Genomic DNA, 40,963 nt, shown 5'->3' with positions numbered 1-40,963 from the left:
TGGCCACCGCCACGGTGCGGGCGGCGACGGGGTTCAGGCCGGTGCCCGTCCGGGGTGCGGTCCCGGCGTTCTCGGCGGTGGCGCGGGAGTCGTGGTGCACGGCCATTTCGGGGCCCCTTCGCGGTGAGCGGTGCGGGTCGTTTCGGTGACGGCATCACTGTCCCGCGGACGACCCCACCGCCGATGGAGGCGGAGGACCCGCAATCCCTGGGCCGAACGGCCCTGCTCGGGGGCCGACTTGGCCCCCGCCCGCCCGCCGGCGCCGTTGCGGGGTCCGGCCGCACGAAGGGCCCGGCCCGGCGACCTGCCCGCGCCCGCCGTACGATCCCGCCCTCCTGCCGGGGCGTCAGTCCGATGCGCCCTGGGGCAGCGGGACCTGCCACAGCAGCTGGGTGCCGCCGCGGGGGCCGGGGAGCAGTTCGAGGCGCCCGCCGCGGCGGGCCGCGCGCTCGCCGAGGTTGCGCAGACCGCTGCGCCGGCCCTGCGCGGGGATGCCCACCCCGTCGTCGGTCACGGTGACCGCGAGCGTGCCGGACGCCGCCACCAGCGACACCTCGACACTGCTCGCCCCGGCGTGCCGCGCCACGTTCGACAGGCTCTCGGCGAGCACCGCCACGACGTCCTCGGCGACCTCCGGCGGTACGTCGGTGTCGAGCAGCCCCTCCATCCGCAGCACCGGCGTGAAGCCCAGCGTGCGGGCGGCGCCCTCCACGCTCGCCGCGGCCCGCGACCGCAGCCCCGGGGCGCGGGCGCCGCCGTCCTCGCGGGCCCGCAGGCCGAAGATCGTGGACCGGATGATCTTGATGGTCTCGTCCAGGTCGTCCACCGCCCGCATCAGCCGCTCGCCGGCCTGCGGATGGTCCACGAAGCGCAGCGTGCTCTGCAACGTCATCCCGGTGGCGAACAGCCGCTGGATCGCCAGGTCGTGCAGGTCCCGGGCGATCCGGTCGCGGTCCTCCAGCAGCGCCAGCTGCTCGGCGGACCGCCGCCGCTCGGCCAGCTCCAGCGCGAGCGCCGCCTGCCCGGCGAAGGCCAGCAGCGGCGCCGTCTCCGCGGCGGAGAAGGGCGTGGCGCTGTCCGCCCTGGCCAGCAGCAGCACCCCGCGCGCGCCCCGGTCGGCGAGCATGGGCACGGCGACCGCGGGGCCCAGGCCCTCCCAGCGCGGCGGCCCGGCGCCCACCCGCGGGTCCTTGCCGATCTCCTCCGACGTCAGCGGCCGGCCGGCGTTCATCGCCGCGCCCATGAACGTGTCCTCCAGCGGCAGCACCAGGTCGCGGTGGGCCTCGGCGCCGACGCCGGTGGCGAAGGTCACCCCCAGGTCCGTGCCGTCCCCGGTGGGCAGCGCGAGGACGCCGAGGTCGGCGTCGAGGATGTCCTTCGCCCGCCGGACGATCTCCTCCAGCACATCGGCCGCCTCGGCGCCGGACAGCAGGTCGGCGACGATCTCGGCGTTCGCCTCCATCCACCGCTGCCGGTCGCGCGCGGCCTTGTACAGCCGGGCGTTCTCCACGGCGACGCCGGCCGCGACCGCGAGCGTCGACAGGACCGTCACGTCCTCGGCGTCGAACTGCGCACCGCCGCGCTTCTCCGTGAGGTACAGGTTGCCGAACACCTCGTCCCGCACCCGTATCGGCACCCCCACGAAGGAGTGCATCGGCGGGTGGTTGGGCGGGAAGCCGTACGACCGCGGGTGGTCGGCGATCTCGGCCAGGCGCAGCGGCTCGGGGTGGCGGATCAGCTCGCCGAGGATGCCGTGCCCGGACGGCAGCGGCCCGATCGCCCTGATCCGCTCCTCGTCCACGCCGACGGTGAGGAACTGCGACAGCCGCTCGCCCTCGACCACGCCCAGGGCGCCGTATTCCGCGTCGACCAGCACGACGGCCGCCTCGACGATCCGCCGCAGCACATGCGCCAGGTCCAGCTCGCGCCCCACCGACAGCACCGCTTCGAGCAGGCTGTGGACGCGGTCCTGCGTGCCGCGCACGGCGTTGATGCGGTCCTGCAACTCGTCCAGCAGCTCGTCGAGTTGCAGCCGCGGCAGCCGCTCGGACCCGCCTGCCTCGTCGTGACCCACCCGGCTTCCTCTCGTACATACGTCCGCGTCGCGACCGGGGCGCCGCGGCGCGCTCAGGTTAGCCGCGGGGCGGGCAGCACGTCACGACCCACTTTTCGCAGCCGGCCCCCCGGGGGGCCGGCTAGCCGGAGCAGGCGGTGCGCTGGGCCTCCTGCCATTCGCACACCGGGCAGTACGTGGCGCCGCGGGTGCTCGCGGGGTGCTCGGTGGGCTCGCCGCACAGCACGCAGTCGGCGACCGGCTCGGCGACGGGCGCCGGGGCCTGCGGGCGGTCCTGGGGCCGTTCCCCGCCCTGCTTCCCGGCCTGTTCCCCGGCCCGTTCCTGGTTCTGCTCCTGGGTCTGCGTCACCCGTCCACCGTAGCGCCGGTGGTGCGCAGCACGGCAGCCCCGCGGGCCGGCAGCTGGACCGCAGGACCCGGCAGCACCTTGCACGCCGGGCGGCACAGCACGATCTCGCACGGGTCGCTCAGCGGGATGCGCGCGGCGGCGTCGGAGAAGTTGGCGACGATACGGAACGGGCCGCGGGCCACCCGCAGCGTACGGCCGCCGGCGGTCGCGGTCACGGAGTCCAGCTGCGGGTCGGACAGCGCGGGCTCCGCGCGGCGCAGCGCGATCAGCGCGCGGTACCACTCCAGCAGCTCGCGGTGCTCGGGCTTGTCCGGCTCGGCCCAGTCCAGGCACGAGCGGTCCCGGGTCGCCGGGTCCTGCGGGTCGGGCACGTCCTCCTCGGCCCAGCCGTGCTCGGCGAACTCCCGCCGCCGGCCGCGGGTGATGGCGGCGCCCAGCTCCGGGTCGGCGTGGTCGGTGAAGAACTGCCACGGCGTGGTCGCGCCCCACTCCTCGCCCATGAAGAGCATCGGCGTGAAGGGCGAGGTCAGCACGAGCGCGGCGGCGACGCCGAGCTGCTGCGCGGTGAGCCGGTCGCCGGTGGCGCGGTTGCCGACCTGGTCGTGGGTCTGGGCGTAGCCGAGCAGCCGGCTGCCGGGCACCGTCGCCGGGTCCAGCGGGCGGCCGTGGTGCCGGCCGCGGAAGGACGAGTACGTCCCGTCGTGGAAGAAGCCGTGGCCGAGGATCTTGGCCAGCGCGCCGGGCCCGGCCGCGGCGAAGTCGGCGTAGTAGCCCTGGGACTCGCCGGTGACGGCGGTGTGCAGGGCGTGGTGGAAGTCGTCGTTCCACTGGGCGTGCAGGCCCAGGCCCCCGGCGTCGCGCGGCGCGGTCGTCCGCGGGTCGTTCAGGTCGGACTCGGCGATCAGGAACAGCGGGCGGCCGAGCGCCGCCGACAGCCCGTCCACGGCGGTCGACAGCTCCTCCAGGAAGTGCAGCGCGCGGGTGTCGACCAGCGCGTGCACCGCGTCCAGCCGCAGCCCGTCCAGCCGGTAGTCGCGCAGCCACGCCAGCGCGCTGCCCACCAGGAAGGCCCGGACCTCGTCGGAGCCGGGCGCGTCCAGGTTCACCGCGTCGCCCCACGGGGTGTGGTGGCGGTCGGTGAAGTACGGGCCGAAGGGCGGCAGGTGGTTGCCGGACGGGCCGAGGTGGTTGTGGACGACGTCCAGGACCACGCCCAGGCCGTGCCGGTGGGCCGCGTCGACAAAGCGCTTCATCGCCTCGGGCCCGCCGTACGGCTCGTGCACCGCCCACAGCGACACACCCTCGTACCCCCAGCCGTTCGTGCCGGGGAAGGGGCACACCGGCATCAGCTCGACGTGGGTGACGCCGAGCCGAGCCAGGTGCGGCAGCCGCTCGACCGCCGCGTCGAAGGTGCCCGCCTCGGTGAACGTGCCGACGTGCAGCTCGTAGAGGACCGCGCCGGGCAGGCCGCGGCCCGGCCAGGGCGTCGTCCACGCGAAGGCGTCGTGGTCGACGACCGCGCTCGGGCCGTCGGGCCCGTCCGGCTGCCGCCGCGAGCGCGGGTCGGGCAGCGGCGGGCCGCCGTCCAGGACGTACGCGTAACGCGTCCCCGCGGGCGCGGACAGCTCGGTGCGCCACCAGCCCTCCCGAGCCGGGTCAGGGCCGAGCCGGTGCGTACGGCCGCCGGTCGCGACCTCGACGCGCTCCGCGTGGGGCGCCCACACTTCGAACAGCACGCATGTCTCCCGTCAGGTCCGTCAGGCCGGCGAACACCGCGCTCCCGCGCAGGATCATGCCCACCGCCGGCCCTGCTCAGACCCTGCCCGGCCCCGATGTCACCCGGCCCGGGGGAGCCCGGGGCGCTCAGCGGCCCTGGTGCAGGCCGCGGCCGGCCAGCGTCAGGAAGACCTCGCCGACCGCCTCCGAGAGGGTCGGGTGCGGGTGGATGTGCCGGGCGACGTCCGCGGCCTCGGCCTCCCAGCCGACGATGAGCTGGCTCTCGGCGATCATTTCCGAGACGTTCGGTCCCACCAGGTGGACGCCGAGCACGGCCCCGCCGTCCGCCGCGGCCACCACCTTCACGCTGCCGCCCTGCCCGTGCACCATGCCCTTGGCGACCGCGGTGAGCGGCATCGTGTTCACCGCCACGTCGTGCCCCCGCTCGCGGGCCTGCGCCTCCGTCAGGCCGACCGAGGCGGTCTGCGGGCTGGAGTACGTCACGCGCGGCACCGCCGGGTAGTCCACCGGCGGCGGGCTGCCGCCGGCCAGCACCTCGGCGACGAGCAGGCCCTCGGCGAAGGAGGCGTGCGCCAGGCCGGGTGAGGGTGGCGGCAGGAGATCACCCACGACGTGCACGCCGGGCACGGCGGTCTCCAGCCGCGCCCAGTCCGCGGGCGGTACGTAGCCGCGGGCGTCGGCGGTGAGGCCCGCAGCGGCGAGGTCCAGCCCGTCCGTGACGGGCTCGCGCCCCACGGCGACGAGCAGCCGCGCGACGTCCTCCGCGCGCGCCTGCCCCCGGGCGTCCACGAGGCTCACCCGTACGCCCCCGGCCTGCGCGCGGGTGTTGGTGCCGGTGCTGTTGCCGGTGTCGGTGCCGTCCGGGTCGTACACCTCGGCGGACGTCATGCGGGCGCCGGTCAGGATCTCGATGCCGCGCCGGCGCAGGCCCCGGGCCAGCTGCCGGGAGACCTCCGCGTCTTCCAGCGGCAGCAGCCGGTCCGCGGCCTCGACCAGCAGCACCCGCGCGCCCATCGAGCGGTGCAGGGAGGCGTATTCGACGCCGATCGCGCCGCCGCCCAGCACCAGCACGGACTCCGGCAGCCCCGGTGCGAAGAGGGCGTCGTCGCTGGTGACCACGCGCCGCCCGTCCGGGACGAGCCCCGGCAGCAGGCGCGGGCGCGAGCCGGTCGCGAGCACGACGCCGCGCCGGGCGGTGTACGCCGCCCCGCCCGCGCTCACCGCGCGGGGCCCGGTCAGCCGGGCGTGGGCCCGTACGATCTGCACCCCGGCGTGCGCCAGGTGGGCCTCGACGCCGCGGTGGTTGCGGGCCACGATGTCGTCGCGGGTCGTGGTGAGCGCGGGCCAGTCCACCGCGTCCAGGGTTGCCTTGACGCCCCACCGCTCGCGGGCCTCGGCGATCCCGTCGACCAGTTCGGCCGCGTGCAGCATCGCCTTGCTGGGGACGCAGCCGCGGTGCAGGCACGTACCGCCGACCAGGTCACGTTCGGCCAGCACCACGTCCAGGCCGAGGGCCGCGGCGCGCAGGGCGGTGCTGTAGCCGCCCGTGCCGCCGCCGATCACGATGACGTCCGCCGAGGTCTCGCTTGTCATGAGCGCCAGTCTCCGGCGGCCCGGGCCCATGCGTCCAAGGCATAAGCTCGGCCCTGTCCATGCAGAATGTTTATGGGACGGGGACGGCGGATGAGCCTGCGCCAGATGGAGTATTTCGTCACGGTCGTGGAGGCGGACTCCTTCACCCGGGCGGCGGAGCTGCTGCACGTCACGCAGCCCGCGCTGTCCCACCAGATCAAGGCGCTGGAGCGGCACGTGGGCGGCCCGCTGCTGGAGCGGCTGCCGCGCGGGGTGCGGCTGACCCCGATGGGCCGGGCCTTCCTGCCGCACGCCGAGGTCGCCGTGCGCAGCGCCGCGCAGGCCGACCGGGCGGCCCGGGCCGCGGCGGGTGCGCAGGAGGGCGAGCTCCATGTCGCCGCGGTGCACGCGGTGGCCGCGGGGCTGCTGCCGCGGGTCGTCGCGAGGTGGCGGCGCGAGCGGCCGGGGATGGAGCTGGTGCTGCACGAGTACGGGCGCGACGAGGAGCTGGACGACGCGATGGAGCGCGGGGTCGCCGATCTCGCCGTGGGGCACGGCGGGGCGGGGGCGGCGGCCCGGACGGTGCTCGGCGAAGAAGAGGTCGTGGTGGTGCTGCCGCCGGGCGACCGGCTCGCCGGCGGCCCGGTCCGGCTGGCCGACCTCGCCGGACGGGACTGGATCCGCTGCGCCATGGAGCCCGTGGTGGAGGGCCGGCCCTTCATCGACCTGGCCTGCGCGCGGGCGGGCTTCACCCCGCGGACGGCGGTCCGCACGGAGCACACGTCGACGGCGGTCGCCATGGCCGCGGCGGGCGCGGGCATCGCGGCGGTGCCCTCCTACGCGGTCCCCGAGGCCGTCCCCACCACCCCTCTCACCCCACCCTGGCGCCGCCCCCTCCACACCTGGTCCCGCACCCCCTTCACCGGCCCAGCCGCCGCACTCCTCCCTTACCTGACGGCCGCCCTGCCCTGACGGGCCTCCACGGGAGCGCTCCGGGCCCGAAGCTCGGCCAGCCGCCGCTGGTAGAGCGGACCGGCTACGTGTGCCGCCCGTGCCTCGCTGGGCGCCGACTGCTCGATCAGGTGATGGGCCACGGCCTTGAGGTGGGCGGACCACGCCAAGACGTGCTGCTGCGCGCTCCGGCCGCACTCGTCAGGTTCCCCGGGAAGGCACAGCGGCAGCGTCGGCCCTACCTTGTTGGCGGCGTGCCGGATGTAGCCCGCGATCCTGGCCCAGTCCTCTTCGGTCCGCTGCATGGCGTTGACGTTCCCGTCCGTGCCCCACCGGCCGAAGTCGTCCCCGTGATCTTCCATTGGCGAACTCCTGGTGATCTCAGCGTGATCTCAGTGGTCGAGCGGGTGCACCGATCGTAGCCGGACCCGCGACGGCGTCCGCTTCCCTCGGGTCGCAGTGACCCACGGACGGGACACACGGACCGCACGGCCCGCACATGGGAAGGAACTGCGGGGGAGTACAGGACTGCGCGCCTTCCCCGTGCACGGCCGTGATGTCCGCCAGCACTTCCGCCACTGCCACCCCGCCCCAGATCTCCGAGAGGGGCGCGTCCCTCACATTGCCGAGGCTGAGGAACCGCCCCAGCACGCACGGCCACACGTCGCCGTTCGGCCCGACGGCGCATTTCTCGTGTGCGCAGTGCCCGCACAGGTCACCGATGGTCGGCGCCGCCCCTTTGCTCGCCCGTCCGAACGCCCGGGTCCGGTCCCCGCCGACCGTGCCGACTCCCAGCGCGGAAAGGTCCCGCGCGGCCTCTTGAACGCGCTGGCCTCGCCGCACGGCCACCACTCCGCCGCGAAGCGGGATGCCGAGGCCGAGCGCCTTCTCGATGTTCGCCCGGGTCTTCCGGTGCGAACCCCGGAGCCTGGTCACGCCGTCGTGTTCCTCGGCCGCGTCCGAGTAGTACGACGTGGCGAGTTTGACCCCGCAGTCCGTGAACGTCTCCCACAGCTCCGGCCGGATGTGGGTCATGTTGGAGAAGACCTCAACGGACAGCCCGGAACCGTGCGCGTGCCGGATCAGTTCCGGAAGACGGGGGTACAGCGTCGGCTCTCCGCCGATGAACTGGACGTCCAGCGCGCCCATGCCCGAAAGCTGGTCGATGACGTTCGTCCAGTCGGCAACGGTCATCGTGCCGTGCGTCCCCTTCGGTGACGAGTCCGCATAGCAGTGGTCGCAGAACTCGTTGCATAAACCCGTCACCTCCAACCACGCGAATTTCAACGCGCTTTGAGCAGCACCCATCCCACAACTCCCTACGATTGACGGTTCGCCCAGATCTTCCCTTTCAGTGCGAGCCGGCGCATAGCGGCCACGTGTAGGCCCGATGTCGGCCAGACTGGGCCCATGGGGAGTGACGTGGGGGCCAACATCCGGCGGGAGCGTGACCGGCGAAGCTGGAGTCAGGCACGGCTGGCGCGGGAGGTCTGCCGGGCGGCGGGCATTTCCGGAGATCCGGTCGGCCGTCAGGAGATCAGCCGATGGGAGACGGGGAAGCGGACCCCGCGCGAATGGCTGCCCTTCCTCGCCGCCGCTCTCGGTGTCCCCGTGGAAGTCCTCACAGCGCCGCCCGCGTCCGCCGAGCCGCCCTTGCCGACCCTGGCTGATTTCCTGCCCGAAGAGGATCCGCTGAGCCCTTTGGAAGGCCGTACGGGGCGACGCGTCGGAATGGGCACCGTGGACGAACTGCGACAGCGGGTGCACGGGCTCAGGCTGGCTGATGACGTGCTGGCAGGCGGGGACCTGATCCGCCCGGCGCTGCGGGACCTTCGGCGGGTCGTGACGTTGTACCGAGAGAGCGGACACACCAGCGAAGTCGGGCGGCAACTCCTGAGGCAGATCGGGGAGTTGGCACAGATTGCCGGCTGGATCGCCAGCGACGCCGGACAGCACGCCGAAGCCGAGCGGATATACCGGCTGGGCATCAGCGCTGCACAGCACGCGGAAGACCGCATCCTGGCGGGGAATCTCGCCGGATCACTCGCCTATCAGATGAGCAACACCGGGCGGGAAACCGAAGGGCTCATCCTGGCTCAGGCGGCGTTCAGGGACTCACAGGCCGAAGCGCCCCCGAAAGCCCGCGCGCTGTACCTCGACCGTGTGGCATGGGCGCACACGAAAGCCGGGGGAGCGGAGAATACGCAACAGGCCATACGCGCGCTCGGGGAAGCCGGCCAGGCGCTCAGCGAAGACAGCCCAGGAACAGAATCCCCTGGCTATCTGTATTGGGTGGACGCCGGGGAACTCCGGGTCATGGAATCCCGGGTCTACACGGAACTCCACCGGCCGTTGCGTGCGGTGCCGTTGCTCCGGGAAGTCCTCGGCGCCTATGACGCCACACATACCCGTGAGATGGCGTTGTACCTCTCATGGTTGGCTGTGGCGCTGGCGGACGCCAACGAACCGGAAGAGGCGGCGTCCGTGGCCGAGCGGGTCATCTCCCTTGCATCTGCCACTCCGTCCGAGAGAGTGGCGGAGCGCGTGCGGGTCGTACTCGGCCGGTTGCAGAATCACGCCGATGTGCCGGAAGTCGCTGCCCTCCTTGCGGAGCATCGTTGAGGCCGGCTTGCGGCGCTGCGACTGCGTGACCGGCCAGGCGCCGGTCAGGGGCTGCCCGGGGCGTACCGCGGGACCTCGGGGCTGGACCAGCTGGCCAGGAGGGTGAGGCGGTCGGAGGTGGGGGAGTTCGGGGCGGGGGTGTAGATGACGAGGGTGAGGTCGGGGTCGCCGGGGAAGGCCAGGGTTTCGTAGGCGAGTTCGAGGTCGCCCGCCACCGGGTGGTGGATGCGCTTGACGCCGTACGTCTTCTCCCGCACCAGGTGGTCCGCCCACAGGCGGCGGAAGTCCTCGCTCTTGACGGACAGCTCGCCGACCAGCGCGGTCAGGGCCGCGTCGTCGGGGTGGCGGCCGGCGCCGAGGCGGAGGTAGGCGACGGTTTCCGCGGCGACCGCCGGCCACTCCGGGTAGAGCTCGCGCGCCGCCGGGTCGAGGAAGACCAGGCGGGGCATATTGCGGCGCTCGGGCCCCGCGGCGAAGCCGTGCACCGCGTCGCCCAGGGCGTTCCACGCCAGCACGTTCATCCGGTGGTCGATGACCATCGCCGGGCAGTCGGCCATCCGGTCCAGCAGCATCCGCACCCCCGCCCGTATCCCGGGGGCGGCAGCCGGAGCGGGACGCCCGCCGCGGGCGAGGTCGCGCAGGTGGGCGTGCTCCGTGGGGTCCAGCCGCAGCACGCGGGCCACCGCGTCCAGGACCGCGTCGGAGACGTTCCTGCCGCGGCCCTGTTCGAGCCGGATGTAGTAGTCGACGCTGACCCCGGCGAGCTGCGCGACCTCCTCGCGGCGCAGCCCCGGCACCCGCCGCCGGCCGTACGGGGGCAGGCCCACCTCCTCGGGGCGGATCCTGGCCCGCCGGCTCTGCAGGAAGTCACCCAGCGCGTTGTCCATGCCCCGAGCCTAAGCCCGGCCCCGGACGCCAACCTGGTACTGCCGTACCCAGGTTCGGCTCAGCCCTGGGTGCCCCCGGCCGGGCCCCGCACAGTGGAGCCGTCCACCACCGGAGCACCCGCCCCGCGGGCCACCCACCAGGGAGCCACCCCTCATGAGCAGCACCACCGCACAAGACGGCAACCTCCGCACCCGTACCGCCGTCGTCACCGGCGCCGCCAGCGGCATGGGCGAGGCGACCGCCCGCCTGCTCGCCGCCCGCGGCACCCGGGTCGCACTGCTGGCCCGGCGCGCCGACCGGCTCACCGCGCTCGCCGAGAAGATCACCGCCGACGGCGGCCGGGCCCTCGCCGTCCCCGCCGACGTCACCGACGAGGCGTCGGTACGCGCCGCCGCCGCCCGGGTCCGGGAGGCATACGGGCCCGCCGACCTCGTCGTCAACGCCGCCGGCGTCATGCTCGCCAACCCCGTCGACGCCGGCCGTACCGACGAATGGCAGCGGATGATCGACACCAACCTCACCGGCGCCCTGCGCGTCATCGACGCCTTCCGCCCCGACCTGCTCGCCGCCGGCGCCGCGGGCCGCCCCGCCGACCTGGTCAACATCTCCTCGATCGGCGCGCACCTGACCTTCCCCGGCTACGCCGTCTACACCGCCACCAAGGCCGCCCTCACCCACCTGTCGGCGTCGCTGCGCACCGAGCTGGGCCCGCGCGGGGTGCGCGTGACCAACATCGAACCCGGCCTGACCGACACCGAGCTGGGCAGCCACATCGACAACGCCGAGCTGTCGCACGCGCTCGACGGGATGTTCGACGCCTTCGGGCAGGCGCTGACGGCCGACGACATCGCGGACCTGGTCGCGTACACCGTCAGCCGCCCGCGGCACGTCAACCTGCGCCAGCTCGTCGTGCTGCCCACCGCCCAGGCGTGATCACCCGCGGGTGAGCAGCGCGACGGGGGAGTCCGCGAGGAGTTCCGCGAGCGGTACGCGGCCCTCGTGGGTGCCGCCGCCCAGCCGGTCCCGCCAGCGCCCGGGGGGCAGCGGCAGCGCCGTCCCGCGCCAGCCGCCGGCCTGCTCCAGCCGCCGCGAGAGCCGGGTCACGACGGTCAGCGCGGCGCCGCCGCGGACGAAGGCCACGCAGTGCTCCGCGGCCGGCCCGTCCGCCGCCAGCGGGTCGTACGCGCCCTGCGGCCCGTACCACTGCGGCTCGTCCCGGCGCAGCCGCAGCGCGACCGCGGTCAGCCGCAGCTTGGCCTCGTCGGTGTCCCGGGGGCGGCGCCCGTCGAGCAGCTCGGCGAGCGTGCGGCCGGTGCCGAAGCGCTGGGTGTCGCCGGCCGTGCCGGTCATGGGCCCGCGGTTGTCGGGGTCGACCAGGGTGTGGACGGGGAATTCCGTGCACTGGTACACGTCCGGCACACCCGGCATCGTCAGGTGCAGCAGCGCCGCGCCGAGCGTGTTGGCGTCGGCGTACGGGCGCAGCCGCCCGGCGAGCTCGCCGATCTCGTAGACCTGCGGCCCGCACGGGCCGTCCGCGACGAAGTCGGCGACCGCCTTCTCATACGCCTCGTCCTGCTCGGTCCACGTCGTCCGCAGCCCCGCCTCGCGCACCGCCTTCAGCAGCGCAGGGCCCAGCCGGTCGGGGTGGCAGAAGCCGAGGCCGACGCCGGTCTGGTAGGCGGTGTACTGCACCTGGCGGTCGGGCGCGGGCACGCAGCCGAGCTGCGCCTCGCGCGCGTCGCGCCGCTCCATCCACTCCCGCCACACCTCGGGCAGCTCCGAGAGGACGGCGAGCCGCAGCCGCAGGTCGGCGCTGCGCTTGGTGTCGTGGGTGGACAGCACGGTGCCGGTCGCGGGCCGCTCGCGCTGCACCCGGGCGCAATAGGCGTGGAAGTCGGCGGGCGCGGTCGCCGGCACCGCCGGGTCCCGGCCGACCTCGCACAGCGACAGCAGCGGGGTGTAGCGGTAGAAGGCGGTGTCCTCGACGGACTTGGCGTGCAGCGCGGAGGCGACCTGCGCGAACCGCACGGCGAAGTCCGCCCCGTCCGCCGCCGCCCCGCCGTCCACGACGTGCCCGCCGCCGGCCGTCGAGCCGCCGCCGGCCGTCGAGCTGCCCGCCGTCGAGCTGCCCGCCGTCGAGCCGCCGCCCGCCGCCGAGCCGTCGCGCGCCCCGCCCGCCCCCGTCGCGTACCGCCCCAGCGCCAGGTCCCGTACGAAATCCACCGCCCCGCCCAGGTCCGGCGCCGCCTCGCGGGCCTCGCGGGCGGAGTGCTCCAGCATCGCCTCGTCCGCCGCCGAGGCGGGGCCGCCCGGGACGACGTACGGGCGGTACACCGGCACCCGCACCAGCAGCTCGCGGATCGCCGCGTCCAGCGCCTCGGGCCGGTACGGGCGCCTGCCGGGCAGCGCGGCGCGCACGCGCTCGGCGGTACGGCGCAGCCGGGCGACCTCGGCGGCCAGGTCGTGCGTGACGACGCGGTACGCGGCCCGGCGCACGGTCGGCGCCCACCGGCCGCCGCGGTCGTCGTCGGCGCCGGTGTACGCACGGTGGAAGGCGTCCAGCTCGGCGACGCCCGCCGGGTCGGTGAACAGGCCGTCGACCCGGTCCAGGGCGTCGTAGCCGGTCGTGCCGGCGCACGCCCAGTCCGCGGGCAGCGGCTCGTCGCGCTGGAGGATCTTCTCCACGACCGTCCAGCGCCCGCCGCTCGCCTCGGCGAGCCGGCGCAGATATCCGGCCGGGTCGGCTAGCCCGTCCGGGTGATCCACCCGCAGCCCGTCGGCGACCCCGTCGCGCAGCAGCCGCAAAATCACCTCATGCGTCGCGGCGAAGACCTCCGGATCCTCCACCCGCACCGCGATGAGGTCGGAGATGGTGAAGAAGCGCCGGTAGTTCAGGTGCGTGCGGGCGGTGCGCCAGTACGCGAGCCGGTACCACTGGGCGTCCAGCAGCTCGGGCAGCGGCAGCTCCTCCGTCCCCGGGCGCAAGGGGAAGCGGTGGTCGTAGTAGGCGAGCGCCTTGCCGCCCGCCGCCTTGTCCCGTACGACCGACAGCTCGCCCAGCACGTCGGGGAGCGGATCGCCCAGCACCGGCAGCAGCACCTTGCCGCCGAGGGCGTCCCAGTCGATGTCGAACCACCTCGCCCGGGGCGAGCCCGGCCCGTCCCGCAGCACCTCCCACAGCGGGCCGTTCAGGTGCTCGGGCGCGGGCAAGGCCATGTGGTTGGGCACGATGTCGAGGATCAGCCCCAGCCCGTGCTCCCTGGCCGTACGCGACAGGTCCCGCAGCCCCTGCTCGCCGCCCAGCTCGGCCCGCACCCGGGTGTGGTCCACCACGTCGTAGCCGTGCCCTGACCCGGGCACGGCCTCCAGCACCGGCGACAGGTGCAGATGGCTGACCCCGAGCCCGGCCAGATACGGCACGACCTCCGCGGCCTGCCCGAACGTGAACGACGGCTGCACCTGCAGGCGGTACGTGGCAGTGGGCATAGGGCTCATAGCCACCTCTCTACCCGGGATCGGCCGATCCTGCTCCCCGGCCGCGCTAGTCGGCCGGTCGCTGGAGGACGACCATGCTGCGGTCGGCCAGCAGGATGCGGTCACCCGCCGCGACCCGCTCGCCCGTGCCCGGCGGGACGCCGTCCGGGCGCTCGGTGTCCACGATGAGCTGCCACTCCTTGCCGTGGTGCACCGGCACCAGGAACTCCTCGGGGTTCGGCGCGGCGTTGAACATCAGCAGGAAGGAGTCGTCCGTGACCCGCTCACCGCGCGGCCCCGGCTCGGAGATCGCGTTGCCGTTGAGGAACACCACCAGCGAGCGGGCGCTCGCCGCCTGCCACTCGCGCTGCGTCATCTCGTTGCCCTGCGCGGTGAACCACGCGATGTCCGACAGCTCGTCGTGCGTGCCCTCCACCGGCCGGCCGTGGAAGAACCGGCGCCGCCGGAAGACGGCGTGGTCGCGGCGCAGCCACACCATCGTGCGGACGAACTCGTGCATCCGGTGCGCCTCGTCGGCGTCCTCGTCCGTGCCGGCCTTCTGCGGCCAGGAGACCCACGCCAGCTCGTTGTCCTGGCAGTACGCGTTGTTGTTGCCGCCCTGCGTCCGCCCGAACTCGTCGCCGTGCGAGAGCATCGGCACCCCTTGCGACAGCATCAGCGTCGCCACGAAGTTGCGCATCTGCCGCTGCCGCAGCGCCTTGACCTGCCGGTCGGCGGTCGGGCCCTCGGCCCCGCAGTTCCAGGACCGGTTGTAGCTCTCGCCGTCCCGGTTGCTCTCGCCGTTGGCCTCGTTGTGCTTGTCGTTGTACGACACCAGGTCGCGCAGCGTGAAACCGTCGTGGCACGTCACGAAGTTGATGGACGCCAGCGGGCGCCGCCCGTCGTCCTGGTAGAGGTCCGAGGAGCCGGTCAGCCGGGAGGCGAACTCCGCGAGCGTGGCGCTCTCGCCGCGCCACAGGTCGCGCACCGTGTCGCGGAACTTGCCGTTCCACTCGGTCCACAGCGGCGGGAAGTTGCCCACCTGGTAGCCGCCCTCGCCCACGTCCCACGGCTCGGCGATCAGCTTGACCTGCGAGACCACCGGATCCTGCTGCACCAGGTCGAAGAACGACGACAGCCGGTCCACCTCGTGGAACTGCCGGGCGAGCGTGGCCGCCAGGTCAAAGCGGAAGCCGTCCACATGCATCTCGGTGACCCAGTAGCGCAGGCTGTCCATGATGAGCTGCAGCACGTGCGGGCTGCGCATCAGCAGCGAATTCCCGGTGCCGGTGGTGTCGGTGTAGTAGCGCTTGTCGTTGCCGAGCCGGTAGTACGAGGCGTTGTCCAGGCCGCGCAGGCTCAGCGTCGGCCCCAGGTGGCTGCCCTCGGCGGTGTGGTTGTAGACCACGTCGAGGATCACCTCGATGCCGGCCCGGTGCAGCGCGCGTACCGCGGTCTTGAACTCCAGCACCTGCTGGCCGCGGTCGCCCACCGAGCAGTAGGCGTGGTGCGGGGCGAAGAAGCCGATCGTGTTGTAGCCCCAGTAGTTCGCGAGCCCCGCGTCCACCAGCCGGTGGTCCTGGATGAACTGGTGCACCGGCATCAGCTCCAGCGTCGTCACGCCCAGTTCCACCAGATGGCCGATCACCGCCGGGTGCGCGAGGGCCGCGTACGTGCCCCTGATCTCCTCCGGCAGGCCCGGGTGAGTCATCGTCAGGCCCTTGACGTGCGCCTCGTAGATCACCGTGCGGTGGTAGTCGATCCGCGGCGCCCGGTCGTCGGCCCAGTCGAAGTACGGGTTCACCACGACCGACGTCATGGTGTGCGGCGCCGAGTCCAGGTCGTTGCGCGAGTCGGGCTGGCCGAAGCGGTAGCCGTAGACCGCCTCGTCCCAGTCGATCTCGCCGCTCATCGCCTTGGCGTACGGGTCCAGCAGCAGCTTCGCCGAGTTGCAGCGGTTGCCGCGCGAGGGCTCGTACGGGCCGTGCACCCGGAAGCCGTAGCGCTGGCCCGGCATCACCCCGGGCAGGTACGCGTGCCGGACGAAGGCGTCCGCCTCGCGCAGCTCCACCGCCGTCTCGGAGCCGTCGTCGTGCAGCAGACACAGCTCGATCCGCGAGGCCACCTCCGAGAACACGGCGAAGTTGGTGCCCGCGCCGTCGAAGGTCGCGCCGAGGGGATAGGACTGACCCGGCCAGACTTGCATGTCGAGACTCTTCCGTTCCTGTCCGTTCCCGACCGGGCCGTGTGCCCGGCCACCTGGACCGTTGTACCCCGTGGCCGCGGTGCCGACGGTTGCCGATAGTTTTGCGGGTGCTGACGAGGTGTCATCCTCCCATCGACTTCCACCCGAGGGTGACACAGCCACAACTGGCTGCGACCGTACGAGTGATGGGGTTGTCCGGTAGTAGTCAAGTAGGGTCGATACTGCTGCGACGGCCCCCGCACCGCAGTACCCTTCCTTGATCGTGGACGGGGGGTGGGAGGCGGTGAAGCGGTGACGTCCGGAGGCCTGATGCTCCCGGGAGGCGGTGAGCAGGGTGACCGGCAGGACACCACTGCGGAGGGGACCCCGGGCGCGGTCACCCTCGCCCAGCCCATGGAGATCGGTGCGGAGATCGACTGGGGCGCCGACGCCTGGGCGGAGGTACGCACCCGCGCCCGCCGGGCCGGCCGCGCCTACGTCTGGCTGAACCTGGTCGAGCAGCGGCTGCGGGCCGTCGTCAACGCGGTGCTGCGCCCCATCTACGAGCCCGTCCACGGCGAGGAATGGGTCGTCGCCGCCGCCGGCCCCGCGGGCCACGAATGGGTCCAGCGGGCCGTCGCGGTACGGGAGGTGAGCCGCCGCAAGGGCTATCTGCTCGACCCGGCCGACGACAACGTCCTGAGCTTCCTGACCCTGCCGCAGCTGCGCGAGCTCGTCGTCCAGCACTGGCCCTGCTTCGAGCCCTACTTCGACGACCGCCGCGACCTCGAACTCGCCCTGGACGAGCTGGAGGTCGCCCGCCATGTGGTCTCCCGCAACCGCGCCCTGTCCCGCACCGTGCTGGACCAGGCCGAACGGGCCTGCTCGCGGCTGCTGGAGCTGCTGGGCGCGGGGCCCGCGCGCGGGGCGGCGCAGCGGCTGCCGGTCGACGCGGTCGAGGAGCTGGTCGCCGACCGCTTCTCCGACGTCGTCGGCGTCTACGCCGACCGGGTGCGGCTGCAGCGCCAACTGCCCGTCGAGGACCTGTTCGCCGGCGCCCGCCGGCTGGACGCCGTCGGCATCGGCCTCAACCTGCTGGTGCAGAACTACTCCGGGCGGCGGCTCATCCGGCTCGCCGAGGCCGGCTGCCGGGTGCGGCTGCTCTTCCTCAACCCCGCCAGCAGCGCGGTGCGCCGCCGGGAGCGCGAACTCGGGCTCGGGCGCGGCGAGATGGCCCGCTCGGTGGAGATGAACATCATGCACATGCGCCGGGTGCGCTCCCGGCTGCGCGACCCCGGCGCCTTCGAGATCCAGGTCTTCGACGAGACCCCGCGCTTCACCGCCTACCTCGTCGACGGCGACGGCGGCGAGGGAGGGCTCGCCGTCGTGCAGTCCTACCTGCGCAGGGCCCGCGGCATGGAGGTGCCGGTGATGGTGCTGCGCGGCGGCAACCGCCGGGTCGTCGCCGACGACCGGCCCGCCGAGAGCGGGCTGTTCGAGGTCTACCGCGAGGAGTTCGAGGGCATCTGGGCCGACGCCCGGCCGGTCTCCTGACCCCGCGCCGCACGCCGCCCGCGGGCGGCGCGAGTGTCAGTGGGGCACGCGATGATGGCAGGGCATCGGGGGACAACGGGGTGGGAAGGGGACTTTCGCCATGGCATGGCACGAGGATCTGCTGGTCGGCTTCGACCTGGAGACCACGGGGACGGACCCGCGGCAGGCGCGTATCGTCACCGCGGCGCTCACCGAGGTGAAGGACGGTCAGCCGGTGCGGCACCGGGCGTGGCTGGCCGACCCGGGCGTGCCGATACCCGCGGAGGCCACCGCCATCCACGGGGTGAGCACCGCCCGCGCCCGCGCCGAGGGCCGGCCCGCGCCGGAGGTCGCCGCCGAGGTCGCCGACGCGGTGCGCGGCTACTGGGCCGCGCAGGTCCCGGTGGTCGTCTACAACGCGCCCTTCGACCTGACGCTGCTGGACGCGGAGTTGCGGCGGTACGCGCTGCCGCCGCTGGCCGCGCCCGGCGGGCGGCCGGGCCCGGTGGTGGACCCGCTCGTCATCGACCGGGCGCTGGACCGCTACCGGCGCGGCAAGCGCACCCTGGAGGCCGCCTGCGCCGTCTACGGGGTGACGCTGGAGGACGCGCACGACGCGGGGGCCGACGCGCTGGCCGCCGTACGGGTCGCCCGGGCGCTCGCCGCCCGCTTCCCGGAGGCCGCCGACGCCGACCTGTGGGAGCTGCACCGGGCGCAGAGCGGCTGGTACGCCGCCTGGGCCGAGGACTTCACGGCGTGGCTGCGCCGCCGCAACGGCGCGGCCGACGCGATACCGGGCGACTGGCCCCTGCACTCGGCTGCCTGAGCCGGGGGCGCCGCCCGGTGGGCGCGTCCTACTCCGCCGCGGTGGCCGTGCCGTCCTCGGCCGCCGCGGCCACCGCGGGCTCGGCGTCCTTGGGTGCGGCCGGCGGCTGCTCCGGCACGGTGCGGATGACCAGCAGCGCCACCAGCAGGCCGAGCACCGCGAGGCCCGCGGCGCCCAGGAAGGCGGTGTGGAAGCCGGCGTTGACCGCGTCGGCGGCGGTGCCGCCGTGGTGGTGCGAGGTGCGCGAGTTGGCGACCGCCGCGAGCACCGCCACGCCCATACCGGCGCCGAGCCGCTGCGCGGTGTTCACCACGCCGGAGACGACACCGGTCTCGCTCGGCCGGGCGGCCCGCATCGCCGGCATCGTCGAGCCGACGAAGCACGCGGGCAGGCCGACGGCGAAGACGAAGGCGGCGGGCAGGAAGTCCGGCGCGTAGTCCGCGTGCGTCGGGATCCGCGACAGCAGCAGCAGCGCGACGGTCAGCAGCGCCATGCCGGCGGCCAGCACGTTGCGGGGGCCGAGCAGCTTCAGCGCCCGCGGGATCAGCAGCCGCGCCACCGGGATGCCGGCGAGCGCGATCGGCAGCACCGCAAGGCCCGACTTCAGGGCGCTGTAGTGGTGGACCTCCTGGAAGTACAGCGACAGGAACACGAAGACCGGTACGTGCGCCGCGCCCACCAGGAAGTTCGCCAGCGACGAGCCGGTGATGTTGCGGGTCGAGAACAGCCGGAAGGGCAGCACGGGTGCCTGGGCCTGACGCTCGATCAGCACGAAGGCCGCGCCCAGCACGACCGCGGCGCCGCCCAGCACCCAGTGCAGGGTGTCCAGCGAGCCCTCGGCGGCCTTGGTGATGACGTAGACCAGCAGCAGCAGGCTGCTCGTGCCGGTGACCATGCCGGGCAGGTCCAGTTCGCTTCTCTTCACCGCGCGCAGGTCGATGCCGTCGCGCGGCAGCAGCCGGCCGCTGACCATCAGGCCGAGCACGCCGATCGGCACGTTGATCAGGAACACCCAGCGCCAGCCGAGCGCGGAGACGATCGCGCCGCCCACCGCGACACCGGCCGCCGCGCCGACCGCGCCCATCGCGCTCCACACCCCGAACGCCCGCCGGTAGGCCTCCGGCTCGGTGAAGACCGCGGTGATCAGGGCGAGCTCGGCCGGGATCAGGATGGCTGCGCCGATGCCCTGCACGGCCCGCGCGGCGATCACCGCGCCGCCGGAGTTGGTCACGCCGGCGAGCAGTGAGGCGGCGGTGAAGACCGCGAGCCCGGTCTGGAACATCAGCCGCCGGCCCAGCCGGTCCGTGGTGCGGCCCGCGCCTAACTGGAAGCCGCCGAAGGTCACCTGGTAGGCGCTGCTGACCCACACCAGCGTCGCCACGCTGAGCGCGAGGGCCTTGCCGATGCTGGGCAGCGCGAGGTTGACCACCGACGAGTCGAGGAAGACCACGAGCTCGACGCTGGTGAGCAGCAGAAGCGTGGCGCCCTGCCCCGCGCCCAGTGTTTTGGACATGCCACATCCCTTCCCTGCCCCGGAGCCCCCCGGGGTGGAGTCCATCCGCTAAGTCTGACACCGGTGCAAGGGTTGGATCAAAGGAGTGCGTCGCCGCAGTTGCTCACGCCCCGCGCATGCGTGCCCGGCGCGGTTGAAACGGGGCCTGGCGGCCCCGGAACCCCGCGCCCGGCTCCGGGCCGCACGCGGCCCAGGCCGCGACGGGAGTGCACGCGGTGGAGGCGCGCCGCCCGCCTCCGGCGGCGGGCCGCGGGCGGCCGAAGCGCGCGACAGGATGCCCTGCGACGGGCTGCGCGTGGTCAAGGCATGCCGGCTGCTGCCGGCGGCGGGAGGTGCGTGGCGGCACGGGGCCGGGCGGCCCCGGGCTCGCGGGCGGCGGGCGGGCTGTTGCGGGGTGGGGGCGGGGGCGGCTAGAAGGAGAACCAGCGGACCGTGGGGTCGCCGGCGCGGAGGGAGGCCACGCGGCGGCGGAACTCCATGCGGGCCGCGGGGTTGGAGGCGGCGTGCTGGGCGACCCACGCGCAGCCGGCGGTTTCACGGGCGCCGCGCAGCACCTCGCAGCCCTCCCATTCGGCGACGTCCCACCCGTACGCGTCGGTGAACGCGCGGTAGGCGGCCGGTGAGACGCCGTAGCGGTCGCGGTCCAGGACCTGGACGACCAGGTCGTGCTCGCGCAGGTCGGAGGAGAAGGTCTCCAGGTCGACCAGGACCGGCCCGTCAGGGCCGATGTGCACATTGCGGGGCAGCGCGTCCCCGTGGATCGGCCCGCGCGGCAGATGCGGCACCAGATCGCCGACCGCCGCGGCCAGCCGGTCCCGGCGGGCCCGCAGGAAGGCGGCGTCCGCCGGGTCGATCGCGTCCCCGGCCAGCCGCAGCCAGCGCTCGACGCCGCCCAGCAGATCGCGCGGCGGCAACCCGAAGTCCGGCTCGGGCAGCGCGTGCACCAGCCGCAGCAGCGGGGCGACGTCGGCCGGCTCGGCGGGCCGCAGCGACTCCGGAAGCCGCTGCCAGTACGTGACGGGGTGGCCCTCGACCAGCCGCACCTCGGACTCCGCCGAGCGCACCGCGGGCACGTCGTGCTTGGCCAGCCAGTCCGCGGTGCGCACCTCGCGGCGGGCCCGGTCCAGCAGGTCGGCGCCCCGGCCGACCTTGATCACCAGCCGCCCGGCGGCGAAGACCGCGTTCTCCCCGAAGGAGATCAGCTCGGCCTCGGGATGCCCGGCGGCGTCCAGCACCGCCTGTGCCCGCTCCCGCGTGAACGCCGGTTCCGGCATGCCCCGACCCTCCCCACTCCGCCCGGCGGGGCCCCGCGCGCCCCACCGATCCGACATATGCCGCCGTCATCGCCCGGATGAACGGACCAGGGCCAGTCTCCCACTGCCCCGCCCGCACGCAGCAACGCTTTGCGGCCGAACCGCCGAGAATACGTCCCCGGCCCGCCCGGCACCGAATCGGCGACCCGCGCTGGTCCGGACCAGTGCCCGCGCCCGGCCGGACGCCACCCGCCCCGCAGCACCCGCCCCGAGCGCTGCCCGGGCCCCCGGCCCCCGGCCCCCGGACCCGGAGCGGCTCCTCAGCCGGCCGACTCCGCCGGCAGGTCCAGCGGGAGGCCGAAGAGCGGGAAGAGCCGGTCGGCGTCGTGATACGAGCTCATCGTGCGGATCCGCCCGCCCTCGACCTCTATGACCTGCAGCGCGAAAGCCCGGTAGCCGCCCCCCGGCGCCGGCCGGTACTGCGCGTACCCCGGCAGCCCGCTCGCCGCGACCGGCACCATCCGCGAGCCCGCGCAGCCGGCGCCCACCGTCGCCATGAAGTCCCGTATGTCGTCGTGGCCCCGCACCCACATCGGGAACGGCGGCATGTTGAGCACCGCGTCCTCGTGCAGCAGCGTCGTCAGGGCGTGCAGGTCGTAGCGCTCGAAGGCGTCGACATACCGCTCCAGCAGCGCCTCGTGCTGCTCGTCCAGCCCCGACCCGCCCGCCGTCTGCTCCGCCGACGCGCCCGCCTCGGCGAGGGTGGCCCGGGCGCGCTGGAGGGCGCTGTTGACCGACGGCACGCTCGTCCCCAGCAGCTCCGCGGCCTCGCTGGCCTTCCACGCCAGCACATCGCGCAGGATCAGCACCGCCCGCTGCCGCGGCGGCAGGTGCTGGAGCGCGGCGACGAAGGCCAGCCGCACCGACTCCCGGCCCACCACCACATCCGCCGGGTCGCCGCCCTCGGGCACCACCCGGCCGTCCGGCGCCGGCTCCACCCACATGCCCTCCGACGTCGGGTCGGGCAGCACCGCGTCGGCCCGCGAGGCGGGCGACAGGTCCATCGGGCGGGCCCGGCGCTTTCCCGCGTCGAGGCTGTCCAGGCACACGTTGGTCGCGATGCGGTACAGCCACGAGCGCAGCGAGGAGCGGCCCTCGAAGCGGTCGGCGCCCCGCCAGGCGCGTACCAGCGTCTCCTGCACCGCGTCCTCCGCCTCGAAGGCGGAGCCGAGCATCCGGTAGCAGTAGCCGGTCAGCTCCACCCGGTGCCGCTCCAGGCCGCGCTCGACCTCCTCGGCGCCCGGCGCCTGCGGTGCCGCCGCCGCGCCGCTGCTGCTCTCCCGTACGGTCATGCCTCCACCGTAACCGCGACCACCGACAGCGCCCCCGTACCGAACCGGTACGGGGGCGCCGCGGGCTACCGCCAGGGGCGTACGCCCTGGTCAGAAGCGCTCGGAAGTGCTCGGAAGCGGTCAGAAGCGGTCGGTGAGCTGCGGGACCGGGGCCGGGGCGGCGGCCGGCGGCTGCGGGAGGGCCGACTCGTCGTGCGTGAGGTCGGGCAGCCGGTGCATCCAGCGCGGCAGGTACCAGTTGCGGTCGCCCAGCAGCGTCATCACCGCCGGCAGCAGCACCCCGCGGATGACGGTGGCGTCGATCAGCACCGCGAAGGCCAGGCCCACGCCCATCTGCTTCATGCTCTGCATCGACAGCGTGCCGAAGATCGCGAACACCGCGACCATGATCACCGCGGCGCTGGTGACGACGCCCGCGGTCGTGGTGATGCCGTGCTCGATCGCGCCCTTGGTGGACAGGCCGCGCATCCGGGCCTCGCGGATCCGGGAGACCACGAAGACGTGGTAGTCCATGCTCAGCCCGAACAGGATTACGAAGAGGAACAGCGGCAGCCAGGCCACCACCGCGCCGGTGCCGTGCGCCCCCACCAGCGAGGCGCCCCAGCCGTGCTGGAAGACCGCGGTGAGGATGCCGTACGCGGCGCCCACCGACAGCAGGTTCAGCGCGATCGAGGTGACCGCGATGGTCAGCGAGCGGAAGGACAGCAGCATCAGCAGGAAGGCGAAGACGGTCACGAAGGCGAAGACCGGCGGCACACTGCTGGTGATCTTGTGGGTGAAGTCCATCGAGCCGGCCGTCTCACCGGTGATCGGCGCCTGGAGGCCGGCGACCTTGCCGAGCGTGCCGGGCCGTACGTGCTCGCGCAGCAGCTTCACGTCCGCCTCGGCCTTGGCGCGGTCGGCGCCGCCCTCCAGCGGGACGTCGATACGGGCGATGTTCTGCGCGCTGTGCACGGTGACCGTCACCGGGCCCTTGCTGGCGCCGGAGGAGACCGCCTCGGCCTGGAAGCCGGCGATGGCCTTCTCGACCGCGGGCGCGTCGATGTCGGCGGCCTTGACCACCACATGGGCCGGGTCGGGACCGCCCGGGAAAGCGGCGTTGATGTGCTCGTAGGTCTGGATGACCGGCAGTCCGTCGCCCAGCTCCTGCTGCATCGACAGGTTCGCGGTCTTCATGCCGAACGCGGGCAGCGCGAGCGCGATCAGGGCGCCGCCGGCGATGACGGTCGCGGCCTTGGGGTGCCGCAGCACCGGCCCCAGCACGGTCCGCCACACCCGGCTGCTGCTCGGCGCCGCGGGACGGTGCCCTGCGGCACCCTCCCGGCGCGCCCGGCGGTTCAGGAACGGGATGCGGCCCTTCTCCACCCGGTGGCCCAGCAGCGACAGCAGCGCCGGCAGCACCGTGACCGAGCCGACCATCGCGATCGCGACCACGATCATCGTGGCCACACCCATCGCCTTGAAGTCGCCGATACCGGTGAAGAGCATGCCCGCCATGGCCACGATCACGGTGATGCCGGAGATCAGCACCGCCCGTCCGGACGTCGCCGCGGCGATCTTCAGCGCGGTCTCCCGGTCGTGCCCTGCGGCCCGCTCCTCGCGCTCCCGGCGCAGGTAGAACAGGCAGTAGTCGACACCGACGGCCAGGCCCACCAGCAGCATCACCGAGTTGGCGGTGTCGCTCATCGGCACCGAGTGGCTCACCAGCGCCACCACCCCGCCCGCCGCGACGAAGGCCGTCATCGCCAGCACCACCGGCAGCAGCGCGGCCACCAGCGCGCCGAACGCGATCAGCAGGATGCCCAGCGCCAGCGGCACCGCCGAATACTCGGCCGTCTTGAAGTCGCTGCCGAAGGCGTCGTCCAGCACCTTCTCCGCGCTCGCGTCGCCGAACTCCTCCACCCGCAGGTCCTTGTGCTCGGCCTGCACCTTCTCGACCGCGTCCATCACCGGCGCGACCCGGTCGCCCGCGGTCTTCTCGTCGCCGAGCATGTCGAACCGCACCAGCACCGAACGCCCGTCGGCGGAGATCGCCTTGGTGTCGTACGGGGAGGTGACCGCGGTGACCTTGCCGGTGCCCTTGACCGCGTCCATCACCTCGCCGACCACCGAGCGGAAGGCCGGGTCGGTCGCCTTGACCGAGCCCTTGCCCTGGACGAGCACCATCTCGCCCGCGGGCGCCTTCAGCCCCGCGTCGTCGTTGATCGTGGCGGCCTGGTTGACCTCGCCCGGCATCGAGCGGTCCTCGTCGACGTCGACCCGGCCGGCCGCCTGCCCGGCGAAGACCGCGACGACCACCAGCAGCAGCCAGGCGCCCACCGCCGCCCAGCGGTGCCGGGCGCTCCAGGCGCCCATGGCCGCCGCCACTCCCATCCTGCTGCCGTGTGCGCGTGCGCGACTCACGGTGTCCCCCTTGTCAGGTTCGTAGGTCCGTCCTGCGGTGGCGGCGGGTGTGCCGCGCTGTCCACCAAGGACGCTACGGGCCTGCGGGCCCCCCACCCATCCGGCCTGCCGGTGACTTCCGGGCGGGCCTTCTCCCCCTTGAGGGTGGGGACAACCCCACCAAGAACACGTGGCTGTCCCTTACACGCATACGGTCGGGGCAGCCCGGAAAGCCCCAGGCCGGGGCGGCGGAAGCGGGGACGAGGCCGGCTGTCAGGCCGTCAGCAGCCGGGCGGCGGCCGGCCGCAGCGCCTGCTCGTAGCGGCGCAGCAGCAGCGCGGCGAGCTCCGGGGCGGCCCCCAGCACACCGGCGAGCACATCGGCGCCGGCCTCGCGGGCGCCGCGGGCGATCCGGTCGGGCAGGAAGCCGGGCGCGATGACATACGGCGCGACGGCGATCCGCCGCGCCCCCTCGGCGCGCAGCGCCCGCACCGCGTCCTCGGTACGCGGCAGGGCGGCGGAGGCGAACGCGGGCCGCACGGCGCACCAACCGGTGTGCCGCCACTCCCGCGCGACGGCTGCGATCACCGCGCCCGCCTCCGGATCGGTGGAGCCCGCGCTCGCCAGCACCACACCGGTCGAGCCGCGGTCCGCAGGTGCCAGCCCCGCCTCGCGCAGCCGCCGCTCCAGGGCGGCGGTCAGCAGCGGCGAGGGCCCGAGCACGTCCGCGGTGTGCAGCCGCAGCGACGGCAGCGCCGCCGTGGCCTCGCGCAGCACCGCGGGGATGTCGGTCTTGGCGTGGAAGGCCCGGGTGAGCAGCAGCGGCAGCGCCACCGCGTCCCGGACCCCGTCGGCCGCCAGCCGGCTCACGGCCTGCGGCACCGACGGCGCGTTGAAGTCGAGGAAGGCGGTGTCCACCCGGAGCCCCGGCCGCGCCGCCGCCACCCGCCGCGTCAGGGCGTGCACGGTCGCGGCGTGCCGCGGGTCGCGCGAGCCGTGCGCGATGACGAGCAGCGGCGGCGTGCCGGGGCCCGGGCGCACCGTCACTGGCTCCGGGCGGTCAGTCCGCGCGAGCGCAGCACCCAGCGCTCCAGCGGGCTGAAGATCAGCAGGTCGATGGCGATACCGACGACCAGGATCAGCAGGATGCCGAGGAAGACGCCTGCCATGTCGGAGCCCTCCCGCATGTTCTCCAGATAGCGCCCGAGACCGACCCCGAGGTCGGGCGAGGACGCGATCAGCTCGGCGGCCATCAGCGACCGCCAGGAGAACGCCCAGCCCTGCTTCAGGCCCGCCACATACCCCGGCAGCGCGGCCGGCAGCAGGATGTACCAGGCGCCGCGCAGGCCGGTCGCGCCGATGGTGCGGCCGGCCCGCAGATACAGCGGCGGGACCTGGTCGATGCCGGCCACCAGGCCGTTGGCGATCGACGGCACGGCGCCCAGCAGGATCACCGCGTACATCGCGGAGTCCTCGATGCCCAGCCAGATCACCGCGGCCGGCACCCACGCCACCGACGGCAGCGACTGCAGCCCGGACAGGATCGGCCCGATCGCCGCCCGGACGAACGGCACCCGCGCCACCAGCAGCCCCAGCGGGGTGCCGATGGCGAGCGCGGCGAGGAAGCCCAGCAGGCCGCGCGACAGGCTCGTCCAGATGATGGAGAACAGGTCGCCGGCCCGCCACCGGTCGGCCAGCTCGCTGCCGACCTCCGACGGGCTCGGCAGCTTCGTCGGATCGGCGACCTTGCCCCACACCGCCAGCTGCCACACCACCAGCACCAGCACGATCGCGGTGACCGGCGGCAGCACCTTCTTCAGCAGCACCTGCCCGACCGACGCCCGCCGGATCGTGACGGCGTCCAGCGCGTCCAGGCCCGCCTCCAGGCCCGACAGGTCGTTCCCGGCCGGCGCCGGCCGGTCCGCGGCCTTGTCCAGGACCGGCCCCGCGGCCTGCTGCGGCGTCCCGTCACCCGCGTCCGGTGCGCCCGGTCCGGGCGTCGGGTCGGTCTCAGTGCTGGCCATGGCGGCGGATCTCCCCACGCAGTTCCTCGGTGATCTCGACGGACAGGTCCGCCACGGCCGCGTCCTCGATCCGCCGCGGCTGCGGGATGTCGATCCGCCACTCGCGGTTGATCCGGCCCGGCCGCGAGGACAGCAGCACGACCCGCTGGGCCAGCCGCACCGCCTCCCGTACGTTGTGCGTCACGAACAGCACCGACAGGTCCGTCTCGGACCAGATACGGGTCAGCTCGTCGTGCAGCACATCCCGGGTGATCGCGTCCAGCGCCGCGAACGGCTCGTCCATCAGCAGCAGCTGGCTGTCCTGCGCCAGCGCCCTGGCCAGCGCCACCCGCTGCCGCATACCTCCGGACAGCTCGTGCACCCGCTTGCCGTACGCGCCGCCGAGCCGCACCAGCGACAGCAGCCGCTCGGCCTCGCCGCGCCGCCGGTCGCGCGGCATGCCGCGCAGCCGCAGCGTCAGCTCGATGTTCTTGCCCGCCGTCAGCCACGGGAAGAGCGCGTGCTCCTGGAACATCAGGGCCGGCCGGCCGCCGGGAGTCGTGATGCTCCCGGCGGACGGCTTGTCCAGTCCCGCGACCAGGTTCAGCAGCGTCGACTTGCCGCAGCCCGAGGCGCCCAGGAGGCACACGAACTCGCCCGGAGCCACATCGAGCGTGATGTCGTCCAGCACGAGCTGGCGGCCACCGGGCCCGCCGAACGCCTTCGACACATGGTCGAGCCGGGCCGCGTGGGCGGCGCTGTCCACGGCCTGCGCCGCGGCACTGGTGAGCGTGTCGGCCATGTCACCTCCTGGGGTTCTCGGTTCGGTTGTCACGCGGTTCGACGGTCCGTCACTGCGTGCCGAGGCCGGCCGCGTCCACGGTCGGCTGCCCGGCGGCGGTCAGCACCTTGTTGAGCGGCGCCAGGTCGTAGATGCCGTTGAGCTGCGGGGCGTCCAGCAGGCCCGCGGACACCGCGTGGTCGGCCTCGGCCTTCGCGGTCGCGGCCAGCGGGTCGTCCAGCACCTGGATCGAGGCCCACGCCGGGTCGAGGATGTCGGCCGGCAGCGCCTTCTGCGTCAGCTTCTCCAGCTCGGCGTTCGCATCGGCCTTCGCCTTGTCGGAGTTGGCCTTGATCCACGCGTTGGTCTTCACCGAGCCGCGCAGCACCGCCTCGACGACGTCCGGGTGCTCCTTGAGGAACTTCTGCGACACGATCACGTTGGTGATCACGAACTGCTTGTTCGGCCACAGGTCGCTCTCGTCGAGCAGCACCTTGGCACCCTCGCTGACCAGCTTCGACGCGGTGGGTTCCGGCACCCACGCACCGTCGATGGAGCCGTTCTTGTACGCGTCCGGGGTGATCTTGTTGTCGGTGCGCACCACCGACACATCGCCCTTGCCGCTCTGCGCGTCGACCTTCCAGCCCTGCGACTTGATCCAGTTCAGCAGCGCCACGTCCTGGGTGTTGCCGAGCTGCGGGGTGGCGATCTTCTTGCCCTTGACGTCCGCGAGCGTCTTGATCTTGTCGGGGTTGACCACCAGCTTCACGCCGCCGGACGCCGAGCCGGCGATGATCTTCAGGCTGGTGCCCTTGGACTTGGTGTAGCCGTTGATCGCGGGGGAGGGGCCGATCCAGCCGATGTCGATCGAGCCGGCGTTGAGCGCCTCGATCTCGGCGGGGCCGGCGTTGAAGGTGGCTTCCTTGATCTTGGTGGCGCCCAGCTCCTGCGCGAAGAAGCCCTCCTTGAGCCCGACCAGCGCGGTGGCGTGCGTCAGGTTCGGGAAGTAGCCGATCTTCACCTCGTCGGCGGAGAGCTTGCCGGCGGTGGTGGTCCCGGCCGACGCGGCGGCGGCCGGCGAGCTGCTGTCGTCCGACGTGTCGTCGGAGCCGTAGCCGCAGGCGGTCAGCGCGCCGAAGAGCAGCGGCAGGGCGGCGGCCACGGCGACGAGTCTGTGGCGCGGGGTGGTACGGGACGCGGGACGGTCGTGCGCAGACACAGGTGTGTGTCCTCTCGTAAGGCCCGGCGTGTCGCGCGCGGTGGCGCGGCCGGAAGTTCGTCAGGTCTTCGAAGGCGGTGCATCGGGGCGCGCCAGGCGCGCACAGGGCGTACGGCGACGGCCGCGGCAGTGCCGTGGTCCGCCGTGGTGCGGGTCAGCGCACACATCGCGCGACCCCGCCCGTACCCGAGCCGAGCGAGCCGCTGCCGACGCGCCCGCCCTCCTTCGCGAATCCCGAGAAAGCTTCCTGAGCCATGGTCAGAAGTCCCATCCCTCGTCCTCGGCCGCGCCACCGGCGGCCGACGGGGGCTCCGCGAACGCCTCGCCCGCCATGCCGGCGGTCAGCGTCGTCCCGTCCGCGGGGTCGATCAGCAGAAAGGCACCGGTCAGCCGCGACTCGGCGTACGCGTCGATCGGCAGCGGCTCGGCGGTGCGCAGCCGCACCGCGCCGATGTCGTTGACCTCAAGCGCCGCCGGGTCGTTGTCGTGCGCGAGCCCGTGCGAGAGGTCGATACGGTACGGCAGCGCCTTGACGACGGCCTTGACCGTCCGGGTGCCGTGCTTGAGCAGCACTCGCTCGCCGACCCGCAGCGGACGCTCGTGCAGATGGCACACCGTCGCGTGGACGTCCTGCGTGACGGGCGGCAGCGCGTCCGACGGGGCGATCATGTCGCCGCGCGAGACGTCCAGGTCGTCGGCCAGCCGCACGGTCACCGACTGCGGCGCCCACGCGGTGTCCACGGCCACGCCCAGCGCGTCGATACCGGAGACGGTGGTGGTACGGCCCGAGGGCAGCACGGTGACCGGCTCGCCCACCCGCAGCATGCCCGAGGCGATCTGGCCCGCGTAGCCGCGGTAGTCGGGGTGCTCGGCGGTCTGCGGCCGGATCACGTACTGCACCGGGAAACGCGCCGGGCAGCCGGTCAGGTCATGGCTGACCGGCACCGTCTCCAGGTGCTCCAGCACCGTCGGGCCGCCGTACCAGTCCATGTTCGCCGACGGCTCCACCACGTTGTCGCCGGCCAGCGCCGAGATCGGGATCGCGGTGATCTCCGGGACGCCGAGCGAGGCCGCGTACGCGGTGAACTCCTCGGCGATCGCGGCGAAGACGGGCTCGGCGTAGTCGACCAGGTCCATCTTGTTGACCGCGAGCACCACATGCGGCACCCGCAGCAGCGCGGCGACCGCGGCGTGCCGGCGGGTCTGCTCCACGACCCCGTTGCGCGCGTCCACCAGCACCACGGCCAGCTGCGCCGTCGAGGCGCCGGTCACCATGTTGCGGGTGTACTGCACATGGCCGGGGGTGTCGGCGAGGATGAACCGGCGGTTGGCGGTGGCGAAGTAGCGGTAGGCCACGTCGATCGTGATGCCCTGCTCGCGCTCGGCGCGCAGGCCGTCGGTGAGCAGCGCGAGGTCGGGCGCCTCCTGGCCGCGGCCCAGCGAGGCGCGCTCGACGGCCTCCAACTGGTCGCTGAGCACCGACTTGGAGTCGTGCAGCAGCCGGCCCACCAGGGTGGACTTGCCGTCGTCGACGGAACCGGCGGTGGCGAACCGCAGCAGGGTCGTGGCCGAGAGCTGCTCGGCGGTCAGCGGGCTGGCGGACGTCGTCATCAGAAGTACCCCTCGCGCTTGCGGTCCTCCATGGCCGCCTCCGACATCTTGTCGTCGGCGCGGGTGGCACCTCGTTCGGTCAGCCGGGACGCGGCGATCTCGGTGATCACCGCGTCCAGCGTGGTCGCGTCGGAGTCCACGGCGCCGGTGCAGGACATGTCGCCGACGGTGCGGTAGCGCACCAGCCGGGTCTCCACCGGCTCGCCGTCCTTGGGGCCGCCCCACTCGCCGGCGGTCAGCCACATGCCGCCCCGCTGGAACACCTCGCGCTCGTGCGCGAAGTAGATCTCCGGCAGCGCGATGTGCTCGCGGGCGATGTACTGCCACACGTCCAGCTCGGTCCAGTTCGACAGCGGGAAGACCCGTACGTGCTCGCCCGGCGCGTGCCGGCCGTTGTAGAGCTGCCACAGCTCGGGGCGCTGCCGGCGCGGGTCCCACTGGGAGAACTCGTCGCGCAGCGAGAACACCCGCTCCTTGGCGCGGGCCTTCTCCTCGTCGCGCCGCCCGCCGCCGAAGACCGCGTCGAACTTGTGCGAGGCGATGGCCTCGGTCAGCGGCACCGTCTGCAGCGGGTTGCGGGTGCCGTCGGGGCGCTCGCGCAACTGCCCGCTGTCGATGTAGTCCTGCACCTTGGCGACGTACAGCCGCAGCGAGTGCCGGGCGACGGTACGGTCGCGGAAGTCCAGCACCTCGGGGAAGTTGTGCCCGGTGTCGACGTGCAGCAGCGAGAACGGCACCGGCGCGGGCGCGAACGCCTTGAGCGCCAGGTGCAGCATGACGATGGAGTCCTTGCCGCCCGAGAAGAGGATCACCGGCCGCTCGAACTCCCCCGCCACCTCGCGGAAGATGTGCACGGCCTCCGACTCCAGGGCGTCCAGGTGGGTCAGCGCGTACGGGCTGTCCAGGTGCTCGGTGTGCGTGGTGGTCGTGCTCATATGGTCAGGCCCCTCTCGGCAAGCAGCGCGTGGACCGCTGCGGCGGACTCCTCGACGGTGCTCCCTTGCGTCTCGATCCGCAGGTCGGGGGTCTCCGGCACCTCGTAGGGGTCGTCCACCCCGGTCAGGCCGGTCAGTTCGCCCGCGGCCTGCCGTGCGTAGAGGCCCTTGACGTCCCGCACCGAGCACACGTCGACCGGTGTGGCCACGTGCACCTCGACGTAGCCGGTGCCCTTGGCCTGGTGGCGCTTGCGCACCGCCTCGCGGCTGTCGGCGTAGGGCGCGATGACCGGCACCAGCACCAGCACCCCGTGCGAGGCGAGCAGTTCGGCGACGAAGCCGATGCGCTGCACATTGGTGTGCCGGTCCTCGCGGGTGAAGCCGAGCCCCGCGGACAGGAACTCGCGGATCTCGTCGCCGTCCAGCACCTCGGTACGCCGGCCCCCGGCCCGCAGCCGGTCGGCCAGCGCCCGGGCGATGGTGGTCTTCCCGGCGCTCGGGAGGCCGGTGAGCCATACGGTGGCGCCGCCGGTCATGGGGGTCTCCTTCTCGTGAGTCGCCCGGGTCGTGGTGGGTGTCGTCTCGTGCGTGCCTTGCGTGCTCACAGGTGGATCCCGCACTCGGTCTTGCCGAGCCCCGCCCAGCGTCCGGCGCGGGCGTCCTCGCCCTCCAGCACCCGGCGGGTGCAGGGCGCGCAGCCGACGGAGGCGTAACCGTCCATCAGCAGCGGGTTGGTGAGCACCCCGTGCTCGGTGACGTAGGACTGCACGTCCGCCAGCGTCCAGCGGGCGATCGGGGCGACCTTGACCTTGCGGCGCTTGGGGTCCCAGCCGACGACCGGGGTGTTCGCCCGGGTCGGCGACTCGTCGCGGCGCAGGCCGGTCGCCCACGCGTCGTAGCCGGCGAGCGCCTGCTCCAGCGGGGCGACCTTGCGCAGCGCGCAGCACAGGTCGGGGTCGCGGTCGTGCAGCCGCGGGCCGTACTGCGCGTCCTGCTCGGCGACGGTCTGCCGCGGCGTGACGGTGAGGACGTTCACGTCCATCACCGCGGCCACCGCGTCCCGGGTCCCGATGGTCTCGGGGAAGTGGTAGCCGGTGTCGAGGAAGACCACGTCCACACCCGGCATCGCGCGCGAGGCCAGGTGCGCCACGACGGCGTCCTCCATCGACGACGTCACGCAGAAGCGCGGGCCGAACGTCTCGGCGGCCCAGCGCAGCACGTCGAGCGCCGGGGCGTCCTCCAGGTCGCGGCCGGCCTGCCCGGCGAGCCGCTCCAGCTCCTGGGTCGTATACGGTGCGGTGGTCATGCGTCGCCTCCCTGCGGGGAACCGGGAGCCGGCCGGCGCGCCAGCAGCCCGAGGAACGACAACTGGAATGCGCGTGCGCACGCGTGGCATTCCCACGCGCCGTGCCGCTCCTCCGAAGGCCGCAGGTCCTCGTCGCCGCAGTAGGGGCAGTAGAACGGGGCGGCTCGCTCGCTCACGACAGCGCCTCTTCCGAGGCCCGCGCCGCCCACTGGGCGAAGCGCTCGCCGTCCTCGCGTTCGGCCTCGAAGCGGGTGAGCACCCGCTCGACGTAGTCCGGGAGCTCGTCCGCGGTGACCTTCAGGCCGCGCACCTTGCGGCCGAAGCCCGGGGTCAGGCCTAGGCTGCCGCCCAGGTGCACCTGGAAGCCCTCCGTCTGCTGCCCGTCCGGGCCGGTCACCAGCTGGCCCTTCAGGCCGATGTCGGCGGTCTGGATACGGGCGCAGGAGTTGGGGCAGCCGTTGATGTTGATGTTGACCGGCTGGTCGAAGTCCGGGAGCCTGCGCTCCAGTTCGTCGATCAGCGCGGCGCCGCGCCCCTTGGTCTCGACGATCGCCAGCTTGCAGAACTCGATGCCGGTGCAGGCCATCGTGCCGCGTCGGAAGGGCGAGGGGTGCACCTGGAGGTCCAGCGACTTCAGGCCCGAGATCAGCGACTCGACCTGCGACTCCTCGATGTCGAGGATCAGCATCTTCTGGTCGGTGGTGGTACGCACCCGGTCCGAGCCGTGGTGGCCGGCCAGTTCGGCGATGCGGATCAGCGTCGTGCCGTCGATCCGGCCGACCCGCGGGGCGAAGCCGACGTAGAAGCGGCCGTCCTGCTGCTTGTGCACCCCGATGTGGTCGCGCCAGACCTGCGTGGGCAGTTCGGGCGCCGGGCCGTCGACGAGCGGGCGGTGCAGGTACTCCTCCTCCAGCACCTGGCGGAACTTCTCCGGGCCCCAGTCGGCCAGCAGGAACTTCAGCCGGGCGCGGGAGCGCAGCCGCCGGTAGCCGTAGTCGCGGAAGATGCCCACCACGCCGGCCCACACCTCGGGCACCTCGTCCAACGGCACCCAGGCGCCGAGCCGTTCGCCCAGCCGCGGGTTGGTGGACAGCGCGCCGCCGACCCACAGGTCAAAGCCGGGGCCGTGCTCGGGGTGCTCGACGCCGACGAACGACACGTCGTTGATCTCGTGCACCACGTCCAGCAGCCGCGACCCGGAGATCGCGGTCTTGAACTTGCGCGGCAGGTTGGAGAACTCCTTGCTGCCGATGTAGCGGGTCTTGATCGCCTCGATCGCCGGCGTGCCGTCGATGATCTCGTCCTCGGCGATCCCGGCCACCGGCGAGCCGAGGATGGTGCGCGGGGTGTCGCCGCACGCCTCGGTGGTGGACAGGCCCACCTCCTCCAGCCGGCGCCAGATCTCGGGCACGTCCTCGATGCGGATCCAGTGGTACTGCACGTTCTGCCGGTCGGTGATGTCGGCGGTGCCGCGGGCGAACTCCTGGGAGATCTCGCCGATCACCCGCAGTTGCGGCACGCTCAGCCGGCCGCCGTCGATCCGCACCCGCATCATGAAGTAGCGGTCGTCCAGCTCCTCCGGCTCCAGGATGGCGGTGCGCCCGCCGTCGATCCCCGGGCGGCGCTGCGTGTACAGGCCCCACCACCGCATACGGCCGCGCAGGTCGGCGCCGTCGATGGAGTCGAAGCCGGCCTTGGCGTAGATCGTCTCAATACGTGTCCGCACGTTGAGACCGTCGTCGTCCTTCTTCGTCTGCTCGTTGGCGTTGAGCGGCGTGAAGTGGCCCTTGGCCCACTGGCCTTCACCGCGGTGCCGGGTCGTCTTGCGGCGTGCCGCGGCGGCGGTCCTGGGCGTCCCGGCCGGCGGCTGCGGGGTGTCGGGGCTGGATGCCATGGCGATGCGTCCTTCTGGCAGGCTCGAATACGGTCGTTTACGGCGCGGAAGTACCCTATGGCCTGGGGAAACGCAGAGCGGTGGTACGGCCCGGCCGTAGACGCAGGGAGACTCCCGGTGCATCCACGACGACGGGGATGGCGGAGCGATGCAGCTGTGCTGTCAGCCCGCCGGACAGATCGCGCTGGAAACGCGGCAGAAGTCGACGTGCGGCCGACCTACCAAGGCGATTCCGGTGCGTGACATGACGGAAGCGTGGCATGCGCGTCTCGGGCGAGTCCACCGCTATCCAGTATGTGGACTTGTTTATCTCAGTATGTGGTAAACTGTGTCATGCGTCACGTACGCCGCAGGTGTGGCCGCTCCCCCCGCCCGCGCCGCGGCCGTACGAAAGGGCTCAGCTCTCCGGAATGCGGCGCGCCAGCACCGCCGGGGCCACCGAGTGCGGCAGCAGGTCCAGCGCGCGACGCGGCCGTACCAGCTCCACCTCGACCTCCTCGGCGAAGCGGTACGGGCGGTGCGCCAGCACCCCGGCCAGCGTCCGCCGCAGCCGCGACATCTCCGCCCGCACCGTCACCGTACGGCTCGGGTCGCCGAACAGGTCGCCGGCCAGCTCCGCCGCGCTGCGCCCCTCGCGGTGCACCGCCAGCACGAACAGCAGCTCCGCGTGCCGCGGGCTCAGCTGGTGCGACCAGCCGCCCGCCGGGCCCGACACCGTCACCGACCACCCGGCCCGCCCGCTGACGTCCACCACCACCCGGGTCGCCTCCGGCGCGCGGTCCCCGGCGCCCAGCCGGATCAGCCAGCCGCCCGGCAGCGGCTCCAGCACGCACGTCCCCAGCGCCGGCAGCCACGCGGGACCCGCCGCCGCCGACGCCGGCAGCGCCACCCGCTCGGCTGGCGCGACACCGGCCGCCGCCGCCGTCCAGCCGTTGCGGTCCACCACCAGCGCCTGCCCGCCGATACCCGCCAGCAGCGGCACCGCCAGCGACCGCAGCCGCTCCACCGCCGCCCAGTGCCGGCTGCGCAGCTCGCCCTCGGCGACCCGCGCCACCGCCGACACCAGCGACAGCGTCGCCGGATGCACCGTCGACGCCGGGCCGCTGACGTCCACCACGCCCAGCAGCCGCCCGTCGCGCGGGTCGTGCAGCGGGGCCGCGGCGCACGTCCAGCCGTGGTGGGTACGCACGAAGTGCTCGGCCGAATGCACCTGCAACGGCCTGCGGGTGACCAGCGCGGTGCCGATCGCGTTGGTGCCCACCGCCTCCTCCGACCACGAGGCGCCCTCGGCGAAGCCCAGCCGGTCCGCGCTCCTGCGCACCGCCGGCGCCCCGTCCCGCCACAGCAGCCGGCCCTCGGCGTCCGAGACGACCATGATGTGCCAGGCCGCGTCCGCGACCGAGACCAGCCCCTCCGCCAGCACCGGCATGACCTCGCCCAGCGCGCTGCCGCGCCGCCGGTGCTCGATCTCCTCCGCCGCCAGCAGCTTGGCGTGCCGCCCGACGTCCGGATCCACCCCGTGCCCGAGCGCCCGCGCCCACGACGCCCCGATCACCGCACGCGGCGCCTCCGGCGGCACCTCCCCGGCCAGGGCAGCCGCCCGCACCGAGGCGAGCAGATGCGGGGACATCCGCAGGTCCGTTCCGTCCAGCCGCCTGTAGCCGATCGGTAGGTCCGCCACGCCGCCTCCGTCCTGCCGGTGAAACCGCAGCTCGCCGATCCCATGGTGCCCGGCCACAGGTCCGCCCGCCGGGCTTTGCCCCAACGGGCGAGGCGGGCGTGCAACGGGGTGCAACGGTTGCGCCGCGAGCCGCCGCGGGCGGACAGTGACGCCGCGTCATCCTCCGGAGGTGGTGCCGAGTCGGCGCGGCACCACCTCCCCTTTTTTGCCGCCGGCTCGCCTCCGGGGGCTTCTATCCGGTGTCGACGGTCGATCGTGCTCGGTCGCTCGTTCCTCACGACCTCCGCGCGTTCTCCCTTTCGACACCGGCGCCCCCTTTGGCTCGCCGGCTACAGAGGCGCACCGGGCTCCGTGAGGTGTTGGCGCCTGTGGCAGCGCGCCCTTTGGCCCGGCCGGCTGGAGGCGCTCCCTTACGCCGCCGGGGTTGCGCGGTCGAGGATTGGGGTGAGGTCGAGGGGGGAGGGGAGGGTGCCGAAGGTGGTGCCCCAGTCGGCGGCGAGGCGGGAGGCGCAGAAGGCGTCGGCGACCGCGGGGGGTGCGTGGCGGACGAGCAGGGAGCCCTGGAGGACCAGCGCCATGCGCTCGACGACGCGGCGGGCGCGGGCCTCGACGCCCTCCAGGTCGCCGAGCTCCGAGAGCAGGTCCTTCACCGCAGCGTCCAGGCGGTGGTCGGCGCCGCGGGCCAGGCCCACCTCGGTCAGGAACGCCTCGACCGCCAGCGGCTCGCGCCCCAGCACCCGCAGCACGTCCAGCGCCTGCACATTGCCCGAGCCCTCCCAGACCGAATTCAGCGGCGACTCCCGGAAGATCCGCGGCATCCCGGACTCCTCCACGTAGCCGTTGCCGCCCAGGCACTCCAGCGCCTCCGCCGCGACGACCGGGCAGCGCTTGGTGACCCAGAACTTCGTCACCGCGACCGCCAGCCGCCGCAGATGCGTCTCCTGCTCGCTGCCCGCGTCGTACGCCGCCGCCAGCCGCAGCGTCGTCGCCGTCGCGGCCTCCGACTCCAGCGCGAGATCGGCCAGCACATTGCGCATCAGCGGCTTGCCGATCAGCGGCCCGCCGAACGCGTGCCGGTACGTCGCGTGGTGCACGGCCTGCGCCACCGCCTGCCGCATCAGCGCCGCCGAGCCCAGCGCGCAGTCCAGCCGGGTCGCGGCGACCATCCCGATGATCGTCGCGACCCCGCGGCCCTCCTCACCGACCCGCCGCGCCCACGTGTCGCGGAACTCGACCTCCGCGGAGGCGTTGGAGCGGTTGCCGAGCTTGTCCTTCAGCCGCTGGATCGCGAAGACGTTCCGCGTCCCGTCCGGCAGCACCCGCGGCAGCAGGAAGCACGTCAGCCCCCCAGGCGCCTGCGCCAGCACCAGGAAGCCGTCGGACATCGGCGCCGAGCAGAACCACTTGTGCCCGGTGAGCGCGTACGTGCCCTCCTCCGACAGCGGCACCGCACGCGTGGTGTTGGCCCGCACGTCCGAGCCGCCCTGCTTCTCCGTCATCCCCATGCCGAACAGCGCGCTGCCCTTCTCCCCGCCCGGCACCAGCCGCGGATCGTACGAGTGCGCGCCCAGCCGCGGCTCCCACTCCGCGGCCAGCACCGGGTCGGCCCGCAGCGCCGGCACCGCGGCGTGCGTCATCGACACCGGGCAGCCGTGCCCGGCCTCGACCTGCGACCACACCAGGAAGCCGGCCGCCCGCCGCAGATGCCCGTCGGGCCGCGACCACGCGTCGGTCAGGCCCGAGGTCACCGCGTGCCCGAGCAGCCGGTGCCAGGACGGGTGGAACTCGACCTCGTCGATCCGGTTGCCGTACCGGTCGTGGGTGCGCAGCACGGGGGAGTAGGTGTTGGCCTCCTCCGCCCAGCGCTGCGCCTGAGCGGAACCGGCGGCCTCGCCGAGCCGGGACAGCTCCTCGGTGACCTCCGGCAGCCGGGCGGGGTCCGCATGGCGGGCCACCGCCTCGGTCAGCGCGGTGTCGGTGCGGTAGACGTCATGGCCGACCAGGGGCGGGACCTGGTTCGTGACCGTGTGAGTGGCGGCAGTCATGCCAGCTAACGTAAGGGCGTGCAAGCAGCTGAAGAAAGAAGCCACCGGCGTCCGAGCCGCTGGCGCCGGGCCCGGGTGCTCTACCGCAACGTCTCCAAGCGGAAGGTCGGCTGGCTGCTGCTCAAGGACACCATCGACTCCTGCATGGAATACCGGGTCACCGGGCTCGCCGCCGAGGCGGCGTTCTTCGTGCTGCTCTCGCTGCCGCCGCTGCTGCTCGGGCTGGTCGGCGCGCTCGGCTACGTCGACACCGTGGTCGGCCTCGACACCATCGACCACATACGTCACAACATCCTCAGCGCGTCCGGTGCGGTCCTGTCCGACAAGGGCGTCAACGACCTCGTCAAACCGCTGGTGGACGACGTCTTCCACGGCCGCCGCCCGGACCTGATCTCGCTCGGCTTCCTCATCGCCCTGTGGTCCGGCTCCCGCGCCGTCAACGTCTTCGTCGACACCATCACCATCATGTACGGCCTCGAAGGCCGCCGCGGCATCGTCAAGACCCGCCTGATGTCCCTCGTCCTCTACGTCGTCGCGCTCGTCCTCGGCGCCGCGGTGCTGCCGCTGGTCGCCGTCGGCCCGGACGCCGTCGACGACATACTCCCCGGCGGCATCGGCACCGTCCACATCCTCTACTGGCCGTTCGTGCTGATCGCCTCGGTGGCCTTCCTCACCACCCTCTACCACGTCTCCGTCCCCGTCCGCTCCCCGTGGTACGAGGACGTCCCCGGCGCGCTCGTGGCGCTGCTCATGTGGGGCGTGGGGAGTTTCGTGCTGCGCATCTACATCGGCCACGCCGTCGAGGGCCCGACGATCTACGGCTCGCTCGCCGCGCCGGTGGCCGTCCTGCTGTGGATCGGCGTGAGCGCCTTCGCCGTCCTGGTCGGCGCCGCCGTCAACGCCGCCGTCGACCGGGTGTGGCCGTCGCTGGCCACCGCCGCCGCCCGCGAGGAGAACGACCGCCGCAAGGAGGCCGCCGCCGCCGAGGTCGTCGCCCGCGCCGCCGCCCGCCGCGCCCGCCAGGCCGCAGCCGCCGGGGACGACGACGACCCGCCCGCCGAATACCCCGAGCGCTGGGTCGACGTCCTGCCGCACCGCGACTTCCGCTCCCGGCTGCGCGCCCGCCGCCCCAAGACCGCGCCGCCCACCTTCCTCACCCCGCCCCGCCCCCCGCGCCCCCTGCACCCGCCGGCCGTCCCTCCGCCGCCCGCCGGCTACCCGCCGGCCCCGCCCCCGCAGCAGCAGCTCCCGCCCTTCCCGCCGCAGCAGGGCGGCTGGGACGAGCGCGACCACCGCTGAGCCCGTACGCCGGGGCATGAGCCCGCCTGCCGGGGCATGATGGAGGGCATGGGCGGGTATCGGGAGCGGCCGGGCGTGGTGCCCGGCACGACCCTGTGGACGCGGACGGGCGGCGGCGGCACGCCCTACCGCGTCCTGCCCGACGGCTGCATGGACCTCATCTGGCACGACGGCGAGCTCATGGTCGCCGGGCCCGACACCGCGGCGTACGTCGTCACCGACCGGCCCGGCAGCAGCTACGCGGGGCTGCGCTTCGCGCCCGGCGTCGCACCCGCGCTGTTCGGGGCGCCCGCGCACGAAGTGCGCGACCGCCGGGTGCCGCTCGCCGACCTGTGGCCCGCCGCCCGGGCCCGCCACCTCGCCGCCCGCGCCGACGCCGGGCCCACGGCGGCGCTGGAGAGCTGGGCCGCCGCCCGGCTCCGCGGCGCCGGGCCCGCCGACCCGCTCCCCGCCGCCGTCACCGCGGGCCTGGCCGCCGGGCACACCGTCGCCGGCATCGCCGCCGGGTGCGGGCTCGGGGAGCGGCAGTTGCGCCGCCGCTGCGAGGCCGCCTTCGGCTACGGGCCGCGCACGCTGCGCCGGGTGCTGCGCCTCCAGCACGCCCTCGCCCTCGCGCGCGCCGGCACACCGCTCGCCCGGGTCGCCGCCGACGCCGGGTACGCCGACCAGCCGCACCTCTCGCGCGAGGTCCGGGCGCTGGCGGGCGTACCGCTGCGGGAGCTGCTCTAGACGGTCGCGAAAAGCTCGACGGCGTTGCCGTCCGGGTCGTGCAGGGTGGCGTACCGCTGCCCCCAGAACGCGTCGAACGGCTTGAGGTGCCCCTCGTACCCGGCGCCGGTCAGCTCCTCCCACACCACGTCCACCCCTTGCGGGGTCCCGCAGTCGAAGGCCAGCCCCACCCGGCTGCCCTGCGCGGGCGCCCAGCGCGGATCGAACGAGCGGACGGTCTCCACGGTGTCCCACGCGAGCCGCAGCCCGCCCTTGAGGACCACCTCCACATGCGGCTCCCGCTCCGCCCCCTCGGGCACGTCGAGCCCCAACCGCCGGTAGAAGGCGAGCGACGCGGCCATGTCGGCGACGACCAGCCCGATGAGGTCGAATCGCGGTGTTACGTGCAATACGTTCATGCCCGCCACGCTAGGACCCCGCCCCGCCCCCGTTCTTGAACGAAACGGCCAGACGCCGCCGCGAATGCGCACCCATCCCTCCGCGACGGCGCCGTCTCTGGGCCGAACCTCATTCCTCCCGCCCCGGCCGGCAATCCAGGCGCGCGGGTTACTTCCGCGCCGCTGGCCGGCAAACCAGGGGCGCGGGGAACTGCGCGACCAGCCACAGCGGCGGGGAAGCCGCCGTGCGACAGCAAGTGGCAGCCCCTCAGTCGCCGCTAGGCGGAAGGCAGCGTCCAGCTCTGGTTCGAGGCACCCGTGCACGACCAGATCTGCAACCGAGTCCCGTTCGCCGAACTCTGCCCCGTCGCG

General features: G+C 73.7%; 34 protein-coding genes. 7 read left to right on the top strand and 27 right to left on the bottom strand.

The window, feature by feature from the left end:
• Positions 1-346 precede the first annotated feature (346 nt).
• From HCN08_RS33550 to HCN08_RS33535, 4 genes are all read right to left on the bottom strand, one after another.
• The gene (locus HCN08_RS33550; protein WP_167987113.1) at positions 347-2,074 is read right to left on the bottom strand and encodes a GAF domain-containing sensor histidine kinase; all 1,728 of its coding nucleotides are present in this window, start codon (positions 2,072-2,074) and stop codon (positions 347-349) included.
• 121 nt (positions 2,075-2,195) lie between these two features.
• Positions 2,196-2,423, bottom strand: coding sequence for a hypothetical protein (locus HCN08_RS33545; RefSeq protein ID WP_167987112.1), 228 nt, complete (start codon positions 2,421-2,423; stop codon positions 2,196-2,198).
• A complete protein-coding gene (gene treZ / locus HCN08_RS33540; protein WP_167987111.1) occupies positions 2,420-4,159 on the bottom strand; it encodes a malto-oligosyltrehalose trehalohydrolase in 1,740 nt (579 codons plus the stop codon). Before treZ ends, HCN08_RS33545 begins: the two co-directional genes overlap by 4 nt.
• A 127-nt stretch (positions 4,160-4,286) precedes the next feature.
• Positions 4,287-5,753: an FAD-dependent oxidoreductase gene (locus tag HCN08_RS33535; protein WP_167987110.1), complete on the bottom strand. Its 1,467-nt coding sequence runs from the start codon at positions 5,751-5,753 to the stop codon at positions 4,287-4,289.
• Positions 5,754-5,843: 90 nt separating this feature from the next.
• Here HCN08_RS33535 and HCN08_RS33530 point away from each other — a divergent pair, with 90 nt between their 5' ends.
• Positions 5,844-6,704 carry a LysR family transcriptional regulator gene (locus HCN08_RS33530; protein WP_167987109.1) on the top strand — a complete coding sequence of 287 codons (861 nt, stop codon included), beginning with the start codon at positions 5,844-5,846 and terminating at the stop codon, positions 6,702-6,704.
• Here HCN08_RS33530 and HCN08_RS33525 read toward each other — a convergent pair.
• Both HCN08_RS33525 and HCN08_RS33520 read right to left on the bottom strand, forming a co-directional pair.
• A complete protein-coding gene (locus HCN08_RS33525; protein WP_167987108.1) occupies positions 6,680-7,045 on the bottom strand; it encodes a hypothetical protein in 366 nt (121 codons plus the stop codon). The genes HCN08_RS33530 and HCN08_RS33525 overlap by 25 nt on opposite strands.
• Positions 7,046-7,064: 19 nt before the next feature.
• Positions 7,065-7,991, bottom strand: a complete 927-nt coding sequence (locus HCN08_RS33520) for a radical SAM protein (protein WP_167987107.1) — start codon at positions 7,989-7,991, stop codon at positions 7,065-7,067.
• Between the two features lie 114 nt (positions 7,992-8,105).
• Here HCN08_RS33520 and HCN08_RS33515 point away from each other — a divergent pair, with 114 nt between their 5' ends.
• Positions 8,106-9,305 carry a helix-turn-helix transcriptional regulator gene (locus HCN08_RS33515; protein WP_322974837.1) on the top strand — a complete coding sequence of 400 codons (1,200 nt, stop codon included), beginning with the start codon at positions 8,106-8,108 and terminating at the stop codon, positions 9,303-9,305.
• Positions 9,306-9,349: 44 nt separating this feature from the next.
• Here HCN08_RS33515 and HCN08_RS33510 read toward each other — a convergent pair whose 3' ends face one another.
• Complete coding sequence (locus HCN08_RS33510) at positions 9,350-10,192, bottom strand: helix-turn-helix domain-containing protein (protein ID WP_167987105.1); 843 nt, start codon at positions 10,190-10,192, stop codon at positions 9,350-9,352.
• A 154-nt stretch (positions 10,193-10,346) separates the two neighbouring features.
• On the opposite strand from HCN08_RS33510, the gene HCN08_RS33505 reads away from it, so the two are divergent.
• Positions 10,347-11,126, top strand: a complete 780-nt coding sequence (locus tag HCN08_RS33505) for an SDR family oxidoreductase (RefSeq protein ID WP_167987104.1) — start codon at positions 10,347-10,349, stop codon at positions 11,124-11,126.
• On the opposite strand, the gene treY is transcribed toward HCN08_RS33505, so the two are convergent.
• Positions 11,127-13,688: a malto-oligosyltrehalose synthase gene (gene treY, locus HCN08_RS33500; RefSeq protein WP_167987103.1), complete on the bottom strand. Its 2,562-nt coding sequence runs from the start codon at positions 13,686-13,688 to the stop codon at positions 11,127-11,129.
• Between the two features lie 46 nt (positions 13,689-13,734).
• Positions 13,735-15,873, bottom strand: a complete 2,139-nt coding sequence (gene glgX / locus HCN08_RS33495) for a glycogen debranching protein GlgX (protein WP_167987102.1) — start codon at positions 15,871-15,873, stop codon at positions 13,735-13,737.
• Between the two features lie 291 nt (positions 15,874-16,164).
• On the opposite strand from glgX, the gene HCN08_RS33490 reads away from it, so the two are divergent.
• Together HCN08_RS33490 and HCN08_RS33485 are read left to right on the top strand one after the other, a co-directional pair.
• Complete coding sequence (locus HCN08_RS33490; RefSeq protein WP_322974835.1) at positions 16,165-17,406, top strand: SAV2148 family HEPN domain-containing protein; 1,242 nt, start codon at positions 16,165-16,167, stop codon at positions 17,404-17,406.
• Positions 17,407-17,506: 100 nt separating this feature from the next.
• Positions 17,507-18,211, top strand: a complete 705-nt coding sequence (locus HCN08_RS33485; RefSeq protein ID WP_167987101.1) for an exonuclease domain-containing protein — start codon at positions 17,507-17,509, stop codon at positions 18,209-18,211.
• A gap of 28 nt (positions 18,212-18,239) precedes the next feature.
• Here the strand turns inward: HCN08_RS33485 and HCN08_RS33480 are convergent, their stop codons facing one another.
• From HCN08_RS33480 to HCN08_RS33400, 17 genes are all read right to left on the bottom strand, one after another.
• On the bottom strand, positions 18,240-19,724 hold the full coding sequence (locus tag HCN08_RS33480) for an MFS transporter (RefSeq protein ID WP_167987100.1): 1,485 nt from the start codon (positions 19,722-19,724) through the stop codon (positions 18,240-18,242).
• Between the two features lie 410 nt (positions 19,725-20,134).
• A complete protein-coding gene (locus HCN08_RS33475) occupies positions 20,135-20,998 on the bottom strand; it encodes a phosphotransferase (protein ID WP_167987099.1) in 864 nt (287 codons plus the stop codon).
• Between the two features lie 299 nt (positions 20,999-21,297).
• Positions 21,298-22,329, bottom strand: a complete 1,032-nt coding sequence (locus tag HCN08_RS33470; RefSeq protein ID WP_167987098.1) for a sigma-70 family RNA polymerase sigma factor — start codon at positions 22,327-22,329, stop codon at positions 21,298-21,300.
• Positions 22,330-22,449: 120 nt separating this feature from the next.
• Positions 22,450-24,702 carry an MMPL family transporter gene (locus tag HCN08_RS33465; RefSeq protein WP_206319561.1) on the bottom strand — a complete coding sequence of 751 codons (2,253 nt, stop codon included), beginning with the start codon at positions 24,700-24,702 and terminating at the stop codon, positions 22,450-22,452.
• Between the two features lie 282 nt (positions 24,703-24,984).
• On the bottom strand, positions 24,985-25,758 hold the full coding sequence (locus tag HCN08_RS33460; RefSeq protein WP_407648931.1) for a sirohydrochlorin chelatase: 774 nt from the start codon (positions 25,756-25,758) through the stop codon (positions 24,985-24,987).
• Positions 25,755-26,735 (bottom strand): ABC transporter permease, encoded by a 981-nt coding sequence (locus HCN08_RS33455; protein WP_167987097.1) that lies wholly within the window; start codon positions 26,733-26,735, stop codon positions 25,755-25,757. Before HCN08_RS33455 ends, HCN08_RS33460 begins: the two co-directional genes overlap by 4 nt.
• Positions 26,722-27,516 carry an ABC transporter ATP-binding protein gene (locus HCN08_RS33450; RefSeq protein ID WP_167987096.1) on the bottom strand — a complete coding sequence of 265 codons (795 nt, stop codon included), beginning with the start codon at positions 27,514-27,516 and terminating at the stop codon, positions 26,722-26,724. Before HCN08_RS33450 ends, HCN08_RS33455 begins: the two co-directional genes overlap by 14 nt.
• A gap of 49 nt (positions 27,517-27,565) precedes the next feature.
• Positions 27,566-28,657, bottom strand: a complete 1,092-nt coding sequence (locus HCN08_RS33445) for an aliphatic sulfonate ABC transporter substrate-binding protein (RefSeq protein ID WP_322974834.1) — start codon at positions 28,655-28,657, stop codon at positions 27,566-27,568.
• A gap of 315 nt (positions 28,658-28,972) precedes the next feature.
• Positions 28,973-30,325 (bottom strand): sulfate adenylyltransferase subunit 1, encoded by a 1,353-nt coding sequence (locus tag HCN08_RS33435; RefSeq protein ID WP_167987093.1) that lies wholly within the window; start codon positions 30,323-30,325, stop codon positions 28,973-28,975.
• The gene (gene cysD, locus HCN08_RS33430) at positions 30,325-31,260 is read right to left on the bottom strand and encodes a sulfate adenylyltransferase subunit CysD (RefSeq protein ID WP_167987092.1); all 936 of its coding nucleotides are present in this window, start codon (positions 31,258-31,260) and stop codon (positions 30,325-30,327) included. The genes HCN08_RS33435 and cysD overlap by 1 nt, the downstream gene beginning before the upstream one ends.
• Positions 31,257-31,796 carry an adenylyl-sulfate kinase gene (cysC, locus tag HCN08_RS33425; protein ID WP_167987091.1) on the bottom strand — a complete coding sequence of 180 codons (540 nt, stop codon included), beginning with the start codon at positions 31,794-31,796 and terminating at the stop codon, positions 31,257-31,259. The genes cysD and cysC overlap by 4 nt, the downstream gene beginning before the upstream one ends.
• 65 nt (positions 31,797-31,861) lie before the next feature.
• Positions 31,862-32,566: a phosphoadenylyl-sulfate reductase gene (locus HCN08_RS33420; protein WP_167987090.1), complete on the bottom strand. Its 705-nt coding sequence runs from the start codon at positions 32,564-32,566 to the stop codon at positions 31,862-31,864.
• Complete coding sequence (locus HCN08_RS35935; protein WP_167987089.1) at positions 32,563-32,742, bottom strand: hypothetical protein; 180 nt, start codon at positions 32,740-32,742, stop codon at positions 32,563-32,565. The genes HCN08_RS33420 and HCN08_RS35935 overlap by 4 nt, the downstream gene beginning before the upstream one ends.
• Positions 32,739-34,460: a nitrite/sulfite reductase gene (locus HCN08_RS33410; RefSeq protein ID WP_167987088.1), complete on the bottom strand. Its 1,722-nt coding sequence runs from the start codon at positions 34,458-34,460 to the stop codon at positions 32,739-32,741. The genes HCN08_RS35935 and HCN08_RS33410 overlap by 4 nt, the downstream gene beginning before the upstream one ends.
• 162 nt (positions 34,461-34,622) lie before the next feature.
• The gene (locus HCN08_RS36805) at positions 34,623-34,706 is read right to left on the bottom strand and encodes a putative leader peptide (RefSeq protein ID WP_322899662.1); all 84 of its coding nucleotides are present in this window, start codon (positions 34,704-34,706) and stop codon (positions 34,623-34,625) included.
• A 151-nt stretch (positions 34,707-34,857) separates the two neighbouring features.
• Entirely contained in the window at positions 34,858-36,141 is a 1,284-nt protein-coding gene (locus tag HCN08_RS33405; RefSeq protein WP_407648930.1) for a GAF domain-containing protein, read from the bottom strand.
• A 410-nt stretch (positions 36,142-36,551) separates the two neighbouring features.
• Positions 36,552-38,186 (bottom strand): acyl-CoA dehydrogenase family protein, encoded by a 1,635-nt coding sequence (locus HCN08_RS33400; RefSeq protein ID WP_167987087.1) that lies wholly within the window; start codon positions 38,184-38,186, stop codon positions 36,552-36,554.
• Between the two features lie 18 nt (positions 38,187-38,204).
• On the opposite strand from HCN08_RS33400, the gene HCN08_RS33395 reads away from it, so the two are divergent.
• Positions 38,205-39,485 carry a YihY/virulence factor BrkB family protein gene (locus tag HCN08_RS33395; protein ID WP_407648929.1) on the top strand — a complete coding sequence of 427 codons (1,281 nt, stop codon included), beginning with the start codon at positions 38,205-38,207 and terminating at the stop codon, positions 39,483-39,485.
• Positions 39,486-39,533: 48 nt separating this feature from the next.
• On the top strand, positions 39,534-40,214 hold the full coding sequence (locus HCN08_RS33390) for a helix-turn-helix transcriptional regulator (protein ID WP_240970703.1): 681 nt from the start codon (positions 39,534-39,536) through the stop codon (positions 40,212-40,214).
• Here the strand turns inward: HCN08_RS33390 and HCN08_RS33385 are convergent.
• A complete protein-coding gene (locus HCN08_RS33385) occupies positions 40,211-40,612 on the bottom strand; it encodes a VOC family protein (protein ID WP_167987085.1) in 402 nt (133 codons plus the stop codon). The genes HCN08_RS33390 and HCN08_RS33385 overlap by 4 nt on opposite strands.
• Positions 40,613-40,963: the final 351 nt, after the last annotated feature.

This window comes from Actinacidiphila epipremni (genome assembly GCF_012034175.1).
Lineage (GTDB): Bacteria > Actinomycetota > Actinomycetes > Streptomycetales > Streptomycetaceae > Actinacidiphila > Actinacidiphila epipremni.
Note: the sequence above shows the minus strand (reverse complement) of the source record. Positions and strands in the feature narration are given on the sequence as shown.

What these genes read in the sequence shown, in the direction of transcription:
- HCN08_RS33535 (WP_167987110.1), bottom strand. Translation starts at nt 5,753, where the DNA reads ATGACAAGCGAGACCTCGGCGGACGTCATCGTGATCGGCGGCGGCACG.
- HCN08_RS33530 (WP_167987109.1), top strand. Translation starts at nt 5,844, where the DNA reads ATGAGCCTGCGCCAGATGGAGTATTTCGTCACGGTCGTGGAGGCGGAC.
- HCN08_RS33525 (WP_167987108.1), bottom strand. Translation starts at nt 7,045, where the DNA reads ATGGAAGATCACGGGGACGACTTCGGCCGGTGGGGCACGGACGGGAAC.
- HCN08_RS33520 (WP_167987107.1), bottom strand. Translation starts at nt 7,991, where the DNA reads ATGGGTGCTGCTCAAAGCGCGTTGAAATTCGCGTGGTTGGAGGTGACG.
- HCN08_RS33510 (WP_167987105.1), bottom strand. Translation starts at nt 10,192, where the DNA reads ATGGACAACGCGCTGGGTGACTTCCTGCAGAGCCGGCGGGCCAGGATC.
- HCN08_RS33505 (WP_167987104.1), top strand. Translation starts at nt 10,347, where the DNA reads ATGAGCAGCACCACCGCACAAGACGGCAACCTCCGCACCCGTACCGCC.
- treY (WP_167987103.1), bottom strand. Translation starts at nt 13,688, where the DNA reads ATGAGCCCTATGCCCACTGCCACGTACCGCCTGCAGGTGCAGCCGTCG.
- glgX (WP_167987102.1), bottom strand. Translation starts at nt 15,873, where the DNA reads ATGCAAGTCTGGCCGGGTCAGTCCTATCCCCTCGGCGCGACCTTCGAC.
- HCN08_RS33485 (WP_167987101.1), top strand. Translation starts at nt 17,507, where the DNA reads ATGGCATGGCACGAGGATCTGCTGGTCGGCTTCGACCTGGAGACCACG.
- HCN08_RS33480 (WP_167987100.1), bottom strand. Translation starts at nt 19,724, where the DNA reads ATGTCCAAAACACTGGGCGCGGGGCAGGGCGCCACGCTTCTGCTGCTC.
- HCN08_RS33475 (WP_167987099.1), bottom strand. Translation starts at nt 20,998, where the DNA reads ATGCCGGAACCGGCGTTCACGCGGGAGCGGGCACAGGCGGTGCTGGAC.
- HCN08_RS33470 (WP_167987098.1), bottom strand. Translation starts at nt 22,329, where the DNA reads ATGACCGTACGGGAGAGCAGCAGCGGCGCGGCGGCGGCACCGCAGGCG.
- HCN08_RS33465 (WP_206319561.1), bottom strand. Translation starts at nt 24,702, where the DNA reads ATGGGAGTGGCGGCGGCCATGGGCGCCTGGAGCGCCCGGCACCGCTGG.
- HCN08_RS33455 (WP_167987097.1), bottom strand. Translation starts at nt 26,735, where the DNA reads ATGGCCAGCACTGAGACCGACCCGACGCCCGGACCGGGCGCACCGGAC.
- HCN08_RS33450 (WP_167987096.1), bottom strand. Translation starts at nt 27,516, where the DNA reads ATGGCCGACACGCTCACCAGTGCCGCGGCGCAGGCCGTGGACAGCGCC.
- HCN08_RS33435 (WP_167987093.1), bottom strand. Translation starts at nt 30,325, where the DNA reads ATGACGACGTCCGCCAGCCCGCTGACCGCCGAGCAGCTCTCGGCCACG.
- cysD (WP_167987092.1), bottom strand. Translation starts at nt 31,260, where the DNA reads ATGAGCACGACCACCACGCACACCGAGCACCTGGACAGCCCGTACGCG.
- cysC (WP_167987091.1), bottom strand. Translation starts at nt 31,796, where the DNA reads ATGACCGGCGGCGCCACCGTATGGCTCACCGGCCTCCCGAGCGCCGGG.
- HCN08_RS33420 (WP_167987090.1), bottom strand. Translation starts at nt 32,566, where the DNA reads ATGACCACCGCACCGTATACGACCCAGGAGCTGGAGCGGCTCGCCGGG.
- HCN08_RS33410 (WP_167987088.1), bottom strand. Translation starts at nt 34,460, where the DNA reads ATGGCATCCAGCCCCGACACCCCGCAGCCGCCGGCCGGGACGCCCAGG.
- HCN08_RS36805 (WP_322899662.1), bottom strand. Translation starts at nt 34,706, where the DNA reads ATGTCACGCACCGGAATCGCCTTGGTAGGTCGGCCGCACGTCGACTTC.
- HCN08_RS33400 (WP_167987087.1), bottom strand. Translation starts at nt 38,186, where the DNA reads ATGACTGCCGCCACTCACACGGTCACGAACCAGGTCCCGCCCCTGGTC.
- HCN08_RS33390 (WP_240970703.1), top strand. Translation starts at nt 39,534, where the DNA reads ATGGGCGGGTATCGGGAGCGGCCGGGCGTGGTGCCCGGCACGACCCTG.
- HCN08_RS33385 (WP_167987085.1), bottom strand. Translation starts at nt 40,612, where the DNA reads ATGAACGTATTGCACGTAACACCGCGATTCGACCTCATCGGGCTGGTC.